This is a genomic window from Pseudonocardia alaniniphila (genome assembly GCF_022524485.1).
Lineage (GTDB): Bacteria > Actinomycetota > Actinomycetes > Mycobacteriales > Pseudonocardiaceae > Pseudonocardia > Pseudonocardia alaniniphila.
On the sequence record NZ_JAKXMK010000004.1, the window covers coordinates 345,600 to 402,968 of the forward strand.

Below are 57,369 nucleotides of genomic sequence, written 5' to 3' on the forward strand. Positions count from 1 at the left end.
TCGTGCTGTCAGGGATACGCCCGCACCGTGTGGGGTTCCGCGAGGCCACGGCGTGGTCCGTCTTCTACGTCGCTGTCGCCGTGGTCTTCGGCGTGTGGTTCGGCATGACCTACGGGGGTGATGCGGGCACCCAGTTCTTCGCCGGCTACATCGTCGAGAAGAGCCTCTCGGTCGACAACCTGTTCGTCTTCGTGATCATCATGACGACGTTCGCGGTGCCGGAGGAGTATCAGCACAAGGTCCTGACGTTCGGCATCGTGCTGGCGCTGATCATGCGCGCCATCTTCATCGCGCTGGGCGCCACGCTCCTGTCGCTGTTCTCGTTCATGTTCCTGGTGTTCGGGCTGCTGCTGATCTACACGGCCGTGCAGCTGTTCCGGCACCGCAACGAGGACCCGGACGTCGAGGACAACGCGGTGGTCCGTGGCGCGCGGCGGGTCCTGCCGATCACCACCGAGTACGTCGACGGCCGGATCATCACGAAGGTCGACGGCCGCCGCGTGCTGACCCCGCTGTTCGTCGTGCTCATCGCGATCGGCAGCATCGACCTGCTGTTCGCGCTCGACTCGATCCCCGCGGTGTTCGGCGTGACCTCGGAGCCCTACATCGTCTTCGTAGCCAACGCCTTCGCGCTTCTCGGGCTGCGCGCGCTGTTCTTCCTGGTGAAGGGGCTACTCGACCGGCTGGTGTACCTGTCGACCGGCTTGTCGATCATCCTGGGCTTCATCGGGGTCAAGCTGATCCTGCACTGGGCGCACGAGGACGTGAGTCCGACCGTCCCGGAGATCTCCACAGCGGTGAGCCTGGTGGTGATCGTGGCGGTGCTCGTCGTGGTCACGGTCGCGAGCCTCATCAGGACGAAGAACGACCCGACGATGAAGGCGCACGCCGGCTCGTTGCGCGCGCACAAGCAGAACGCGACGGAGCCGGGGCGCGGCGAGACCTGAGCCGCGCCGGCGGCAGGCCTCAGCCCGTCGGCAGCCCGGTGCCGCCCAGGGGGCGGAGATCCACCAGCTCGGGCGGGCCGGCCAGCAGTTCGAGCACCTCGCCGATCCCGACGTCGCCGAGATCGGCCGACAGGGCCCGGTCGGACGCGGCCTCGTCGGCCCACACCTCGGTGACCCAGATGGTGTCGGGCTCGTCGGCGGAGAGGTTGATCAGATACAGCTCGCAGCCCGGCGTGTCGCGCAGGCCGCTCGCCACCCGGAGCAGGGTGTCGGCCAGCGCGGCCCCCCGGCCGGGCTGTGCCACCATCCGCACGTACCGGCCGATGCGTTCCGGCTGCTGCTCCGCTGTCATCGCATGACCGTAGCGGCGCCGCGGCGGAACGACAGGCCCGGGTCGGATCGCTGCCGATCATGCACCGGGCCGGGTCCGTTCGCCCCCTATCCGAGGTAGGGCGGCACCGGGGCCGTCCATTGGCCCCAGATGTTGCGATCGCGCAGCGCGGTGGCCTCGTCGGCGTCCGGAGAGTCGAGGAGGTGGCGGAAGAGCCGGGCGCGCTCCTTCCCGTGGGCGAAGAGCCTGTGGATGAACCCCGGGGAACGCACGAGCTTGGACTCCCAGTCCAGACCCGAGGCCACGGCGTCGCTCATCCTGATGACGCGGACCTTGATGGGGCGGTATCTGGTGAGCGCGCGTGCGGTGAGCAGGTGTTCCTGGATGAGCTTGTTGACGTGCCCGATGGCGAAGATCTCCTGCTGGTAGGAGATGTTCGCCGACAGCTCGGTGCGCCGGTCACGGATCGCGTCCACCGCCATGGGCACGCCGCTGCGCTGGTCGGGGTCGATCTGGATCACCCAGATCTCCTCCGGGGGCGGCCCGGCAGGGCCCTGCGGTGCTACGGGCCGTCCGGCGTCCACGAGTTCCCGGATCGGCGGGTTCTGGGCGTAGACGCCGTCCCAGTACACGTCCTCGCCCAGGCGTACGGCGCGGAACAGGGTGGGCACGGCCGAGGAGGCCAGGATCACCGTGCCGGTGATCCGGTCGGCGCGGTAGCCGTTGACGACGTGGCTGCGGAACACGCGGAACCGGCCGCTGAGTACGTCGGTGGCGCCGATCAGCAGCCGTGGTCCTGACGGGTCGAGCTCGTCCGGGCGGATCTCGTCGAACGGAACGTGGCGCTCCAGCAACTGCAGGAACTGCCGGCGCGCGTCGAACGGAATGTTGTACGGGCTGAACTCGACGGTGATGCCGAGCTCGGCGACAGTGCGGACCGAGGCGACCGTCACGGCCTGGAGCAGATTCTCGTAGAAGCCGTGTGTGGTGTTGTCCTCCCAGAAATCCTCGAGCCGCCTGATGCCGTCCTCGGGACGGTGGGTCAGGAGGCCGTACCAGGCGAGGAGCGCGCACACGGCGCCCCCCGACGTGCCGCTGAGCGCACGGATCTCGACGGTCGGGTCGGCCAGCAGTTCGGTGAGCACCCCGGCGGTGAACGCCGTCTGGCTTCCCCCGCCCTGGCACGCCACCACGACCTTGCGGCGCTGCTCGTTCTCGGTCATGAGGGGCCTTGCCTTTCACGACGCCTTGCGGGCACGCCTCGCAGTTCATGCCTGCCGACCGGACGAATGGTCCGGATTCATGCGGATCGGTCCAGGAATGACGCGTCGGTCCGCTCGGGCTGTTGTCGGGGGATCAGCGGCAATAAGCATTGCACACGACCGGGCTCCGAGGATTTCGGAGGAGTTCGCAATCCGCTCAGAAAGGAAGAGTTTCCGCGGTCGCGAATGAATCGCTCGAACCGCGTTCGTGAGCCGAGCGGCTTCGTCTACTCGACCTTGTCGAGGAAGGTGAGCACACGCTGCTTGACGAGCGCCGCGGCACCTTCGTCGTAGGAAGGCAGGCTGTCGTCGGTGAACAGGTGGCCGTCGCCCGGGTACAGGAAGAGCTCCGCGCTCTCCATCGAGTCGACGAGATCACGGGCGATGTCGAGGTCGCCCCAGTCGTCGGCGTCCATGGTGTGGATCTGGAGCGGAAGGCCCGCGGGCCACCGGCCCCCGAACTCGGAGGTGGGTGCGCAGCTGTGGAAGAACAGCGCCCCCTTCGCGCCCGGACGCGTCTGCGCCAGCATCTGCGCAGGCATCACCCCGAGTGAGAACCCGGCATAGACGATCTCGCCGGGCAGGCCCTCGGCGGCGAGCCTGCCGCGCTCGACGATGGTGGGGAAGCCGACCTGCTCGGCATGGCCGACACCGTCGGCCAGGTCGGTGAAGGTTCTGCCCTCGTAGAGATCCGGGGTGTGCACGACATGTCCGGCGGAGCGGAGCGCTTCGGCGAACGAGAGGCATCCCGCCGTGAGGCCCTGGGCGTGGTGGAAGAGCAGTACCTCGGCCATGGGCGGCACCCTAGCGCCGGACTCCGACAACGATCGGCGTACCAGGACGAATGCGCGTTTCCCGGCATGTCGGGCAGTTGTGTCACGCGCGGTCCGGCGAGGCCCTCCGGATCGGAGAGCTCGGCGAACGAGCCGTGGTCGCTCCGTTCGGGATCGGGGCCGCTCACCCGGTCCGTGCAGTCGTGGCGGCTCCGCGTAGGTCGCCGAACCGGGTCCGGGCCCATCGGGAGTCCTGATCCGGGGCGGCTACTCCCCGGTGAGCCCGTCCACCGACTCCCGCAGGAGGTCGGCGTGGCCGTTGTGCCGCGCGTACTCCTCGATCAGGTGGACCAGGATCCAGCGCAGGGTCGGTGGCTCGCCGTGCCAGTGCTCGGGCGGCGTGCGCCGGGCCTGCTGCTCCAGGCCGCCGTCGGCCAGTGCCTCGGCGACCAGGGTGCGGGAGCGGGCCATGGCGTCCAGCCAGAGTGCGAAGAGCTGCTCGGGTGAGTCCTCGGCGGCCGAGTGCCAGTCCCAGTCGGGATCGGCCTTCCAGTCCACTGTGTCCCACGGGGGCGGCATGTCACGCCCGTACAGCCACCGGGTGCACCAGTGGTCCTCGACGAACGCCAGGTGTTTGATCATCCCGCCGAGGGTCATCGAGGAGACGCCGACCGTGGCCGCGAGCCCCGCCGCATCCAGCCCCGTGCACTTCCAGCCGAAGGTGGCGCGCTGGAAGTCCAGGAAGCCCAGGAGAGTGGCGGTCTCGTCGCCCGCCAGGGGCGGTTGCGGGCGGCGCTGCTCGTCCGGGTTGATCACGGGCGGCGAGTCTACGCAGCGGATTACCCACCGCCACACGACGAGCGGTCCGGTCGGCCGGCAGGACCGGACGACCGGACCGCTCGTGCAGGGGCGGCCACCATGGGGTTCCCGGCTCAGGCGTCGGTGCCCGGGCCCATGTCCTTGATGTCGTCGTAGGTCGTCCTGCCGGGTGCCACGGCGGGCGCGTACAGCAGGCGGACGACGCCCGTGGGGAACGTCTCGGACTTCAGGAGGCTCAGGTGGTAGCGCACGTCCCCGTCGTCGAAGAGTCGCTTGCCGTTCCGCGCTGCCACGGGGTGCACCAGAAGGCGCAGCTCGTCGATGAGCCCCGCCGCCAGGAGCTGTTGCACCACCGAGATGGAGCCGGGAATCAGGATGCTCGCAATGGAAGAGTCGGCCTTGAGTGCGGTTGCGGCCTCGACGAGATCACCGTCGAGTAGCTCGGTATTGCGCCAGGTGGATTCCAGCGGCTTGCGCGAGACGACGATCTTGCGCCGGTCCCCGAGCGACTTGGCGAACGCCGCATCGTCCTCGCCCGCGGCCTCGCGGCCCGGCCACGCGCCGGCGAAGCTGTCGTACGTGACGCGGCCGAGCAACAGCACATCGGCCGGGGCGTAGTCCTCGTTCACGGCGCGGCCCATGTTCTCGTCGAAGTAGGGGAAGTGCCAGTCCTCGGCGATCTCGGCCACGCCGTCGAGGGAGATGAAGAGGGTGGAGACGATGTCGGCCATCGGGGTGGTCCCTTCGGTGTCGTTGTGTCGCTACCGGGTAGACCACCGCGCGTGGAGAACTCATCGGTCCACGGCACGTGTCATCCCCGGCCGATGACCTTGATGGTGTCGACCGTCAGCATCGGCACCGTCGTGCTACCGCCGATCTGCGTGCCGTACGACATCGAGCCCGCCACTGTGACCTCAGCCCTGAACAGGTCATCGATGACAACATCTTTCAGGGCAGACGCGTTGCCGTTCAGAATCGTGTTCGTGTCGAAGGCATAGACGTTGCCGGGGTGGTCGACGCTGTCCACGCTCGCGCGGAACGTGTCATTCCCGGTTGCCGCGTCGAACTGCGTGACACGTCCGTACACGATGATGCGTTCGCCCTCGTGGGCGTCGGGATCCTTCACGATGAGCTGCCAATCGCGGGAGTTGATCACGCGATGCGGGACGAGCGGCACTGCAGGGGCTGCGCTGTCGGCCGCCCTCGAACTCGGCGTGGCGCCGTTGATCGCAGTGCCGATCAGCGCCGCGAGGAACAGCACGACGGCCCCGGCGACCCACGGCCATTTCTTGCGCTTTCTCGGTGGCTGCGGCTGGTAGGACCGCTGCGCGTACGGATGCTGCGGTGGAGGCCGGCCTGGCCCATATGCGGGCTGGTGGGGCCATCCCCCGTGCGGCGACTGCCAACCCTGTTCGGGCTGCTGTGGAGGCCCGCCCGGCCAGCCCTGCGTCATCAGGTCCCCCTTCGGGCGCCCTCGACCGTCAGGACGCTGCTTGTTCACTTCGTCCCGAATGCCTGGCTGTTACGCGCTCCTCAGCGCGTCCGAGGTTTCGATAACGTCATCGCGCGTTCGTCCACTGGAGACGCCGACGAGGAGCCCATCCATGATCAGGCCGGCTGATATCCGTTGCTACGCGATGGCGCTGCCGGACGTCGTGGAGAAGCCACACTTCCGCCTGCCCGGCTTTCGGGTCGCCGACAAGCTCCTCGCTCACCTGGAGAGGGGCGACGCGCACGCGATCGTGTGTGTCGGACAGGCAGAGGCCGAGACGGCGGCGGCCGATCAGCCCGACGTCTACGAGGAGGTGTGGCGCAGCGGCCGGATCTTCGTCGGCCTTCGCGTCGACCTGGCGAAGGTCAGCGAGGAGCGGATGCAGGAGCTGATCGAGCACGCCTGGCGAAACCGGGCGCCGAAGCGCCTGGTCGCCGATTACGACCGCCGCTGATCGAACCCGATAGCTCGGCGTCGGCCGGGTGGATAGGTTCGGACGGTGGATCTGTCAACGGCCGCACCGTCGATTCGAGCCATGGCCGATCTGGCTACTCCCATGTCCATACGGGTGGCGGCGACGCTCAGCCTGGTGGAGCGCGCGGGGAGCGCGGGAGCAACGGCGGAGCAACTCGCTTCCGAGACCGCAACCGCGGCTCCCGCTCTACGACGCTTGCTCGATCACCTGGTCACGATCGGTGTCTTCGACCGGGATACGGAGTCCGGCCGCTATCGACCTACGAGTCTCGGCGCCGAGCTGAGCGAGGACGCCCCGGGCGGGATCAAGCCCTTACTCGACATCAACAGCGCCGGCGGGCGCGCCGAACTCGGCTTCGTGGAACTGCTCGGGACGATCACCACGGGGACTCCGGGCTACGTGCAGCGATACGCGCGCGATTTCTGGGCGGACCTCGACGCCAGCCCGGAGTTGCGACGCTCGTTCGACGCCCAGATGAATTGGCGATTCCGGGTGCAGTCGACGCAGATCGCCGAACGTTTCGACTGGAGTCGGTTCTCCGAGATCCTCGACGTCGGCGGAGGTGATGGCACCGTGCTTGCAGCGATTCTGCGTGCCCATCCCGATCTTCGCGGACGGGTCCTGGACCTGGCCCCGACGGCTGCTGCTGCGACCGACAGATTCGCGGCAGCCGGACTCGACGACCGGGCCCGCGCTGTTTCCGGCAGCTTCTTCGACCCTCTGCCCGTGGGGGTAGACGCCTACCTTCTGTCCGACATCCTGCACGACTGGGACGACGACCATGCCCGCGAGATCCTCACCGAATGTCGTCGCGCCGCCGCACCGGACAGCGCTGTGGTGGTGATCGAGCCGGTGCGGGGGCAAGGGGTCGGCACCGCGATGGACCTGTTCATGCTGATGTGCTTCGGCGGCCGGGAACGGACGGTCGACGAGCTGGCCGAGCTGGCCGCCGAGTGCGGGCTCGTGCTTCGCGGCTCGAGCCCGGTGGCAGACGGGCGTACGGCGCTGGAGTTCGGAGTCGCACTCCACATGTCGGACGAACCCGGCTGACGTATCAGCGCTTCGCCGACTCCGCCCCGACCGCGGCGGGCGCCCGGCCTGCGAGCACCCCGCAGGCGATGCGGTGAGCGTTGGCCATCACGGTCAGCGTGAACGTGGTCGACGGCACCGACGGCAGCACCGACCCGTCCACGAGGTGCACGCGGTCCCAGTAGGGCAGCCGGCCCCAGACGTCGGTCGCTGTCGCCCCCTGCCCATCGCGGTGGGGGAACGCCCCGCCGAAGTGGTAGCTCTTTCCCGCTCCCGACAGGGACACGTGCGTCAGCAGCGGCCACAGGTCCAAGCTTGGTGCCGCGCGCACCAGGCGCCGCAGCGCTCGGCTCAGCAGCTCAGGGCGCTCCGCCGACTCGTCGCGGCCGAGCTCCAGCTCCGGCAGGCCGCCCGAGGCGCCGGGGCGGGAGACCACGGTGATCGGGGGCGAGGCCCAGGACGGGAGGTAGCCGAACCCCACCGACAGCCGGCGCAGCAGCTCGCGGGCCGCCGGCGCCGCCCACCGGCGCCGCAGGAACCCGGGCAGCGCGTCGGAGATCGCCGGGTTGTACGGGTAGCAGTGGACCTGGGAGGTCGTGTAGCCCTCGCCGTCGAAGTGAAGCAGCACGTTGAACTGGTTGAGGGTGAAGTCTCGGACACCGGGGCCGCGGGGGTCCGCGACCGGCCGCGCGGAGAGGAACGGCACGAGGTACTGGGCCGACTCCGCGAGCTCCAGGCGCCGAGGCGGTGCGGCCAGCGACCCGAGGACCAGCCGCGTCGTGCCCAGCCCGCCTGCGCCGACGAACAGGCGGTCGGCCCGGAACTCCGAGCGCTGCCCGGTCCGCACGTCACGGCAGGACGCGACGGCCTGGCCGCTCTCCTGTCCGATGCGCTCCACCAGCAGCCCGTCCAGTACCCGGACGCCGGGACGGGCCCGTGCCCGGTCCATCGTCTGGGCGGCGCTGTAGATCAGCTGGTACGGGCACCCGCTCATGCACAGGCCGCAGCGGACGCATTCGCGCGCGCGAAAGGCCAGCCGGGCCCGCCCGACGGTGACCCCGCGCGCCCGCAGCGCGTCTCGGTGCCGCTCGTAGCGGCGCAGCACGGCGGCGGCGCGGGGACCGAGCGGTGGCAGTCCGCTCGTGGGACGCAGCAACGGGAACAGCTCCGCGAGGTCGTCGTCGTCCCCGGCAAGGGGGACTTCGCCGAGCACCGCCCGGTAGTGCGGCTCCATGTCCTCCCAGGAGACCGGCCAGCGGTCGAAGGTGCTGCGGGAGAAGGGCATGACCTGGGCGCCCCATACGATCGAGAAGCCACCGTAGGCCGACGACGCGACGTGGAGGTTGGTCCCCGGAGTGCCGCTGATCCCGCGGAGCTGCCCCAGATCGTGAAACGGGTACGCGGAGCCGAAGGTGCGCTTCTGCGGGACGGCGCTGAGCGGATCGTTCCATGGCACTTGCGCGGTGACGACGTCGAGGTCGCGCGGCTGCCAGTCCGCCGGGTCGGCGGAAGCCAGCCGGTCGCGGACGGTGCGGCGCTCCTCGTCCAGCCTGCCGCCCAGGTCCAGCACCGTGACCTGCTGGCCCGGGTGCTCGGAGAGGGCGAGAGCGACCGCGGCCGCGGAAGGGCCGGAGCCGACGACGAGGTGGGTGCTCCGCGAGCTCACCGCGGTTCGAGGCCGGTGGTGAGCGACACCGGCAGCCGGCCGAGGCGCAGCTCCAGCCTGCCCTGCAGGTAACCGACGCCGGCCGCGCCGAGCCCGGCCACGATCGCGGCCGCCTGCCGGAACGCGTCCGTGTCGCCGCGCAGGGCGCGCAGCAGCTTGCGTGCCACGCTCGCCGCCATCCGGCGGGCGAACTGCAGTTCGGCGGTGATGTTGCCGGCGCCGCCCATGTCGTGGAACGCCCGGACCTTGCTGCGGTTGATCCAGTAACAGCGCCGCCAGAAGTAGCTCCAGGTGAGCCGCTCGGGGTGGACGACGTGCGAGATCTGCGCCTTCGGCTCGTAGAGGACCGCCGCGGCGCCGTAGTCGGCAGCGACACGGTGGGACAGGTCCATGTCGTCGTGCTTGTCGGAGTGGAACCCGCCCACGGACCACAGGGCGTCGGTGCGCACGGACATGCTCGCGCCGATCAGGTGCCGGACCGGGGCCAGCTGGTCGGGCAGGCCCTCGTAGTGGCACCCGAACACCCAATCGAACTCGTGCGGGAACCATCCCGGCCGCTCGATCCGGTGGTTCGGCACGGGCGCGCCACCGACCGCAACCGCCCCGGGGTGCTCGACGTAGACCCGCAGCAGCGTTTCCAACCAGGTTGGCGTGGCCTCGGCGTCATCGTCGAGGAAGGCGACGATGTCGGCTTCGACCTGCTCGACGGCGGTGTTGCGCGCCGAGCCCAGCCGTCCGGGGAAGCGGTTGCGCAGCACGCGCACGGTCGGCACTTTGGCGGCGCCGGTCGCCCCCCACCGCTCCACGCAGCGCTCGTACAGCCGCTCGTTGTGGTCGACGCACACGAGAATCTGGCCCGGCACCGTCGACTGCTCCTGCACCGAGGCCACCGCGCGGCACAGCATGTCCCAGCGGTCCTCGGTGTAGGCACAGATCACGACGTCGGCGGACAGGTCGGAGGTCGGTCGTGCCATCGGCATGCAGCCTCTCGAAGTGGTACGGGGAGGAGGGGACGCGCGCCTCCTCGTCGCTGTGACCAGGGGCGATTCGCGGAAAGTAGCAGCTGGGGAGGCGGATGACGGGCGACGAGCACGCCCGTCCGCCGACCGTTGACAGGCGTCCATCCGAACGGGCGACCGTCGCGCCGGTGAGTGACGACGACGTCCGCGGCGACCGGCTCGACCCCGCCGTCGGCCCGGCGACGGGCACGTCTTTCCGAGCCGGAGGCGCAGCGGAGGGCCGTTGCTGTCAGTCCAGTGTGGTCCGATCGTCGTCCTGGACGATCAACGCAGACGCCTCGCGTCATCGGCCGGCAATCGTGATCTGTCTCGATCGTTCCAGCACGGTCTGTGATCAATAGGCTCCACGGCGTGCCGACTGATCTCGCGACCGCCGTGCCGCTCCTCGTCTCGGTCCTCGGCGCACTCGGGATCGCGACGATCATCAGCCAGTGGTTCGCCTCCGGGAAGGACCGGCGAAAAAGCCGTGCGGCTGTACTCACCGAGCTTGCCGCGGTGGAGGCCGCCCGGTGGCCCGGCCACGGTGGAACCGACGTGGAGGACATCGCGCGGCTGCGAGGCGCCATCCGGCAACTGGAAACCGCAGCGCTGATCGCCCGGATACCTCGCCGTTCCATTGTCCGCTACGTGCAGCTCTCGACCGCTTGCCTGCACTACACACTCGAAGAGGTCGAGCGCTACGGGGACCCCGAAGCCGCGGCTCTGCCTCAGGGGCTCTATGACCTGCTGCTCGACGCGGCGGAGATCGTCAGCCGGGTCGCATGGTCGTCACGAGCCACGCGCTGGCTGTGGCTGTCTCGGCACCTGCGGAAACTCGACCGGGCTGTCGAGTCGATCGAGCACAAGCAGTTCAAGTCGATCACCGAGAACGTGGAACGCTGGGTCCGGTAACGGCCGACCATGGCGGGTCGGTGGCACCGAGGCCGGCGCGACCCCGCGATCCGGTCGCGGGTCGCCCCGGATCGACCGACTCCGCGAGTTCGGCCATGACCGTGGCTCAACATCTGCCGTATCCGGGCCGAGTGTTTTCTCGTAGGGGAGGCATTGCCTCCTTGAGAACTGCGGGAGCAGATCCGGTACGGGATCGCTCACGGCGCCAGGTGCTGGGAGTCATCCCGTACTGCCGCCGGAATGCCCGCTGGAACGTCCTGGGTTCGACGAACCCCACCGCTGCCGCGATGTCCGTCGTGTCGAGCCATGCGTACCGCTGGTCCAGCAGCATCGCCTGCGCCGCGAGCAGCCGCTGCTCGCGCAGGTACGCACCAGGTGTGGTTCCGATCCGTTCGAACAGGGTGTACACGTGACTGACCGACACGTTGTGCCGCCGCGCCAGCTCCTCGACCTGCAGGTGCGGGTCGGCCAGGTGTTCGCGGACATGCATCAGCATCATGTCGAGCAATACCGTGGCGGAGCCGTCGCTGCCCGGGACTGAGGGGACGACGTCCCGCAGCGCCATGGCGAGTAGGTCGATCGCGGCATGCCCGGCGTCCATCCGTTGCGGCGCGGTGAGGCCGTCGGCGATCCTGAACAACCGACCGAGGTACGCGGACAGCGTCTGCATGGCCGGGGACGCGGGATCCATCGTGCGTGCGCAGGCCTCGGTGATCTCGGCGGAACGCAGCGGCAGCAACTCGCGGGAGAACGACAAGGTCAGCTGCTGGTTCTCGCTGCGCGCGGCCCACTTGGAGGGACTGCAAGCCTCGCTCAAAAGCCCCATACCGGCAGTCAGCCTGGCGAAACGGTCGCGCTGGACCATGCGAACCGCGCCGGACACCTGTACGAGGAGGAGCCTTAAGTCGCCTTCCGACGCTCTCGCTGCCATCCGGCCGGTCCGGACCGCGGACCTCGGCCCCCAGCGTGACTGTGCGAGTGTCAAGCCGCCGCCCAACTCCACCGACGCCATCCGCCCGCGAAAGTCGGGACCAGTCCGGATGATCGTCGGTATGAGGAACTCACGGGCGACGTCCTCGAACTCCTCCCCAGAGAACTCGCGAATCTGCACAAGGAGAGGCTAACTCCGGCGTTGCCTGTCACAAAATCAATATTCCGATTTATGTAAATAATGGCACACGGAGACGCTGGCGAAGATCCATATAATCGGCCCGCCTGCAAATTGAATTCTACGGGCCGTCAATACCACTCGGGGGTCATCCCGCGATCGAGGCCTGCGCTCGGCATGGGAGGGCGGCGTCGACCCCGAACCTCGGTCCCGCCTACCCGATCACGCCCCGGCCCGCGGCTGGATGACCCACACGTAGGGCTTCCCGGCTGTGCGGCCCATCGTCGGGCGCGGGCGGCTCATGCTTTGCCGGGCGGCGGGCCTGGTACTCGACCATGATCAGCAGATCGGGGTCGGAAACCGGGTGATACACGGCTACGGGGCCCCAAATGACGATCATCACCAGGCAGACCGGCCGCCCGTCTCGGTCGAACGGCGGCCCCGCACACATCCGGAAGGCATACGGCGGTTCGGCCCCACTGACGATCACTGCTGCGCGCGTCTCGGCCGCGGTTCATCGAGCCGCCCGCCGAAGCGCTGCTGCGCGAACCGGCGCTGCCAGATCTGCACCGTCGTCCGCGGCACTCCCAGCCGAGCGCACGAGAACCTGGACTCCCAGCGGAGGGCGCCCGACGAACTCGATGATCAGCTGTCCTGAGGGCGTTGCTGTCAAGGACAGCCGTCAAAAGCTCGGCCCGAGGACCGAGATGAGGATTGAACTGGTGCGCCGCGAGGGAATCGAACCCCCAACCCGCTGATTAAGAGTCAGCAATTAGAAGACCCACCTGCACAAACGGCGGATCATCCCATCAATGGCGCAAACGCCATCTGTGCAGGCAGAACCTGCTTTATCCGCTTCGGTATTGATCGACGTGCGATGACGCGCGTTGTCACACGCACACACACAATGACGTCTGCACCTATGTCCGGGCGTTAGCCACTCCTAACATCGCTTCTATGAACATACGGCGCTGGATCAGGCCACTCCAGACGTTCTCAATTTTCACCTCTGCGGGCAAAGTCAAGCTGCATATCTGCGGGCTGTGTGGCGCGATCACACTGGACGATGCAAACGCCCAGATGGACCATGCTCGGTATCACGTGATCGCCGACCGGGACTCAGCCCATCGGACCAGGTCATCGTCCTAGGGACCGGCGGCGACCTCGTCCTACGTTCGTCTCGTGACTGACCGCCTGCTCGAACGCCTCGTCGCGATCGCCGATCGCTTCAACCTGTCCGGCCTTGATCTGATAGCTGCGGTGAACTTTGAACGGGACGCGCCTGACGAAGCGATCGCCGAGGCCCGCTCGGTAATCACCGAGGAATTCGGCTACATCAGCGACTCCGTCATGGACGAGATCATCGAACTGATGGCCGAGTCCGACCTGTACAACGACTGAGGAGAAAACAATGAGCGAGACCGTCCCCACCAAGGCCGCTGCCGAGGCGTGCGACACCACACCGAAAACGCTGCGGCAATTCCTCCGAGCCAGCAAGGACTACCAGAACGCTGGGGCCGGTGGCCGGTACGCGTTCGAAGCCAGCCAGCTGCCGACGCTGAAGAAGCGGTTCAACGCCTGGGTGGCCGAACGTGAGGCCGCCGCTAAGGCCCGCGCCGAGGCCGCAGCCGCTGAGGCTGCATCCACACCCGGCAATGATGCGGGCGAGACGACTGGCGACGCATTCGCTCGACTGCCCGAGCCTGCCGACGACGCCCCGCTGGAGCCGCCCGCCAAGCCGGCGAGGGCACGTAAGACCGCCTGACCAGCAACTACGTCAGCCCTGCACCCGATCGTTGGGTGTGGGGCTTTCGTATGGACGCCTGAGATCGTCCGTGGGCGTCCGGCAGGCATGAGGGGCAGTGACGTGTAGGGCGACGTGAATCGGCTCGTCAGGGACGCGCTGGGACATCGAACTCGCCACGTTTGATGGCGCGTCGATCAGCAGCGAGTGTCTTAATCGCCAAGCCGGCTGCATCCAGATATGCGAGGCTTTGACCTTCTGAAGGCTGTCCCTGGCCATGTGCAACTTCATTGCGAGTCGACCTGAGTTGATTCAGCAGCTCATATTGCTGAGGAGTGATCATCTTAAAGCTGCGGAGTATTTGAGCGATCCGGGCGGCGCTCTGGTATTTCTCCTCGGGCAACTCTCGAATGGTCTTTGCGGCTTGCCAGTAAGACAGGAGATTATTCTCGACTTCACGCCATGCGTCAACGATGGCTGCGGCGGGGCTTAGCTTGGCAACTTCAACCAGATGACGCAATGGCGCCTCACGAGCTACGAAACTGCCATTGGCTGCCGAGCCATTGGAGCCCTTTCCCTTGTCTGCCTCTTCATGCTTAGGGTCGCGAATCGCCGCGTCAAGCTCGACAGAATCTGCAGCCGCGTCAAGCTTCTCGACCGACTTCGCGATTTCGATATTGGCGCCAAATGCTTCGAGCTTGGTTATTCTCTCGACGACAGATTTCAGTGTGTCGCGAAACATGATCCCGAGGAGTAGTATCACAAGCGGCCATAATGCTGCGGTCGCAATATTTGAGATAAGTTCGAAGCCAGACACCCTAGTCCTCCACCCACCAGCCCGAGATCGCGTGGAGGCTACTGGCAGCCTCGGTCAAGTTGATGAGCGGGCCGTACAGCTCGTCAGCTACGCGCAGGGCGGCCCTGCATCGCGCGCCACTCGGCCTCGCTGAAGTCCTCGCCACACGTCGTGCAGACCTTGTCGCCGGTCTGGGTGCCGAGGTAGTACTCCTTGAGGAGCTGCGGATGATCACACGGAGGGGAGCCCTTCGCTGCCCACTCCGCACGCAGCTGCTTGGCCTCATCCATCTGCATGTGCGGTCAGTCGTCGGGTGATCCCGCGCTGTTACGTCGGGTGGCGCAGGTGCTCGGGCACGTCGTCGAGTTCGCTTGGGTCCACGACCTCGCCCTCGATGATCGTGGCCGTGTGGCTCGCCTCGCCGTCGGGGTTGACGAGGATCGAGCCAAGCAGGTCTTCAAGCGGGTTATGGGTCGTGACGTCAACGCTGGTGCGGGCCTTGCCCATGAACTGGTCGTAGACGTACTTCGCGACGTCGACCTTCACCGAGAAAGGAACAACGGGCTTGCCGGAGTCGTCGACCTCCTGGTTCGTCAGGGTGCTGTGCAGCACCTGTTGGGCATCAGACGCCAGAGAGGCCAGGTCGTACGCCAACATCTCCCGCGCCCGTCGCAGACGTTCAGCCTGCAGCGCTGCCGTAAGCCACTTCGGCCGAGGACCGCGTCTAAATTGCCCGTCTGGATCTCGAGGTCGCCCGCGAGCCAGTTCCTCGTCGTCCCATTGGTCAAGTGGCTTATAGAGGATCTCGATTTCGGCGCTCACATCCGCTTTGGCTGCCTTTCTGCGTGCACGATCACGGGCATTCTTGGCTTCGCGGCCAGGTGTGGTCATGATTTCCTCTTTCTGATTCCATATGAGCTAAGTGGTCTATCGGCGCAGTAAGTCTTATGTGTGTGCAGATCGTGTCGTACTGATCAAGCGCCCCGTTCCTTCCAGTAGCAGTTGTCTGGCGAAAACGGGCCCGTCCTGTCAATGCGGGCAAGTACGGTGCCCGGCGGGCGACCGTCGTAACCGCCCATGTCCTGTACGAAGTTTGCGAATGAGTCGAGCCAGCGGTCACACACGACCACACTGCGACCGCCGTATTTCGGGTAACGCTCATCGTTGGGATCTGTGCACCACTGCTGGATGGCCTTCCACGTGCGCCATTCGAACGAGTCAGTCCGGACCCTGACGACGGGACGTCGACCGGGCTTCCAGTACTTGCGTGCCGTGGCTTGCTCCTACCGGCTCTGAGATCGTCCCCAGGACGCTGAGCGCGCGGGAGGGTGGTGATTCCCCCTCGATGCATGCGCAGCGCCCCAGGGACGAGGCCAGACATCACGAATCGGTGCGTGACCGACGCACCATGTCGAGCAGTGCGATTGCCTCCACACCCAGCTGGCGAACATCGCGTGGGATGCTGGGCTTCTTCAGGTCCCGGACCAGCTTCTGCCTGAGAACGATGACGTCCTGCATGTCAGCGCCGCCCAAGCTCGCGGCGGAGCACACGCTGGAGCTCGTCCTGGTCAGCGTCCATCTGGGCCTTGCTCAGGGCGCTGAAACGGGGAGCTTCGCGCCGACTGGCGATTGTCTGGAGCTTGGAATTGAGCGTGGGCGCACCCTGTCGGACCAACGGGAAGCGTGTGAACTGCTGCTCCTGGTAGTCGTCGAGATCCATAGCCTCCAGCTGAGCGAGGCTGTCCTCGGAGGCTTCGATCCCGCGGTGCTGCTGCGTGAGCTTCTCGAAGTCCGCCCGCACGTCTCGCAGCCAGGCGCGAACCTCTGCGGCCGACTTTCGGCCGTGGCGGACGTCCTCGTGCGCGTCGGAGATCTGGCTACAGAACATGCCGGCGACCTCGAGCACCTCATCGTGCTGCTCGTCGCGGGCGGCGAGGCCCCTCTCGTAGGCGTCGGTGTGGCTGTTCTTCCAGTCGCCCTCGATGTCGGCGAGAGCCCGCTGAACGAGCCTGCGCTGCTTGTCCGACAGGGGCTCCTCGTCGAGCACGCGCCGCATGTCGGCGAGTCGGGGCGACATGTATCCGGGGTGGCTACCGGACGGAGTCTGGTGCATCATCAGGCCTCTCCAAACGCCGGAAAGCGCTCGCGGTTGGCCTTCGCCTTGGCGCTATCGCTAGTGGCGAATCGCTGGTCGCGGGCCTCGGCCTGCGTGACCACACCCTCGCAATCAGTGATCATCGTGAACATTCTGTCCAGCTCGTCCTGTCGAGCCTTGCTGTTGGCCCTCGTGTGTGCCATCAGTCGACCTCCGTTCCGTCGGTGAGAACCCAGCCGTCGCCTGTGCCAATAATCAGCTTGTTGAGATCCGTGTCGAAGTAGAGTCGGCCGGCAATAGGCGTAGAGCGATCTGACGACGGACCGAAAGCGCACCGTGGGTCATGGCTCGCCTCATTCGCCATCACGCTGTCTTCTAGAGCCTCAGCCATCTGCTGATTCCGAATATACTGCTCAAGCGTCATGTTGCGGTCCTGCAACCACAACAGGTCATCCGCGGAGGGATTCTCCACATCGATTTGCCTAGCCATTGTCTGCCATTCCAATCTGTTGATCAGCTTCTCTTGATGCCAGAGCTTCAGAAGTGAGGATGCGCACGACTTCCGGTATGGTCACGGACCACATGGCAGCCAGAACGCGGATCTGAGTCTCAGAGTCTTTGCGGAATCGAATCGGGATCTGATTCCCGTAGAGACTGACCTTGCCGCGTGCACCCATTATCTTTCACCTCCAAATCGCTGGGTAGTGATTATTCGCCAGGGCTTTAGGGCGAGGCAAGGCATTCGTATTGCCCCAGCATTCAATTAGTGTAAGCAAACGTGTGTCATATCCAGCGCCTGCAGACAGCGATCGCCACACGGCCCTGGGTGCGAGGCGAACAAGCGCGGCAGATGCGACATCCGAAGCCGGTCCCTATTCGCCCCCTGATCGTCTGGATCGTCGCGACGGTGGCGTCACCCGGGCGAGATTGCCCTGGACGTCCTACGGCGATCTGAGGCGGTGCTACAGACACTGTCATCGCGTCGCCCTGCGTCGCCCGGGCGTGTCGACAGGGCCGGGATCGGTCGGATCGGACGTGTAGATCTCCCGCAGCAGCTCGCCGGCCGACGGGCTCACCACACCTGCGGGCGGCTCGTAGTCGCTGCGCTTGCGGCGGGGCCGGTCGAACGCGGGGTCGATGTAAGTACCGTCGTCATGCATTGCCGTTCCTCCTGATACTTGGTCAGTTATTCGGTCTATAGGTGCAGATAGTCAGTTGTGTGACAACAGTGTGTTGCGCACATGCTTTCTCCAGTAATGGGGGTCTTCGCCCACCACGTGCTCGTGGCAGAGCAGCATGAGCACGATGGCGGGTCCGACTGGATAGATGGCGGGATAGAGGTCAGTCTCTACGAACTTGTCGCACCAGTCGCAGGAATTCGGCGATTCTGCAGCGGCCGCGAGGAAGCAGTCAGCGCACATCAGGTGCCCGGGCAGGGCGGCGAGACCGAAACACAGCTGCGGTGTGGGGAGATGACGGCACGAGGTCCAGTCAACAGAGCCTCCCATGCGGCCGTGCTTATCGTCCTCGGACGGACGGTTCACCGGTCCGTACTTGAACTTCCCGCCGAGCAACCATTTTTGGATCACGCGATTGGTGACGGGCGTTCTCTCCACACGCACGCTGGGTGCTGCACTGACCGTTCGGGCGGCCTCATCGAACGCCGCCATTGTCTGGTCATCGGTTGGAGTGGTCATTGTGGATTCCTTTCTTGTGCTTATATCTTGTGGGTGTTTGTGTGGGAGAGTGGGAGCGGGTGCGCGAGCTCGCGTCCTGGTCCGTGGGAGTTACGAGTTCTTTCCTGCATCGCAGTCGGTCTAGCCCACACCCACCGGGTTGTCCCTGATGAGACGTAGCGGTCGGTTTCCGTCAAAGACGAACTCACGATGCCCCTGTCCGCGAGGGCAGGTCAGCTCGTGGTAGACGTAGAGGACCTCGCTATTGCGGTTGATCACCACTCGCGTAGCCGTGCAGAACGGGCACAGTTCCGATCGCGTGACGTTCATTTCTCCTCCAAGGTCGCCGTCATCGAGCACGATACGACATTCAGGCGGTCGGTCTCGAAACTTGGCTTTCCCCCATTCACGACAGGGCACGACGGCGCACGCAGGTATGGCGGGTATGACGGGTATGCATTCCCGCCATATAAATATATAAAGAGAAAAAGTACAGTATTATTGTGTATATGCGCCCGCGAGGCTGTCCCCATACCCGCCATACCCGCCATACCCGCATGCGCACATCGAGGGCGGCGGGTCAGGTCAGCTCTTCGACATCAAGTGACCAGACGACCTTGCCCTGGTAGCCGTCTGGACGGTCCGACGTGCCCTCGATCCGCTTGAGCGCCCTCTGTAGGCTGCGTTCGCTGAACGGCGGGTTGTGCTCGTCGCCGAGGCGGTACACCTCGGTAGCGGGCACGCCGCCTTCGTGTTCAGTCAGCAGGCCCGTCAGCCACCGATCGATCGCACTGCGGGGCTTCTCCGACTTCGGCGGAGCCAAGATGTCGGACACGCTCAGCGGGGATTCCCCGAGCCACTCGACCTTGGACGTGCGGGTCTGGCCCTCGTCGGTATTCACCCAGTGTTCGACAGTGCGTCCCTGCAGGCTCGGTGTGGTAGGTGGAGCCAGGTTGTTCTTGCCGTTGGAGAGCACGAACTGATCCGGCTCCTCGGGATGCTTGACCATCGCCATCGACGCCCGGCACACCTGGGACCACACGAGCAGCCCGGAGATCATCACGCCGATGTCGCCCGAGTCCTGCCGCTTGTTGAAGTGCACGATGCCCAGCACAGCGCAGGCCGCCTCGTCAGCCATGGTGTTGATCGGCTCCAGAGCTCGCCTGAGCTTGCGCTGCTGGCGCTCGTCGACGTCCGGATCGAGCGCGGACAGAATGGGGTCGAGCACGACCAGGCCGACGTCCTCGGACTTGATCAGCTCGGTCATCTGCTCGTTGTCCGTGGGCAAGTTGACGTTGTCCGTCTCCCCCGCCTCGTCAGCCTCCACGAACAAGACTCGCTCCATGTCCGCTCCGGCTGCGATGAGGCGCGGCACGAGGGTGTACTCCCACGCGTCCTCAGTGGCTACGTAGATCACGCTGCGGGGCACGCCGTGGTACTCGCCTTCGACTTCGCCACGGGTCACGCGAGCAGCGAGGTCCACACCCACCGTCGACTTACCCGAGCCCTCCCGGCCACCAAGCAGGCACAGCGCTCCCGTCGGCACGCGGTCGGTCCAGAGCCACTTCTGACGGCGCGCCTTCACGCTCGACGCCCGCACGACCCGGAGCTTGCGCACTGGCACCGCATCAGGTGGTGTGGTGGCCTGCTCGGCGGACTTCTCGAGCATCTCCTGGAACCGGCCCTCGCGCTCGAACCGCTCCGACACCACGTGACCGGCCAGCAGCTCCGCGAGGCGATCCAGGCTCACCCCGTCCTCTACACCCGCGAGCACGACGCCGTGGAACTGGTCGCTGCGGTTGCCACCCTCGCTCGCGTATCGACGCAGGAGGCTCGTTACGCGTGTTTCAGATCGACGCTGACGTCCCGTCGTACCTGTGCCCTGTCGTCGCTTCGTCGCGCGTCGCGGAGAGCCCTGGGGACGAATCAGCGCCTCCAGTTCGTCGACCGTCCATCGCTCGGTCGGCCTCGCCGTGATCATCACCTCGCGCGGGTGTGGGAGCACCGGCTTGTATGAGGTGAAGGTCGGTACGCGGAGCCACTTCACATGAGACTGCGCATGATCCGCACCTACAGCGTTCTTGAGGTCCTTGTTCAGGCGCTGGTGCGTCGCAAGGTCGACCGCCTCGGCCAGGGGCAGAATGTCGTGCTCGTTCCACACCCGCCGACCGTCGATCATTGCTGAACGGCCGGACCGCGAGCGCCATGCGCCCTTGCTGACGAGCCGGCGCAGGAGAATCTGGTCAACCGCCTTCGGCTCTCCGGCGTCGGACAAGTAGTCGACGTCAAGCCAGAGGCAGGACATCGGCTCGACCGGCTTACTGACCTCGGCGCTAAGACCGCCCTCGGGTGTGGTGTCGGTCGTTTGTCGCAGAGCCGGGCAAAAGAACACGTTGGTCGTGGCGTTGTGCTTCGCCGCGTCGGCGAGGAACTTGCCCTTCTCCGCAGGCCACTCGTAGAAGACCGCCTTGTTGGGCGCATCGCCATACGAGACGGCCACGTAGCCCTCAGCGTCGCTGAACAGATCGTCGAAGTACGGATCGAGGGTCTTGCTGAAGTCGAGAATGACTGCGCTCACGCCTCGGTCCGCCTGCTCAGCAGCTCAGCGCCGGTGACGATCTCGCCCGTGCCCTTGAGTCGGTACCTCTTGCTGGGGTCGATTCTGACTGACGGTCGGCTACTTGTCTTTCCGGCCCTGGCAGAAGGCTGTGTGTTCGCCGCGTGTCGATGCGCTATGAACCGCTCAATCGCTGAATCGTGAACGAGCCACGTGCCTCGCTTCGCTTGATCGGCTTGCAAGTGATTCCTCCTGATCCAGTGATGGACCGTCTGAACGGTTACTCCAAATATGTCTGCTACCTCGGCAATTGTGCGCCAGTCACGCATCGGTTCTCCTTTCAAGGTCATGCCCATAATGTAACAATGAACAATTTGAAGAGGGCAAGGCGTCAGTGATACACCTCACACGCATGCACAAAGCTGCAGGTAGTGTCGCCAGTGAGACGTGGTGCGTCAAGACTGCGGCAATCCGAATCACAGAGAACCTGTTTGCGCTGGTCGCACTGAAGACAACGCGTCGACGCGGCCTGTAACGGTTTGGACGAGGTTCTGAGTTGTCCTACGGTCAGATCAGCAACACGCCACACCAACCGATGGCCCTCTGAGCGAAGTCGCTCGGGGGTCATCGTCGTATCTCCAGAAAGAAGGACCAGTATGAGCGGCAAGGGACACATCTATAAGCGGTGTGGGTGCACTGTCGTCGAGAACGGCACGCGCAAGCAGCTGGGCAAGGGCTGCCCGCAGCTCAAGCGGCCCGACGGCGCATGGAATCCGAGGCATGGCACGTGGACCTTCGCCATCTCCGTCGAGGGCGAGCGGGGTAGCCGGAAGCAGATCGTGCGGGGCGGATACGACAGCCAGCGCGAGGCGCAGGCAGCGATGGACGAGCTCAAAGGCAAGGCCGCCCGGGGGATCGACGTCGCCTCTCGCCTCACCGTGGGCCAGTACTTGCGGGAATGGATCGGCTCGAAGAAGGACATCAAGCGCAACACGCTGCGCAGCTACACGGGCCATATCGACCGCTACTGGGACCCACACCTCGGGCACCTACGGCTCGCTGACCTACGCGTGCAACACGTGGCGACGGTGTTCGCGGCGATCGACAGCCACAACGAGCTATGTCGGCGGGGCAAGGCCATACGGCCGGTGGGTCCTGCCTCGGTGCAACGAATCCGGGCGACCCTGCGGACGGCTCTCTCTGACGCGCTGCGTCAGGGGCTCATCACGACGAATCCGGCCGCCCTGGTCAAGCTGCCCAGCGCGAAGAGGCCCAAAGGGCTGGTGTGGACCGATGACAGGGTCGAGCGCTGGCAAGCCGAGGTGGATGTGCTGGTGGCGAAGGGCATGCGTCTGAAGAAGGCCCGTGCGGCTGTCTCCACACCCTCCAAGGTCATGGTGTGGCGGCCCGATCAGCTCGGAACGTTTCTGGACAGCGCAAGCGCTGATCCGCTGTACGCGCTCTGGCACCTGTACGCGTTCCGCGGGCTGCGTCGGGGCGAGGCGTGCGGTCTTGAGTGGCCCGAGGTCGATCTCGCCGGGGGCACCATCACGATCGTTCGGCAGCGAATCTCTATCGGCGGTGTGGTGCACGAGGACACGCCGAAATCCGACGCGGGGGAGCGGACCATCGCGCTCGATGCGGGCACGGTGATGGCGCTCAAGGCCCATCGCAAGCAGCAGCTCGCGGATCGGCTCGCGGCCGGGGGCGAGTGGGTCGAATCCGGGAAGGTCTTCACCACACGCGACGGAAGGCCGCTCGATCCGGAGCACGTCACCGACCGCTTCTACGACCTGTGCGTGGACGCTGGGGTTCCGCCCATCCGCCTGCACGACCTCAGGCATGGGGCGGCCTCGCTGATGCTCGCGGCCGGCGTCTCGATGAAGACGGTCCAGGAGACCCTGGGCCACTCCAACATCGCGCTGACCGCGAACACGTATACGTCGGTCTACCCCGAGGTCGCACAGGCAGCAGCAGAAGCCGCGGCTGCCCTCGTGCCCCGCGCTGCACGCTGATCACTTCCGTCCGCGAAAGATCCTCGCGATCTCGATGAGGAAGTTGATCAAGCGATCCAGGACCTGCAGCACGACGTTGCGGCGCGGCTTCTTCGCCTTAGCGATCGCGATCTTGCGGATGTCTTTGGGCGGAACACCCTGGAGACGCAGCGACCAGCTGGTGAGGTGGACGTCGAGGAACGTCATGACGCTCTCGCTACACGCCGCCATCAGCGCGATCAGGCAGACGAAACCGACCCAGGTGAAGTCGATGAAGGGCATGGGAAGAAGACCTTTCTGAGGTCACGGCATCGAGATCGCCGTAAGCCCGAGAGCCAGGCTTGTTCGCGATCTATCAAGGCCGCTCCTCAGCTAGAGGGATTCTCCCATCCCAGGGACTCGCGGACTGTAGCAGTGCCGACCCGCACCGTGACGACCACCCACTCCGGTGCTGCCCGCTGATCACTTCTTGAGCTTCAAGATCAGGGCGAGGATCTGCACAAGCAGGTTGACGCGGTTGGCTTGCTTGAGCAGGTAGTCGTGGATCTTCGCCTCTGGCATGTTCTGCTTCCGCATGATCGCCGGGACGATCCACAAGTGGAAAATCTTGCCAAGCGCCTCGATGATGAGCGCTCCGCCCGCCAACATGCAGGCAGCAAAAACCCAGCTAACGTCGAACACGCGTCTCTCCTGCGCGCTCTGGTGGCTGGGTGCACCGTCACGCGTTGCGAATGCTTCGGCTTGCTGTGCGGGGTGTGCAGATGTGTTCTCGGTCGGCGGCGGCTCGGATGGAGCGAGGCAGCCGGGGTGCGGATGTTCTCGAAGTTGGCGATTTGTCCCGGTCAGCGTACCGGACCATCGCCACGCGCCCGCGAGGAGTATCACCACGCCCACCGTGCGACGGCCCAGCGTGTCCGTGGGCGCGACTGACGATGCGCGTGCATGTGATGACATAGGCGCGAACGTGCAGACGATCTCAGGGCGTGCGCTTGATCGACTTCATCGCGCCGATCGCAGCACGGATCGCTGGCCCCACGCCCACGCTTCGGACCTTGTGCACAGCATCAGCGGCGACCTTGAGGTCTTCCTTGCCGCCCTTGAGGTAGACGACAAGCAAGAACGCGAGGACGAAGAAGAGGCTGGCCAGCGGAACGAGGGCGATCAGGAGCAGGTCGGACACGTACTCTCCCAATACCAAGGGCCGCCTGCGCCGAGCGTCGCAAGCATGTGGCCCGGGTCTGGGACCTACGTGTACTGCTCTCCGCGGGAACAGAGTTGGCGATCCTGGCCTGATCCTTGGGGTGACGTTCACTGTCTTGGCTCGGCCGGGGGTCGTGCGCGATCCCGGACAAGACAGGAACGATCGATCGGGCTTCGGTACGCCGTTCTGGGTGCCTCTCGGAGGGAGAGTACATGGCGGTTACCGCACCGGACGTGTCGGGTATGTCCGGAACACGCCCGTTGTCACACCGTTGTCATCTGGTTGGTGTGGTGAGGGGCGAAGATCGCCTTACAAGCGATCTACCAGGGAAAAGGTGGTGCGCCGCGAGGGAATCGAACCCCCAACCCGCTGATTAAGAGTCAGCTGCTCTGCCTATTGAGCTAGCGGCGCATGTCGTGACGCCCTACCGCTCGGCGCCGAGGAGGAACGCTACACGTTCATCCTCCGAGCCGTGCGGCGGGGGTAGCCCCGACACAGGGTGAGTGACGGGACTCGAACCCGCGACTTCCTGGACCACAACCAGGTGCTCTACCAGCTGAGCTACACCCACCATGGTTCCGGCCTCGACCGGAACCTCCACAAGCCTAGCGCGGCGGCTCCGCAACATCGAACCGGGTTACCTCCTGGCTCGCGACCTGCGCCGCAGCGGCTTGCGCCTGCTCCGTGGTCGGTCCCGGCGCTGCGACGAAGAGGGTGCGCCGGTAGTACTCGAGCTCGCGGATCGACTCCTCGATATCGGCGAGCGCCCGGTGCGCCAATCCCTTCTCGGGCTTCGCGTAGAACACCCGGGGGAACCAGCGGCGGCACAGCTCCTTCACCGAGCTGACGTCGACCATGCGGTAGTGCAGGTGGGCGTCGAGTTCGGGCATGTCGCGGGAGAGGAAGCCGCGGTCGGTGGCGATCGAGTTGCCGGCGAGCGGGGCGCTGCGCGGCTCCGGGACGTGCTCACGGATGTAGGCCAGCGCGAGTGCCTCGGCTTCGGCGATCGTGACGTTCGACGCACGGACGGCCTCGGTCAGGCCGGAGTGGGCGTGCATCTCACGCACGACGTCGGGCATGCCGGCGAGCGCCGACTCGTCCGCATGGATGACGACGTCGACACCGCGGCCGAGCACATTCAGGTCGCCATCGGTCACCAAGACGGCAATCTCGATGAGGGCGTCGCGCCGGAGATCCAGCCCGGTCATCTCGCAGTCGATCCATACCAGACGGTCGTTCACCCCCGTCACATTAGGCCCGGGGCCGCAGCCACCGCCCCCCGCGCGGGGTGAGTCGCGTTCGCAGCCCTGCCGGAAGGGTGCCCTCCGGCTAGGCTCCGGCCCGTGGAGAACACAATCGGCGCTGATCAGAGCTCTGCAGCACGGGAAATCTCCGCCGGGTACGCCACCGACGGGGCCGCCCTCGAACTGGGCACGGTCGTTGTCGACGGGGTGGTCGACCCGTCAGCGCGCGTGCGCATCCCGTTCGCCACGCTCAACCGGCACGGCCTGGTTGCCGGTGCGACGGGCACCGGCAAGACCAAGACGTTGCAGGGGATCGCCGAGCAGCTGTCGGATGCCGGGGTCCCGGTGTTCCTGGCCGACATCAAGGGCGATCTGTCGGGGATGTCACGGCCCGGTGAGCCCGGACCGAAGATCGAGCAGCGATCCCGGGAGACCGGGGACGACTGGGTGGCCACCGCGTACCCCGTCGACTTCATGTCGCTCGGCGGCGGCAGCTCGGCCGTCCCGATCCGGGCCACGCTCACACAGTTCGGGCCCATCCTGCTGTCGAAGGTGCTCGACCTCAACGAAACCCAGGAGTCGACGCTCGGGCTGATCTTCCACTGGGCCGACCAGCGCGGGCTGCCGCTGCTGGACACGAAGGACCTGCGCGCGGTCATCCAGCACCTGACCAGCAGCGAGGGCAAGGCCGACCTCAAGGGCATCGGCGGGGTCTCCTCGGCCACCGCGGGGGTGATCCTGAGGGCGCTGGTGAACCTCGAGGCCCAGGGCGGGGAGGCCTTCTTCGGTGAGCCCGAGTTCGAGCCCGCCGACCTCCTCCGGCAGGTCGACGGCAAGGGGGTCGTCACGCTGCTGGAGCTGTCCGACCAGGCGGCCAACCCGCGCCTGTACTCGACGTTCCTCATGTGGCTGCTCGCGGAGCTGTTCGAGGACCTCCCCGAGGCGGGCGACCTGGACAAGCCCAAGCTCGTGTTCTTCTTCGACGAGGCGCACCTGCTGTTCACGGACGCGTCCAAGGCGTTCCTGGAACGCATCGAGCAGACGGTGAAGCTCATCCGCTCGAAGGGCGTCGGCGTGTTCTTCTGCACCCAGCTGCCGACCGACATCCCGAACGACGTGCTCTCGCAGCTCGGCGCGCGCGTGCAGCACGCACTGCGGGCGTTCACCCCCGACGACCAGGCCGCGCTGGCCAAGACCGTCCGCACCTACCCGAACACGAAGACCTACGACGTGGAGGAGGCGCTCACCTCGCTGGGCATCGGCGAGGCGATCGTCACAGTGCTCTCCGAACGGGGTGCGCCCACCCCTGTGGCCTGGGCCCGGATGCGGGCACCGCGTTCGCTGATGGCCGCGATCGGCGACGACGCCGTCACCGCCGCCGCCAAGGCGTCCCCGCTCTATGCGAAGTACGGGCAGACGGTCGACCGGGAGTCGGCCTACGAGCGGCTCACGGCGAAGATCGCCGAGCCGCCGCCCCTTCCGGCATCCGCCGACGTCCTGCCGCCCGTCTACGAGCCTCCGCCGCGTCGCGAGCGCGAGGAGCCGAACATGGTCGAGGACGTCCTCGCCTCGCCGGTGGTCAAGTCGTTCCTCCGGTCGGCGGCGAGCGCGCTGGGAAGGGAAATCACGCGCGGCATGTTCGGCACCCGCCGGAGGTGACAGGTCGCGCCCATCTCACCGGGGGCCGAGCTGGGGATCCGCCGGGGCGGCTGTCGCGAGGAAGGGCGTGAGCAGGTGCGGAACCGAGGCGTCGGCGAGTGCGACGCCGTCGGCAGCGGCGACGTCGAGCACCTGGTAGCCGCCCGCGCCCGCCGCGGTGATCGCCTCCACCGTGACGAGACCTGACCGGCGCTGGAAGATGCTCTGCCGGAACGTCCAGCCGATCACGCCTGCCCGCTGGAGCGCGACGGTTCGCCGCTGGATGGAGCCCTGCCTGCTCACCAGGTAGCGGGCGGTGAGCTCGTGGCCCAGGTTCCGGAAGCGGTCGAGGGCGACGAGGGCGGTGAGCGGGAGCAGCAGCAGGCTCGGTACCGCCAGCTCGGCCAGGAAGGGCACGGCCGACCCGGCGACGAACAGGCCCGCGACCAGCACGCCGGTGGGGAGGACCGCACGGGTCATGCGTCGTTGCAGCGCAGCGGGTGGGTGCTTGCGCAGCGGGGCGAGCGTGATCTCGTGCGGCTGTTCGCGCAGCGCCGCCGACGCCACGCGATGTGCCTCCGGCCGTGGGCAGGGCGGCTGCAGCGCCCCGCCCTGTGCGGAGCGCGTGAGGCCGGTGGAGAGCGCCTTGGAGCAGGCGCCGCGCCCGGCTCGGAGCAGCAGCGGCTCGACGACCTCCACCCCGCGCAGCCGCTGCTCGGACACCGAGAGCGAGCGCCGCGTGAGCAGACCTCGCCGGACGCGCAGCGTGCCGGTGCCGATCCCGGCGGACGGGGTGGCAGCAGCCTCGGGATCGCCGGCTTCCCGGGTGAGCCGGTAGCCGTACCAGCGCTCGGCGAAGAGCACCATGGCGCCGACCACGGCGACCACCAGCAGCAGCGCCGCCAGCACCGCGATGGTGGCCCAGATCGGGGTGCTGGTGAGCCGGTCGGCTGCGTCGTCGACGGCGGGGATGTCGCGCGGGTCGACACCGAGCTCGCCGATCAGGTTGAACACCGCCGCCCCCATCGCGCCGATGCCGGCGATCGCGGAGAACGTCAGCGGAGCGAAGCGCAGCCACGACCAGTTCAGCCGGGCCAGCTCCGTGGCGGGTGGGCGCGGTGGCGCCACGGGGGCGCGTTCGACGGTCCCGGGACCGGCCGCGGTGGACGTGCGGTCCAGCAGCTCGCGGCGCAGCCGGTCGGCCTCCGTCTTGCTGACGGCGTCGAGCTGGAGCCCGGCGCTCTCCATCGGCGATCCGGACGCTGCCCCGACGTGTACGACACTCAGCCCGAAGATGCGGTGCAGCAGCTTGGCGGTGAGGTCCACGGTGCGGATCCGGTCGCGCGGCACCGAGCGTCGCTGGCGGCGCAGCCACCCCGTGTGCAGCTCCACGCGGTCCGCTGTGATCCGGTAGCGGGTGGTCCGCCACCGGATCACGCCCCCGATGACGACGAGCACGCCGATCCCGAGGGGGAACCACACCTGCATCGGGGTGCCCTGCCGTCCGGTGACGAGCAGGATCAGCACGACCGGCAGCAACCGGACGAGGCCGGCGATGGGGCTCACGACCAGCATCCGTTTGTCGAGCCGTCGCCACGGCGTCTCGATGACGGGCGGCGCGTCGGCGCCGGTGGCGTCGACGTCGGTTCCAGGCGTCATGTCGCGTCGCCCGGGGTGGCTTGGGTGGTCTCGGTGAGCGTGCGGGCCAGCTCGGCGGCGGCGTGGGCCTCCAGGCCGCTGATCTTGACCGGCCCGCGCGCCGAGGCCGTGGTGACGGTGACGGTGGCCAGCTTGAGCAGCTGCTGCAGCGGTCCGTGTTCGGTGTCGACGGTCTGCACGCGGGAGATCGGGGCGATGCGCCACTCCCGAACCAGCCACCCCGACAGCGTGTAGACGGCCTCGGGCGTGACCTCCCAGCGGTGGATCCGGTACAGCAGCGGCGGCACCAGGATCGCGTAGCCGAGGGTGGCCACAGCGGTGGCCGTGGCCGTCCAGGTGAGCCAGCCCGGTGCTCCCGCGCCCATCACGACCAGCACGACGACCTGCGGGACGACGAGGACCACCAGCGTCAACGCGGCCCGCAGCTGCCACCACCGCACGGCCCGCGGGCTGACCTGGTGGGCGGGTGGGCGAAGCGGTAGAGCGGGCGGGGCGGCGGTGGCCATGGCAGGAGTCTGCCGGTGATCCAAGGAGCCCGGAAGTGGTTCCGCCTCGCGCCGGGCCGCATCACTCCGGGCCGGCGAAGGCCTTCAGCTGGGCGGTGCGGACTCCCGCCGTCTGTGCCTGGATCAGGTGGAACGCCGCCTCGCGGGCCCACCGCTGCTCCGGGCTGGACAGCAGCAGCGCACTGCCCGAGCGGGCGGCGATCAGTGCGTTCGCGGTACGCACCGCCAGCTCGGCGACCTCGGCACGCAGCATCGTCCGTTCGGGCACCCGTTCGTACAGCGGCACGCCGGTGAGCAGGGCATACGCCTCCTCCCGGACGTGGGAGGCGCGCTCCGCGAGCGCCAGAGCGAGTTCGACGGCCTCCGGCCGGTCGCGCGTCTTGCCGAGCTCGGCGAGCGCGACAAGGGCGCGGCGTAGCAGGCCCATCGACGCCGGGCTGGTGTTGGCGGTGCGAGCGGCGTCATGGGTGCGCCACGCCGGGGCGTCGATGATCGCGAGTACGTCCTCGGCGTCGATCTGCAGGTCGTCCATCTCGAGGGCGACGGTGCGCGTACCACCCATGACGGCCAGCGGGAGCGCTGCGCCCGCGCGGAGGCCGGGGCGTTCTGCAGCGGGCAGGAGAGCGAGCACGAACCGGTCGTCGGGGGTGGACGCCGCGATCATGACGACGTCGAGCAGGCCCCAGCCGGTGCACCAGTCGGCCGCGCCGGAGAACACCCAGCCGCTGCCGCGGGCCTCCGCGCGCACCGCCGGCGGCCCTGGCCTGCGGATGTGGGCGATCGCGATGCCGGCGTCGGTGCTCGCCGAGGCCAGCCCTGCGCGGTGGCGGGCGGCGGCGGGCCCGAGCTCGATGGCCTCCGGAGGAAGTCCCGGGAGTGGACCGCGGGACAGAGCCTGCGGAAAGCGGTGCTGGGTGGTGACGAACCAGGTGGCTCCACAGGCCCCGCTCACCATCTCGACCGTCTCCGCGTCCACCCGGTCGTCGGCACCGTGGCCGCCCTCCGCGGCCGGGATCCTCACCGACAGCAGGCCCTGCTCCGCCATGAGCGTGAGGTGGGCGGGGTCGACGCCACGGGCCGGATCGTCGGCGGCCTCGGCGTGCGGGGCCAGCACCTCCGCGGAGATACGGGCGGCGGCGCGAACCGCCGGATGCTCGGCCACGCGAGGTTCGGGCGCGAAGAGGGCCGCGACGGACGTTGCCGCAGAAGGGGACTCGGAGGGAGACGGCGCCATCGGAGGGATCGCCGCAGGGGGGATCACGCGCGTGGACGTTACGCGAGCCGACGCATCCCGGCCGCCCGCAGCGCCCTGGACGGCACGGGGTCGTCGCCGCAGGAGGCGGGGCGTGCCCCACCTGTCACCTCGGCGACGTCGACCGACCAGCGCCTGCCGTCCCGCGCCGTGACGATCGCCCCGCCCGGAGCGTGGTCGGCCCGCAGCACCCCGGCGTCACGCAGCCCCGTGGCGGCGCGGACCGCCAGCTCGGCCACCTGGCCGGCCGGCGTCCACGTCGAGCGCCCGCGGCACATCGCCGTCTCGACCTCGCCCGACGCGGCTGCCTTGTACGCCGCGACCGCTGCCGCCTGGTCGAGCCGTCCGTAGGCGTACCCGGTGGGGAGGACCAGCGCGGTGGGGGCGAAACGGTGGCCGCCGAGGTGGGTGCACTCCCAGACGTCCAGCTCGTCCACGCCGGTGAGGGCCGTGGCGAGCGCTCGCCCGTCGAGGGCACAACAGCGGTCGCGTCTGCCGTGGGTGCACACCAGCAGCAGGGGGTCGGGGACCGCGGCGCCGGGCAGCGAGTCGCCCGGTCCGGGCAGGGGCACGTCGGCGAGCTCCGCCGGCCCGGCCACCGTGAGCACGGTGGTTGTAGCCGCGCCCGGCGCGGTGTCGGTGAAATAGACGCGCGAGGGGCCGTCGGGATCGTCGCACCGCCTGCCCGGACGCCGGATGAAGAGCAGCCGCCACCCGCCGGCCTCGGCGTTCGCGGTGAAGGCGGCGACCGACGGGTCGGCGTGGCCGGCGACGGCCCGTGGCCACGCGCCCCGGTGCTCCACACACACCCAGCGGGATGCGACCGGGCTCGTTCCGGCCAGCGGTTCGCCGAGAGCGCGAGCGAGTACCGCGCACCGTGCAGTGCCCACACGTCCGTCAGTCATCCCCGGCAGCGTATCCAAGGCTGCCCTAACTCAGGTGGGTACACCTCCTTCAGCTCCGGTCGGAGCGAAGCTCCCGGTGCACGACCTTTCCGGTGGCGTTGCGCGGCAGTTCGTCGACGAACTCGACGTCGCGGGGCACGGAGAACCGGCTGAGCTCTGCCCGCACCCAGTCACGGACGTCGTCGGGATCGACGGAGGAGCCGGGCTCGAGGACCAGGTACGCGGCCAGCCGCTGGCCGTACTGCTCATCGGTGACGCCCGTCACGGCGGCCTCGCGCACCTCCGGCCGGGCGGCCAGCAGGTCCTCCACCGGTCCGGGGTGCACGTTCTCGCCGCCGGAGACGATCATGTCGTCGGCCCGGCCGGTGAGGTGCAGCCTGCCGTGCTCGTCGAGCCTGCCGATGTCACCCGTGCCGAGCAGCCCACCGGAGCGTTCGACGTCGGTGCCCTCGCGGGTGTAGCCCTCGAACGGCATGTCGTTGCGCACGAAGATGCGCCCCTCGGTGCCGACGGGAACGGGCTGTCCGTCCTCGTCGAGCACCACCAGCTGGGTGCCGGCCGGGGCCCGGCCCGCGGTGCCGGGTGCGGCGCGCAGGTCGGCGGGCGAGGCGATGCTCACCCAGGACACCTCGGTGGAGCCGTAGAGGTTGTAGAGCACGTCGCCGAAGCGGTCCAGGAACGTCGTGGCGAGATCGGCGGGCAGGGCTGATCCACTGACGGCCACGATCCGCGGCCGGTGCGTCGCCCACGCGGCGTCGAGCTCCGCGGCGGGCAGCTCCAGCACCCGTTTGAGCATCACCGGCACGGCGAACACGGCGTCGCAGCGGTGTTCCTCGGCCGCGTGCAGGAAGCCGACAGGGTCGAACTTCCGCCGCAGTACCACCGGCGCTCCGTGCAGCGCGGCCAGCTGGAGCGCGGCGAAACCCCACGTGTGCAGCAGGGGTGCCGCGATCAGCACCGGCTCGGCGGCGTGCAACGGGATCGTCGACAGGATCGCCGCCGCGGGGGCGAGGCTGCGCGGCGGCGGGCGGCGTGCGCCCTTGGGCGTGCCGGTGGTGCCGGAGGTGAGGACGATCGTGCGGCCCGCAGGAGGTCGCAGCGGCAGGGAACCGGAGCCGTCCAGCTCGGTGAGGTCGTGGACGACCGAGCAGTCCTCCGGCAGCCCGGCCAGCGCCGCGCCGAACTCCGTGTCGGCGACGACGGTGTGCAGCTTCTGCTCTGTCGCGACGTCACGGAGCTGCCCGGCCGAGAGCCCGGTGTTGAGCAGAACGACGTCTGCCCCCAGCTTGCCCACCGCGACCTGTGCCTCGACGGCGCCGCGGTGGTTGCGGCACAGCACTCCGACGCGCACCCCGGGACCGACGCCGGTGGCGGCGAAACCGCGGGCCATGGCGTCGGTCCGGCGATGCAGATCGCCGTAGGTGAGCGAGCCGTCCTCGTCGATGATCGCGGCACGGTCGGGATGCCGGGCCGCCCCCATCTCGTAGATGGCCGTGATGCTGAAGCCGTAGCGCACCAGGCCCAGACCCATCCCGAGTAGCCGGTCGGGGCGAATGGGGCGGACCACCCCGGAGCGCGTCAGCGCCACGATCGCGCGTCCCGATCCGACTGCTTCCTCGGCACCCGTCTGCACGGTTGCCAGCACCCGCGTGAGCACATCGATCACGGCCTCAGTCTCCCAGCGGTAGGTGTGACCCCGCAGCGCTCAGCGACGTGATCCATGCGTCCGTGCATTCAGCGCTGGGGTTGCGGTGACGCGGGCACGGTCAGGTCGTAGACCATCTGGCCGCCGACATCCGAGCCGAGGTAGTTGGCCTGCACCCACTTCGTGACCGGAGATTTGGAACGGTGACTGGGCTCCGGGAGGACGAAGTAGTGCACCTGGCGTGTTGCGCTGAACTGTTGGAACTGCTCGAGTGTCGGCGCCGGGTCGTTGCCGTTGAACCCCCCGATGCACATCACAGGGGTGAGGCTCGCCAGTGAGGGAACCGCGGCATCTCGGCAGCCCACGGTCGCGGCGGACCATTTCGTTCCCGCCTGCTGCAGCAGGGTGATGAACGCGGGGTCGAATCCCAGCTGTGGGGTGAACAGCGCGGAGTCGCCCGATGGGGACGAGGGATCGAAGTCTGCGGGCTCGTCGGAGTCGTCGTCCTTCACGCCGTGGTCGGCGGGCGGGCCGGCGAGCGGCTTGCTGCCGTGCGGTGTCGCCGCGGTGTCGATGGCGTAGGCGAACGGCGCGAGCAGCGCGGTGAGCATGATGAGGGCGACGGCCGTGGTTTCCCGATGCCGTCCGGCGGGCCGGGCCAGCAGGGCGATCACGGAGATCACCCCGAACGAGATCACCAGCCAGCGCAGCCATGGCAGGAAGTTCGGTGAGCGTTCGAGCAGCACCACCGACCAGGCCGTCGTCAGTGCCACGATCACGGAGAGCGCGATGCGGCCGTGCTGTGTCTCTCGGAGTTTCCACAGCTCGCGTCCGCCGATGCCGACCAGTCCGGCGATGCCGGGGACGAGCGTCACGGTGATGTAGGAGTGGAAGTCCCCCGCGACGAAGCTGAGGATCAACCCCGTGACGAGTGTCCAGGCGCCCCACATCAGGACAGACGCGCGGATGCGGTCGGTGCGTGGGGCGCGGCGGGTCAGCCAGAGTCCGATCAGCAGCAGGATCAGTGCTGCGGGCAGTAGCCACGCCACCTGTGACCCGACTTCGTCGCTGAACATGCGACCGATGCCGGGAGTGCTGGCGAAGCCGCCACCCGGCGTCGCGCCGGTGACGACATGCTTGTCGTCGCCGACGAGCCGGCCGACGCCGTTGTAGTCGAGTGCGAGGTCGAGCACGCTGTTGTCCGCCGAGCCGCCGATGTAGGGACGGTCGTCGCTGGGCCACAGCTCGACGGTCGCCACCCACCATCCGCCTGCCACCACGATGGCGACGCCCGAGGCGAGGAGCTGGCCGATGCGGCGCCACAGGCCGGTCGGAGCCGCCACGAGGTAGGCCAGCGCGAGCGCGGGCACGACCATGAAGGCCTGGCCCATCTTGGTCAGGAACCCGAAGCCGAGCAGCACTCCAGCGAGGAGCAGCCAGCGGGTGGATGCGGACTCGATTGCGCGGACGGTGGTGTAGGCCGCGCCGACCATGAGCAGGGTGGTGAGCGCGTCGGGGTTGTTCATCCGGAACATCAGCACGGCCACGGGCGTCAGCGCCATCACCGCGCCCGCGAGCAGGGCGGCGTCGGGTCCGCTGACCCGCCGCACGGTGGCGTAGACGACAGCGACCGTGGCTACGCCGGTCAGTGCGATCGGGACGAGCATGCTCCACGGCGAGAAACCGAAGATCCGGCTCGACAACACCATCAACCAGAGCGAGCCCGGTGGCTTGTCCGTGGTCGTGATGTTGCCGGTGTCGAACGAACCGAAGAAGAAGGCCTTCCAGTTCTGCGTCATCGACCAGACGGCCCCCGAGTAGTACGTGTTCGAGTAGCGAGAGGCGCCGAGATCGGACACGTAGAGGGCAGCGGTGGTGACGAGTAGAACGCTCAACGCGAGGCGATCGCGCCGGATCTGCGGCAGCGCGCTGATCCGCGGGCTCTCGGCGACGGTTGCAGTCACAGGTTGATCTCCTGAGCGTCGGGGGTGCCGGAGCGCCTCGGGCGGAAGATCCACGAACGGAACGTGACGGACCACAGGATCATTGCCAGTGCGTTTGTGGGGATGGGGGCGATCAGCGTGGCCCCGTGGCAACGCCATCAATGGGATGAAGCAGGTGGCTTTCCGTCCCGTCGTACATCGTGCAGATCGGTTCGAGGGCTTCGATTTCGGGCAGATACCCACGGACCAGCCGTGTGCGTGTGCTGAGCGTACGGGATCGGTACGTCGTCGGGTAGCCATTCGAATCCCGTGGCAGTCTGTTGTCCACTCTCCGAACCGTGTTCCTGGCAAAGCAGGCGCGGCGCTCCGAAATCGTTGCAGGTCTCCGTCGCGGCGCTCACGCTGGTTGTGGGATGGAGCGACATGGAAATGGAAGGAGCTGCCAGTAGTAGTAATAGTAGTAGAATGAAATCGTGAAAGCACGGCGGTTGGAGCGCCGGCGCTCCCCAGGCCTGGAGGCCGTGCACCTCCGGTGACTTCGTCCAGCCGTCAATTCTCGGAACGGGAAACCCGGCCCGGCCATCGATCCGAGCCGGATCAGCGCGGCCCGAAGCCTACGAGCACGGCAGCGGTCAGGCCTGGGGCTGCGGTTGCGGAGGCCGGGTCAGGTCATAAAGCATCTGCCCGCCGACCACGGAGCCCGGGTAGTTGGCCTGCACCCACTTCGTGATCGGAGATTTGAAACGCCGACTGGGCTCCGGGAGGATGAAGTAGTGCACCTGACGCGCGGCGATGTAGTCCTGGAACTGTTCCAGCGTGGGCGCCGGGTCGTTGCCGTTGAACCCGGCGATGCACATCACTGAGGTGAGGCTCGCCAGCGCGGGAACCGCGGCATCGCGGCAGCCCACTGTCGCCGCCGACCATTCCGTCCCCGCCTGTTGCAGCCTCGTGACGAACTCGGGCTGGAATCCCAGCAACGGGGTGAACAGCGCGTCCGTGCCCGACGGAGCGGAGGGATCGAAGTCGGCGGGCTGTTCGTCGTCGTCGTCCTTCATGCCGTAGTCGACCTTGGGGCCGGCGCTCGGCTTTTCGGCGTGCGGCGTCACCGCGGTGTCGATGGCGTAGGCGAACGGTCCGAGCAGGCCGGTGAGCGTCGCCAGGGTGATGGTGACCGCCCCCCAGCGCCGTACGGCCGGCCGGGCCAGCAGTGCCACCACGGTGAGCGCACCGACGAGTGCCACCAACCAGTGCAACCACGGCAGGAAGTTCGGTGAGCGCTCGAGCAGCACCACCGACCAGGCCGCCGTGACCGCCACGGTCACCGCGAGCGCGATCCGGCCCCTCTGCGTCGCCCGGTGCTTCCACAGTTCGTGGCCGCCGATGCCGACCAGCGCCGCGATGCCGGGGACGAGCGTCACCGTGATGTAGGAGTGGAAGTCACCCGCGACATAGCTGAGGACCACCCCCGTCACGAGCGTCCAGACACCCCACATCAGCAAGGACGCGCGGATGCGGTCGGTGCGCGGGGCGCGGCGGGTCAGCCAGAGTCCGATCAGCAGGAGGATCAGTGCGGCGGGCAGCAGCCACGCCACCTGTGACCCGACTTCGTCGCTGAACATGCGACTGATGCCGGGGGTGCTGGCGAAGCCGCCCCCTCGCATCCCGCCGGTGGTGCCGTGCTTGTCGTCGCCGACGAGCCGGCCGACGCCGTTGTAGTCGAGCGCGAGCTCGAGCACGCTGTTCTTCTGCGAGGCACCGATATAGGGGCGGTCGTCCTTGGGCCACAGTTCGACGATCGCCACCCACCATCCGGCCGCCACCACGATGGCGACGCCGGACGCGACGACTTGCCCGATGCGGCGCCACACGGTGGTCGGGGCTGTGACGAGGTAGGCCAGCGCGAGTGCGGGGACGACCAGGAAGGCCTGGCCCATCTTGGTCAGGAACCCGAAGCCGATCAGCAGTCCGGCGAGGAGCAGCCAGCGCGAGGATGCCGACTCGATCGCGCGGATGGTGGCGTAGCCCGCGCCCACCATGAGCAGGGTGGCGAGCGCGTCGGGGTTGTTCATCCGGAACATCAGGACGGCCACGGGCGTCAGCGCCATCACGGCACCTGCGAGCAGGGCGGCTTTCGGCCCGCTGATCCGCCGCACGGCGGCGTAGACCAGAGCGACGGTCGCCACGCCGGTCAGTGCGATCGGGACGAGCATGCTCCACGGGGAGAATCCGAAGATCCGGCTCGACAACGCCATCAACCACAGAGAGCCCGGGGTCTTGTCCGTGGTCGAGACGTTGCCGATGTCGAACGAACCGAAGAAGAAGGCCTTCCAGTTCTGCGTCATCGACCACACGGCCGCGGAGTAGTACGTGTTCGAGTAGCGGGAAGCGCCGACATCGGACACGTACAGCGTGGCGGTGGCCGCGAGCAGCACACCCAGCGCGAGACGATCGCGCCGGATCTGCGGCAGCGCGCTGATCCGCGGGCTCTCGGCGACGGTTGCAGTCACAGGTTGATCTCCTGAGCGTCGGGGGTGCCGGAGCGCCTCGGGCGGAAGATCCATGAACGGAACGTGGCGAACCACAGGATCGTTGCCAGTGCGTTTGCGGCGAATTTCGGAGCGATACCCGCGGGCTGGCTGTGTATCTTCTATCGATCCTATGGGATCGGTGCCGTTGTCGGGTAGCCATTCGAATTGTCGAAGTCAATCTTGAGCAGGGCGGGCGGAAGACCTCGGCGCCGCTCACCCATGACTCAGGGTCGGCGAAATCCTCGACGCTCACCCGACGCGAGATTTAGTGAGTTCGTCACGTCTGCCGTATTGCCATAAATTCGCGGCATGGGGAGGTTCGAGGCCTATGTTCAGGTCAGCGGGCAGGCCCGGGCTGTGGTTGCGTAGGCCGGGTCAGGTCGTAAAGCGTCTGGCCGCCGACCACGGAGTCGGAGTAGTTGGCCTGCACCCACTTCGTGATCGGAGACTTGAAACGCCGACTGGGCTCCGGAAGGATGAAATAGCGCACCTCACGTGCGGCGACGAAGCCCTGGAACTGGTCGAGGGTGGGAGCCGGGTCGGTGCCGCTGAACCCTCCGATGCACATCACCGGCGTTCTGCTGGCCAAGGCAGGCACGGCGGCGTCGCGGCCGCCCACGGTCGCCGCCGACCACTTCGTCCCCGCCTGCTGCAGCAGCGTGACGACCGCCGGGTCGAGGCCCAGCTGCGGGGTGGTCAGCTCCGCGTCACCTCCCGGTGCGGAGATCTCGAACTTCTTGGGCTGGGGGTCGGCGTCGTCCTTCCCGCCGTGGTGGATCTCCGGGCCGGCGCTCGGCTTGCCGCCGGTCTGCGGTGTGGTCACGGTGTCGACGGCGTAGGCAGCCGGTGCGAGCAGCCCCGTGAGCATCACCAGGGTGGCGGTGATCGTTGCCCAATGTCGTGTGGCGGGCTTGGCCAGGAGCGTGACCACGGCGAGCAGGCCGACGAGCGCCACGGCCCAGGACAGCCACGGCAGGAAGTCCGGGGACCGGTGGAGCAACACCACCGCCCACAGCGCCGTCAGGGCCACGATCAGCGCGAGGGCCGCCCGGCCACGCAGCGTTGCCCGGTGCTTCCACAGCTCGTACCCGCCCATCCCGACCAGTCCCGCGACTCCAGGGGCGAGCGTCACCGTGTAGTAGGCGTGGAAGTCCCCTGCGGCGAGGCTGAAGACCGCTGCCGTCACGATCGTCCAGGCGCCCCAGAGCAGGAGGGACGCGCGGAGGCGGTCGGTGCGGGGCGCGCGCCGGGTCAGCCAGAGCCCGACGAGCAGCAGGATCAGTGCGGCGGGCAGCAGCCACGCCACCTGCGAGCCCACCTCGTCGCTGAACATGCGGAGGAGCCCGGGATCGCTGGCGAAGCCGCCTCCACGTTCGCCGCCGCTGGTGCCGTGCTTGGAGTCGCCGAGGAGGCGGCCGAGCCCGTTGTAACCGAGTGCGAGCTCGAGCACGCTGTTGGTCGCCGTGCCGCTGATGTAGGGGCGGTCGCCGGCGGGCCACAGCTCGGTGATCGCCACCCACCATCCCGCTCCCACGACGATGGCGATCCCTGAGCCGACGAGCTGCCGGATGCGGCGCACCCAACCGGTGGGTGCCGCCACGAGGTAGGCCAGCGCGAGCCCGGGCACCACGACGAAGGCCTGGCCCATCTTGGCCAGGAAGCCGAAGCCGACGAGCAGCCCCGCGAGCAGTAGCCACCACGTCGAAGCGGCCTCGATCGCCCGGACGGTGGCGTAGGCCGCGGCCACCACCATCAGTGTGACCAGCGCGTCGGGGTTGTTGATCCGGAACATGAGCACGGCGACGGGGGTCAGCGCCATGACCGTGCCGGCCAGCAGCGCGGCGTGCGGCCCGCTCACCCGCCGGACCGCGGCGTAGAGCAGGGCGACCGTGGCGACTCCCGTGAGGGCGATCGGCACGAGCAAGCTCCAGGAGGAGAGCCCGAAGATCCGCGCCGAGAGCGTCATCAGCCAGAGCGAGGCGGGCGGCTTGTCGGTGGTGAGGATGTTGCCGGTGTCGAAGGACCCGAAGAGGAACGCCTTCCAGCTGCGGGTCATCGACTGCACGGCCGCGGAGTAGTAGTCGTTCGAGTAGCCCGACGCGCCCAGGTCGGAGACATACAGCGCGGCGGTGCCGGCCAGCAGCAGGCCCAGCGCGAGTCGCTCGTGCCGGATCTGGAGCGGCAGCGCGCCGACCCGGGGCAGCCTCTCTGCGACGGCTGCGGTCATGGACGGGCCTCCTGGGGGCCCGCGGCGACCGTCCGGCGCGGTCGGAAGATCCACGACCGGAACGCGATGAAGCGCAGGATCGTCGCAACCGCGTTCGCGGCGACGAGCACGATCAGCTCCATGACCCTGCCCGCTTCCGGTGCCCACTCCTTCAGCGCAGCCAGTGCCGCCGTGGTGAGGGCGAGCCCGAGGCCGAACACGACGAGGCCCTGGAAGTGGTGGGCCGCAGCCGCCGCCCCGCCACGCACCCCGAACGTGACCCTGCGGTTCGCGGCGGTGTTCCCGATGGCCGTGACGACGAGCGCCACCAGGTTGGCGTTGAAGGCGCCGAGCGGGCCGCGCATCAACGCGTACAGGATGAGGTAGGCGAGCGTGCTGACCACGCCGATCGCCGCGAACCGGATCAGCTGGCCCGGCAGCCCCCGCGGAACGCCGGCGACCTCCGGCCCGGTGAGTGCGCCCCGGCCGAGCTGGCCGCGCAGCTCCTGCACCGGGAGCTTGCCCGTGGCGAGCGCCCGGCCGACCCGGACCACACCTTTGAGGTCTGCCACGGCGGTCTTGACGATGTCCACCCGGCTGTCCGGGTCGTCCACCCAGTCGACGGGCACCTCGTGGATACGCAGGCCGCTGCGCTCCGCCAGCACGAGCAGCTCCGTGTCGAAGAACCAGCCGGTGTCCTCCACGAGCGGCAGCAGCCGCTCTGCGACGTCGGCCCTGATGGCCTTGAAGCCGCACTGAGCGTCGGAGAAACGGACGGCCAGCGCCCCGTGCAGCAGGATGTTGTAGGCGCGGGAGATGAACTCCCGTTTGGCCCCGCGCACCACGCGGGAGCCGTGACCGAGGCGTGTACCGATCGCCAGGTCGGAGTGTCCGGAGATCAGCGGCGCCACCAGCGGCAGCATTGCCGCCAGGTCCGTCGACAGGTCGACGTCGCAGTAGGCGAGCACCTGCGCGTCCGACCTCGACCAGGCCGCCTGCAGCGCTCGGCCACGGCCCTTCTGCACCATTGTCATCGCGGTCACGCCGGTCAGCTCGGAGGCGAGCTCGGCCGCGATGCGCGGCGTCGCATCGGTGCTCGCGTTGTCGGCGATCGTGATCCGGAACGAGAAGGGAAAGTGTTCGCTGAGGTGGCTGTGCAGGCGGTGTACCGATAGGGCCAGATCTTTTTCCTCGTTGTAGACGGGGACGACAACGTCGAGCACAGGAGGGAGAGACCGGCCGGCGGGGGCGATATGCGGGGCGCTGGCGACGCTCATATGGGCGATCGTTGGTGGGGTCGCTGTCCCGCCGTTGTGCCGATCCTGTGCGCGGGCTGTGCGTAGGCCCCTCCGGCTGTGATGCTGCTCATGCGACAGCAACCTCGCCGGTCCGCCCGTTTCGCGAGGTCAGGCATGGTCCGTCGTGGACTGTCGCCGGGGCGAACCTTGTCGCCAAGGGATCGACATCCCCCTCGGCGGGCGATCAGTGCACCGGCCGGGTCAGGTCGTAGAGCGTCTGTCCGCCGACGTCGACGGGGGTGAAGGAATCCTCCACCCACCGGGCGATCGGGGACCGCTCCTGCCCACCGGAACGGCCCCGGTTGCCCACGAAGAAGTAGTGCACCCGTCCAGCGGCGACGTAGCCCTGGAACTGCGCGAGGGTGGGAGCGGGATCCGAGCCGTAGAACCCGCCGACGGACATCACCGAGGTACCGCTGGCCAGGGTGAGAGGCGCGGCGGCCTGGGCGCCGACCGCGGCCGCCGACCACGTCGTCCCCGCGTGCCGCAGGAGGGCGACGAGATCGGGAGCGATCTGTGGATCGGGTCCGCCGACCAGAGCCGCCACCCCCAACGGGAGCGAGCCGGCATGTCGCCGGAGCTGATCGAGGAACAGGCTCGCCGCACCGGTGGGCGGTCCGGCGTTCGGCGTGCTGCCGGTGTGCGGAGTCGTCGCGGTCTGCACGGCGTAGGCGGCAGGAGCGAGGCCACCCGTGAGCACCACCAGGAGGGCGGTGACCGCGCCGAGACGCCGCCCGCCCGGCCGCACCAGCAGTGCGAATACGGCGAGTACGCCGACGACCGCCACCACCCAGCGCAGCCACGGCAGGAACTCCGCGGAGCGGTCGAGCACCACCACCGACCACACCGCCGTGCCGCCGACGAGCAGCGCCGCTGCGACTCGGCCGGCCCACGTTGCCCGGTGGCGCCACAGCTCGTAGCCGCCGATGCCGACAAGTCCTGCGATCCCCGGAGCCAGCGCCAGGGTGTAGTAGGAGTGGAAGATCCCCGATGCCAGGCTGAAGACGAGCGCTGACACGACCGTCCACGTTCCCCACAGCAGGAGCGACGCTCGGGTGCGGTCGACGCGAGGGGCCTGCCGTGTCGACCACAGCCCGATCACGAGGAGCGCGAGCGCGGCCGGCAGCAGCCACGAGACCTGCGAGGCCACTTCGGTGCCGAACATGCGCGTGAGACCGGGCCCGCCACCGAAGCCAGGGAAGCCACCCGTGGGGGCTGGATGTGGCGGCATCGCCTCGTGCGGGACCTCGGCCGGGTGGTGCGCCTCTGCACCCCCGCCGGATGGGTGGGGCATGCCGATGTGACCGAAGATCCGGCCGAGCCCGTTGTAGCCGAGTGCGAGCTCGAGCACGCTGTTGGTCGTCGAGCCGCCGATGTACGGACGGTCCGCGGCGGGCCACAGATCCACGGTGGCCACCCACCAGCCCGCCGCCACGACGAGGGCGAACCCCGCGGCGACGAGCTGGCGGACCCGGCGCCAGAACCCCGTCGGCGCCGCTACGAGATATGCCAGTGCGAGCGCGGGCACCACGATCAGCGCCTGCCCCATCTTGGCCAGGAAAGCGAAGCCGATGAGCACCCCGGCGAGCAGCAACCACCGCGTGGAGGCGGCCTCGACCGCACGGACGGTGGCGTAGCCGGCGGCCACGATCAGCAGCACGAGCAGGGCGTCGGGGTTGTTGAACCGGAACATCAGCACGGCGACGGGCGTCAGTGCCATGGCGGCGCCGGCGAGGAGCCCGGCGTCGGGTCCGCTGACCCTGCGCACCGCGGCGTAGAGCAGGGCGACCGTGGCGACGCCCATCAGCGCCTCCGGCACGAGCATGCTCCACGAGGAGAACCCGAAGATCCGGCCCGACAGCGCCATCACCCAGAGCGACGCCGGTGGCTTGTCGACGGTGATGACGTTGCCCGCGTCGAACGAGGCGAAGAAGAACGCCTTCCAGCTGCGGGTCATCGACTGAACGGCCGCGGCGTAGAAGCCGTTGGCGAATCCGGACGCGCTCAGGTCCCACAGGTACAGCACCGCGGTAGCGGCGAGCAGCACGACCAGTTCGAGGCGCTCGTGCCGACGCCGGGGCGGCGGCAGGGCCGTGACGGGCGGCGGACCGCTCGGAGCGAGGGTGGCGGTCACGGCGCCACCGGCTTCGTCAGGTCGTAGAGCGTCCGGCCGTCGACCGTGACCGGGGTGAAGTTCGACGCGACCCAGCTCGCGATCCGGATGGCCTCGTCGCTCCCACCGCTCGCGGTGTCGTCCGGTCCCGCGCCGCCGACGAACCAGTGCACCCGCCCGTCCGCCACGAGCTGCTGGAACCGTTCGAGCGTGGGGGAGGGATCCGTGCCGTTGAACCCGCCGACGGCCATCACGGGCGAACCGGTGGCCAGCTGGTAGCCGGCGGCGCTGTTGGAGCCGACAGCGGCGGCAACCCACGTGTAGTCAGCGGCATCGCGCTCGAGGAGCGCGTCGACGTCCGGCGACACCGCGGGGGAGTCGAGGAGCGTGGCGAGACCGCCGAACCCGCCGCCGAGAAGACCCTGGCGTGCCTGTCCGGCGCCGAGCCCTGACCGGCGCGGTCCGGGCCGGGCCGGGTGATCGGCCCCGTTCTTCCCGCCGAACCCGTGCAGCCCGGGCAGTCGCAGGCCGGACAACGCGAAAGCGGACCGCTGGGGTCCCGCGGACGGGATCGCTCCGGTGTGCGGGACGGCCGCCGTGGCCAGCGCGAATCCACTGGTGCCGGCGAACGAGGCCACCACGGCCACGACCGCGACCACCGCGGCCGGCCCGTACGGCAGGCGGTGCACGACCAGCAGCCCCACCACGCCGACCACGCCCGCGACGAGCACCGCGGGCGCGAGCCAGGGCTGCCACTGCGGGGTCCGTCCCAGCAGCACGAACGCCCATCCGGCCGTCAACGCGACGAGCACGGCCAGGAGCACCCGCGACGAGACCGCGGCCCGGCGCCGCCACAGCGTCACCGCCCCGATGCCGACGAGGGCGGCGATCGCGGGCGCCAGCGCGACCAGGTAGTAGGGGTGGAAGATCCCCGCCATCAGGCTGAACACCGCGGCGGTCACGAGCAGCCACCCGCCCCAGACCACCGTGGCCGCCCGCAGCCGACCGGTGCGCGGGGCCCGGCGCGTCGACCACAGCAGCACGACGAGCAGCACCAGTGCCGCCGGCAGCAACCACGACGCCTGCCCGCCCAGCTCCGTGTCGAACAAGCGCGTGAGGCCGGTCTCGCCCCAGCCGCCCGTCCGCCCGCCCGCCCCACCGCCGACGCTGCCGACCTCGTTGCCGGTCAACCGGCCGAAGCCGTTGTAGCCGAACACCAACTCGAGCACGCTGTTGGTCTGCGAGCCGCCGATGAAGGGCCGCGAGTCCGCGGGCCACAGCTCGACGACCAGCACCCACCAGCCCGCCGCCACCACCAGGGCCACGGTGGCGAGCGCGAGGTCGCGCACCCTGCGTCCGACGGTGACCGGCGCTGCCAGCAGCCACGCCGCCGCGAACGCGGGCACCACCAGGAACGCCTGCAGCATCTTGGTGAGGAACCCGAGCCCGATCAGCGCGCCGGCGAGCACGAGCCACCGCGTCCGGCCCGACTCGACGGCGCGCAGCGTGCCGTAGGCCGCCGCGACGAGCAGGAGTGTGAGCAGCGCGTCGGGGTTGTTGAAGCGGAACATCAGCACGGCGGCCGGGGTGAGCGCGAGCGCCGCACCGGCCAGCAACCCGGCCGCAGTGCCTGCGGTGCGCCGCACCGAGGCGTACAGCAGGCCGACCGTGGCCACGCCCTCCAACGCCTGCGGGACGAGGATGCTCCAGCTGCTCAGCCCGAAGAGGCGCACCGACAGGCCGGTGACCCACAACGCCGCAGGCGTCTTGTCCACCGTGATCGAGTTGGCGGCGTCCGAGGATCCGAAGAACCACGCCTTCCAGCTCACGCCGCCGGCCTGCGCGGCCGCGGAGTAGAACGCGTTGGCCCAGCCCGAGGCCGAGAGCCCCCACAGATACAGCACCGCGGTGGCCGCGAGCAGGACGACCACCGCGCCCCGCCGGGCGCGCGACGAGGTACGGCGCGGCTGCCCGATGAGTGGCGGGTCGGCCGTGGCCGGAAGCGTGGTGGTCATATGTGCCGAGGCTGGAGATTCGGCCTGTGCCATCCCAATGGGATGCCTGTGCTGCGGCTGTGATTCCGGACGACGCCCCCATGATCACCCGAACGGGACGCGGGCGCTCCTGACGAGGAGCTCAGGGGCGGGGCGGGTGCGGCACCGACGCGACATCGCCCGCGGCCTCTGCCGGGGCAGCGGTGGTGCCCGCGCGGTCTGTGGCAACCGTGCACACGCCGTCCGCAGGAGGGTCGGACGGTGACATGCCGCTGTGTACGACGCGCAGCGGCACCGTCTGCTCGGGCGCGACGCTCGGCAGGCGCACGATGAACGCGCTACGGCCCGGGACGCTGGCGACCCGCACCGAACCCCCGTGCGCGGCCACCACGGCGTCGACGATCGCGAGCCCCAGCCCGCTGCTGCCGTTCGCCCGCGACCTCGACGTGGAGCCGCGCGCGAACCGCTCGAACACGTGGGGCAGCAACTCGGGCGCGATGCCCGGCCCGTCGTCCACGACCTCCAGCCGGGCGCCGGCGGACTCCACGGCGAGGGCGACGGTCACCGTGGTGCCCTGCGGCGTGTGCGTGCGCGCGTTGGCGAGCAGGTTGGCGAGCACCTGGGCCAGCCGCAGCGCATCGCCGGGCACGGTCACCGGCTCCTCGGGGAGATCGAGCTGCCAGCGATGCCCGGGGCCTGCGGCGTGCGCATCGCTCACCGCGTCGACGACGAGCCGCGTCAGGTCGACCTCGCGGCGCTCGAGCGGCCGGCCCGCGTCGAGCCGGGCGAGCAGGAGGAGGTCCTCGACGAGGGTGGTCATCCGCTCGGATTGGGCGGAGATCCGCACGAGTGCGTATTCGGCGTCGGCCGGTAGCTCCCCTCGCCTGCTCAGCTCCGCGTAGCCGCGGATCGCGGCGAGCGGGGTGCGTAGCTCGTGGCTCGCGTCGGCGACGAACTGGCGCAGCCGCGTCTCGCTGTCCTGGCGGGCCTCCAGCGCCGCGCCGACGTGGTCGAGCATGTGGTTCAGGGCCGCCCCGACCTGGCCCACCTCGGTGTGCGGGTCGGTGTCGGGCACCCGCTCCACCAGCGAGACCTCACCGCGGTCCAGTTGGAGCGTGCTGACCCGCGCCGCGGTGGCCGCCACCCGTTCCAGCGGTTCCAGCTCCCGCCGCACGAGGACGGCGCCGGTGAGACCCGCGCCCAGCAGCGTCACCGCGGCGACGATCAGCTCGGTGGTGACGAGCCGGGCCACCGTGTCCTGCACAGTGCGTTCGGTGAACCCGGTGACGATCACGTCGCCGCTCCCACCCGGCAACGCCACGAGACGGTAGACGCCCAGCGGGCCGAGATCGGCGCTGAGCGGTGCGTGGTCCACGGGGACAGCGGCCAGGTCCGGGTATTCCTGGGGCGACACCGGCTGCACCCCGCCGTCGCGGGTGAACACCCACGCGGAGAGGACCTGGCCGTGCCGCAGGACGGCGCTCAGGCTGTCGGCAGGGCGCAGTCCGGGCCGCTCCTCGGCGTCGAGCGGGGGCAGCAGCGTCGAGTCCGAGTCGATGCGGGCGAGCACGCGGCTCGACACGCGCAGGTCGCCGTCGAGCCGGCTGAGCAGGAAGCCGCGCAGCGTCAGGGCCGTGACCAGTGCGACCACGGCCGACGCGACGGCGAGAAGCAGCAGCAGCGTCGCGACGAGTCGCGTCCGCAGCGAGCGGCTCCTCACCCCCCGGCCGCCGGTTTGAGCACGTAGCCCGCGCCCCGGACGGTGTGGATCATGGGTGTACGGCCGGCGTCGATCTTCTTGCGCAGGTAGGAGACGTACAGCTCGACGACGTTGGACTGGCCGCCGAAGTCGTAGTTCCACACCCTGTCGAGTATCTGCCCCTTGGACAGCACGCGCTTGGGGTTGCGCATGAGGTATCGCAGCAGCTCGAACTCGGTGGCCGTCAGCTCCACGGGGGCATCGCCCCGGCGCACCTCGTGGCTGTCCTCGTCCAGCACGAGGTCGCCCACGATGAGCTCGGAGCCTTGCCGGGCCGCAGCCATGCCGGAGCGGCGCAGCAGCCCGCGCAGCCGGGCGACCAGCTCCTCCAGGCTGAACGGCTTCGTGACGTAGTCGTCGCCGCCCGCCGTGAGCCCGGCGATCCGGTCCTCCACGGCGTCCTTGGCGGTGAGGAACAGCACGGGGACGTCGGGGGTCTCCGCACGCATGCGGCGCAACACCTCGAGGCCGTCGAAATCGGGCAGCATCACGTCGAGGACGACGGCGTCGGGCCGGAACTCCCGCGCGGCCCGGACGGCCGACGTGCCGTCGGCCGCGGCGCGCACGTCCCATCCCTCGTACCGCAGAGCCATCGACAGCAGATCGGACAAGGAGGCCTCATCGTCGACGACCAGGATCCGGATCGGGCTGCCATCGGCCCGCCGCAACGCCGTGGCCTGGTCCCTCATCGTCGACATGCTAACCAGCGTCGCGCGCAGGACTGTGCCGTCGATGAGCGAAACCTGTGCGCCCGCTGTGGAACCGCCGGACTCACCGCGTCGTCCAAGTGCCCATCGATCAAGTGCAGCCGACCGTACCCGAGGGGAACGAGATGGACGTGTTCGAGGGATGGCCCGCCGATGCCACGGTGTTCCTGGCCGAGATCGCCGCCGACAACAATCGCGAGTTCTGGACCGCGCAGCGCCACCGCCACGCCGCAGCGGTGCAGGCGCCGATGCTGGCCCTCGCCGCCGAGCTGGCCCCCGAGTTCGGGCCGGTGCGTGTGCTGCGGCCTGCCGTCAACAGGCGGTTCCGGCCCGACGCCCCGCCGTACCGCACCGATACCGGCGGGGTGACCACCACCTCCGGGGGGTCGGCTCTCGCCGTGGTGCTGTCGGCGTCGGCGCTGTCGGTCACAGCGGGCCACTGGTCGTTCGACACCGGTCAGCTCCGGCGGTACCGGGCAGCGGTCGACGGGCCGGCGGGGGAGGAGCTCACCGCACTGCTCGCCGGGCTCGACGCTCTCGTGCCCGATCCGGGACGCCCGCTCACCGGGACACCGCGCGGCTTCGGCGCCGAGCACCCCCGCATCGCGCTGCTGCGCAGGCGCGGCTTGCAGCTCACGTGTTCCCGGCCCGCGGGCGAGTGGCTCGCCACGCGCCAACCGCTGGAGTGGGTACGTGCCACATGGCGCTCGGCCTCCCCGGTCCTCGCCTGGCTCGATGCGCACGTGGGCGCCGCCGAGCCGGTGCAGCGACCTCGGCAGGCGACCGAAACGCCGGTGGTGCCGCTGCCGTCCTGACCTCCGTCTCGACGACTGCAGTTCATCTGCTGACCGGCGCCGGAAAGGGTCAGCGGGCGCGCCAGTAGCCCGTGGCGTAGACGCGGCGCCGGTCCAGGCCGCGCTCGTCGAGCAGGTGCTTGCGCAGGTCGCGCACGCAGGCCGACTCACCGGAGAGCCATGCCTGCCCGGCGCCGGTGGGGAACTGCGCGGCCTGCACCACCTCGCTGAGCGGGCTGCCGGGCTCGCGGTCGCCGCGGTGCACCCACCGCACCGTGGCCGCTCCCGGCAGCTGCTGCTCCTCGCCGGCGTCGGCCACCTCCAGGAAGGCGATGGCCGGCACCCCGGCGGGCAGGGCGTCCAGCACGGTGGCCACCGCCGGGAGAGCCGTCTCGTCGCCGATCACCAGGTGGTAGTCCGCCGCAGGGTCCGGCTCGTAGCGGCCGCCGGGCTCCGACACACCCACCCACGAGCCCGGGCTCGCCTCCCGTGCCCACGCGGCGGCGGGTCCGTGGCCCTCGTGCAGCACGAAGTCGACGTCCAGTTCGCCCACACCGGCGTCGAAGCGCCGCACGGTGTAGGTGCGGATCACCGGCCGGGGCTCCCCGGCAGGCCACACCGGTCCGCCCGACGTCGCCCGTGGCACCGCCGGCCGGTCCTGCCCCGGCACGGGGAAGAACATCTTGATGCGGCGGTCGGGTCCCTCGCCGGCGAATCCGGCGAGCTCCGATCCGGCGAGGGTCACGCGGACCATCCGCGGGGTGATCCGCTCGCTGCGCTGCACCTGCAGCAGCCGGGGTGCCGTCGTCGTCATCGAGACGATTGTGCCGGTGTGCTCCCCACGGCGGACAGGCCCGTCCAGACCAGGTCCATCAGGTACCCCGTCGCCTGCTCGCTGGTGACCGTCCGCTCGCTCCCGCGCCACAGCGCGAGCCGCTCGCACGCTCCGACGATCACCTGCGCCCACCCGGCCAGCCGCTGCGGTTCGGCGTCGGGCGCCTGGGCGGCGAGCAGGGCGGCGATGAAATCCGTCTGCTGGGCTCTGATGCCTTCGAGGGCCTCGCCCGCCACGGTCGACTCCGAGTAGAGAAGGGTCCATGCCGGCTCGCGTCGCTCCAGGTACTCGAAGAACGCCAGGGTGCCGCGCCGCAGCATCTCCTCCGGCCCGTGCGCCGACGCCGCAGCCGCCGTGGTCACCTCGAGCAGCTCGGCGCGGGCCCGGGCGATACACGCGAGCAGCAGGCCTTCCTTGGAGCCGAAGTGGGCGTACAGCACGGGCTTCGTCACGCCCACCCGCTCGGCCACCACATCCATGGATGCCGCCTGGTAACCGCGTTCGCCGAACACCGCCACGGCCGCGTCCAGGATCTGCCGCTCGCGCTCGGCGCGGCTCACCCGGCGGCGGGGCCTGCTGGGGTCCACGGGGTCCACTATCGCAGGCAACTGAAACCTACCGCCAGTAACTTACCCGTGGTAACTTCGCCCGAGTACCCACTACGGGAGGAGCGGGGATGAGCCAGCCCACCCCGGACGTCGCCGGTGAGGCCGTGGACGTCGCCATCGTCGGCAGCGGGTTCGCCGGCCTCGGCGCCGCCGTCCGGCTCGCGCAGACGGGCCGCAACGACTTCATCGTCCTGGAGAAGGGCGAGAGCCTCGGCGGCACCTGGCGCGACAACACGTATCCGGGCTGCGCGTGCGACGTCCAGTCGCATCTGTACTCGTTCTCCTTCGCCCCCAACCCCGGCTGGAGCCGCCTCTACGCGCGGCAGCCCGAGATCCGGGCCTACCTCGAAGACATCGCCGAGCGGTTCGGCCTGCGCGCGCGCATCCGGTTCCGCGCCACGGTCGTCGCCGCGGAGTGGAGCGGCCGACACTGGACCGTGCGGCTGGCGGACGGCAGCAGCCTCACCGCCCGTGTGCTGGTCTGGGGCACGGGCGCACTGCACGAGCCGTCGATGCCCGACATCCCCGGGCTCGACGGGTTCGCCGGCACGACCTTCCACTCCGCACGCTGGGACCACGACCACGACCTGCGCGGCAAGCGCGTCGCCGTGATCGGCACGGGCGCGAGCGCCGCCCAGTTCGTGCCGGCCATCCAGCCGCAGGTCGCAGGGCTCACGCTCTTCCAGCGCACCGCGCCGTGGGTGCTGCCGAAGCCCGACCGGCAGGTGCGCCCGCTGTGGCAGCGCATCTATCGGGCCGCGCCCGCCGTCCAGAAGCTCTCGCGGGCACTCATCTACGCGCGCAACGAGAGCCTGCTCACTGGCTTCCTCAAGCCGAAGCGGATGGCGCTGGTCGAGAAGTTCGCTCGCGCCTACCTCGCGCGGACGTTCGCCGACCGCCCCGACCTAGAGGCCAAGCTCACGCCGGACTTCACCATCGGCTGCAAGCGCATCCTGCTCTCCAGCGACTACTACCCGGCCTTGACCAGGCCCAACGTCGAGCTCGTCACGGAGAAGGTCGTGCGGGTCACGCCCACCGCCGTCGTCACGGCCGACGGCGTCGAGCACGAGGTCGACACGATCGTCTTCGGCACCGGGTTCAAGGTTGCCGACGGCCTCGGGAGCTCGGTCCGCATCGTCGGCCGCGACGGGCTGGAACTCGCCGACGTCTGGCGCAGCGGCCGCGAGGGGTTCCTGGGCACCACGGTGTCCGGTTTCCCCAACCTCTTCACGATGACCGGTCCCAACACCGGCCTCGGTCACACATCGATGATCTACATGATCGAGTCGCAGCTGAACTACCTGCTCGACGCTTTGCGGCTCCTGGACGAGAACGCCGCGGTGGCCATCGACACCCGCCGCGACCGGCAGGACGGCTTCAACGCCACGGTCCAGCGCAGGTTCGCAGGCTCCGTGTGGACGGAGGGCGGGTGCGCCAGCTGGTACCTCGACGCGCACGGAAAGAACCGCGTGCTCTGGCCGCGGCACACGTTCGCCTTCCGCCGCCGCACCCGCAAGGTCCACCCGTCCGACCACGAACTGCTGACCTGACGCCGTGAGCCGCCCGCTTCGCGCCCGGGAGGGCCGCCGCGGCGCCGGGCTTAGGGTCGGAGCCGTGCTCGATCCCGCCGTGTACGCCATCCCCATGACCGCCCGGTTCCGCGGCATCACCGTGCGGGAGGGGATGTTGCTGCACGGGCCCGCGGGCTGGGGCGAGTTCTGCCCGTTCGCCGAGTACGACGACGCCGAGTCGGCAGCGTGGCTCGCCGCCGCCGTCGAGGCCGCTGACGAGGGCTGGCCGGAGCCCGTCCGCGACCGGGTGCCGGTGAACTGCATCGTCCCGGCCGTCGGGCCGGAGCGCGCACAGGAGATCGTCCGGGCGTCGGGCTGCTCCACAGCGAAGGTCAAGGTCGCCGACGCGCCCGGCTCGCTGCCGGACGACCTGGAGCGCGTGGCCGCTGTCCGCGACGCACTCGGCCACGGCGGTGCGGTGCGTGTGGACGCCAACGCGCGCTGGGACGTCGACGAGGCCGTCGTCGCCATCCGGGCCCTGGACCGTGCGGCGGGCGGGCTGCAGTACGTCGAGCAGCCGTGCCGGACGATCGAGGAGCTCGCCGCGGTGCGCCGTCAGGTCGACGTGCGGATCGCTGCTGACGAGTCGATCCGCCGTGCTGAGGACCCGCTGCGGGTGGCGGTCGCCGGCGCGGCCGACATCGCCGTGCTGAAATGCGCTCCCCTCGGCGGGGTACGCCGTGCGCTCGCCGTAGCGGAGGCGTGCGGGCTGCCGTGCGTGGTCTCGTCCGCGCTGGAGACGAGCGTCGGGCTGGCGGCGGAGCTCGCGTTGGCCGGTGCCCTGCCCGACCTGGACCTCGCCTGCGGGTTCGGCACCGGCGCGCTGCTCACGGCCGACGTGGTGGCCACCCCGCTGGTGCCGAAGGAGGGCTGGCTAGCAGTCCCCCGCAAGGCCCCCGAGCCGGTGAACCGAGCCGCGGTAGCAGCACCCCGGGACCGCGCGAAATGGTGGCAAGCCCGCCTAACGCGCGTATCAGCCCTCAAGGGCGTTGTGGAGCCGTAGAGCTGCTGTTCGGGCCCCGCTGACATCACTACGGCTCCCAAGTGCGGATGGGGTGGGAGAGGAGAGGGTGGGTGTGGGCGTTCTTGTGGTCGGGGCTGGGATTGCTGGCGTTGCTTGCGGTCATGCGCTCAGTGCGGCCGGTGTGCCTGTGCGGGTGCTGGAGCGCTCCGGGGCCGTTGGGGGGCGGATGGGCGGCCGGGTGATCCACGGGCGGCCCGTCGACATGGGTGCGGCCTACTTCACCGTGCGGGACGCGGAGTTCGCCGAGGTCGTCGAGCGCTGGCGGGCGGCAGGGCTCGCGCGGCCGTGGACGTCCGAGCTCGCCGTGCTGGGCGACGGACGCCGCGGCCGCTCGCCCGGACCGATGCGCTGGGCCGCACCGGGAGGCCTGGCGAGCCTCGTGGCGGATCTGGCGGCGGGGCTGACCATCGAGTTGGGGCACGAGATCCGTCACGTCGGGCACGGACCCGAGGTGGACGGCACACCCGCCGACGTCGTGGTGCTCGCGATGCCCGACCCGGAGGCGTTGCGCCTCGTGGACCCTGCCTCGTCCGCCACCGCGGAACTGGTCGGTCGCGAGTGGCGGCCGGTGATCACCGTCGTGGCCGGCTGGTCGTCGCGGGAATGGCCCGAGATGAGCGCCGCGTTCGTCAACGATCATCCGGTGCTGTCCCTGATCGCCGACGACGGCGACCGGCGCGGTGACGGGGCTCCGGTGCTCGTCGCGCACACCACCGCCGACGTCGCCCGCGCGCACGAGGCGGATCCCGCCGGTGCCGTCGGTCCGGCGGTCGAGGCCATCCGGGAGTTGCTGGACGTCCGCACGCCGCCGTTGTGGACCGTCGCCCACCAATGGCGTCACGCCGCTCCCGCCGCCGATCGCGACCGTCCGTTCCACCTCGGTGACGACGGAATCGCGCTCGCCGGGGACAGCTGGGGCAGCTCGCGGGTGGAGACGGCCTGGCGATCCGGGACGTTGCTGGGCCGAGCGGTGGCGGCGCGCCTCGGCGCTCACCGGAGCTGATCCGGAGATCGGCCGGATCACGGGCCGTCCGGCAGGCGCCGATCTCCCGCCGCTCTCGCCGTTGATCGGCTCCGGGAGGCGCGTTTCCACGCAGGGTTGGCTAGCGTCACGCCATGGCCGTTTCGGATGCCTCCGCTCCGCCCGATCCGCTCGTCGCCGACCTGTTCGCGGCGTTGCCCGCCGACCGCATCGTCACCGACGCCGCTGTCGTGGATGCCTATCAGCACGACGAGGCGGAGTGGGCACCGTACGGGCGGGCGGCGGCGCTGGTGCGGCCGCGCAGCACGGAGGAGGTCGCGGCGGTGGTCGCCGCGTGCGCGCGGGCCGGCCGACCTCTCGTCCCGCGCGGTGCAGGCACGGGTCTCTCGGGTGGCGCGAACGCGGTGGACGGCTGTGTGGTGCTGTCCACCGAGCGGATGCGCGAGGTCCTGGAGATCAACGCGGACGAGCGGCTCGCCGTGGTGCAGCCCGGGGTGGTCAACAACGACCTGCGCGCGGCGGTCGCCGAGCACGGTCTCTGGTATCCGCCCGACCCCGCGAGCTCCCCGTGGTCGACGATCGGGGGCAACGTCGCCACCAACGCGGGCGGTTTGTGTTGCGTGAAGTACGGGGTCACACGTGACTACGTACTCGCGTTGGAGGTCGTCACCGCTGCGGGCGAGGTCGTGCGTCTGGGGCGGCGCACTGCCAAGGGCGTGGCCGGATACGACCTGGCCGGGCTGATGGTCGGCTCCGAAGGAACGCTCGGGGTGATCACCGAGGTCACGGTGCGGCTGCGCCCGCTGCGTACGAGCCCGCCGCGGACGGTCGTGGGGTTCTTCGACGATCTCGCCGCCGCGGGTGACGCCGTCTCCCGGGTCACGGCGCGCGGTCTGCATCCCGCGGCGTTCGAGTTGATCGACCGGTTCTGCCTGCAAGCGGTGAACAAGTGGAAGAACGCCGGGCTCCCCGACAACGCGGCCGCGCTCCTGCTCGCGCAGACCGATCTCCCCGAGCCCGGGGCGCTGCAGGAGGCGGAGGCGATCCACGCCGAGTTCGTGGCGGCCGGGGCGCGTGAGGCGATGCTGTCCACCGACCCGGTCGAGGCGGAGGCGCTGTTCGACGCGCGCAGGCTCGCGTACCCCGCGCTGGAGCAGCTCGGCCAGGCGATGCTCACGGAGGACGTCTGCATGCCTCGGGGCCGGCTCGCCGAGATGCTCCGCCGCATCGACGAGATCGGGGCGCGGCACGAGACGTTCATCGCCACCGTCGCGCATGCGGGCGACGGCAACCTGCACCCGCTGATGCTCACCCCGCATGGCGACGAGGCCGCCAAGAAGCGGGCCCAGGCGGCGTTCGAGGACATCATCGACGCCGCGCTCGAGCTCGGCGGCACGGTGACCGGTGAGCACGGGGTCGGGCTGTTGAAGCTGGCCGGGATGCGCCGCGAGCTCGGCCCGCACGTCGTCGCGATGCAGCGGGCGGTCAAGGCGGCCCTGGATCCGCAAGGGATTCTCAACCCGGGCAAGGTGGTCGGGTGACCCGTCTGCTCCCCACCCTTCATGATCCGCAGGACCGTCCCGCGTTGCGCTTCGGGGTGGGTGACACGAGCCTCGCGCTGAGCTACCCGCAGCTCGCGGGTGCGGCCGGCGCGCTGGCCGCGGCGCTCGACGGCCGGCGGCGGGTGGCCGTTCACGCCACTCCGACGCTGCACACGGCGGTCGGGATCACCGCGGCGCTGCTCGCCGGCGTCACGGCCGTGCCGCTGAACCCGAAGCTGGGGGAGCGGGAGCTCGGGCACGTCCTCGCCGACGCGGCACCCGAGCTCGTGCTGGCGGCTCCCGGTGCGGAGCTCCCCGGGCCGCTGGCCTCGGTTCCCCGGCACGACGTCGACCTGGCTGCCTTGGCGCCGGTGCCCGGCGACGAGCCACCGGCGAGCGAGCCCGCGCTGGTCATCTACACCTCCGGCACGACCGGGCCGCCCAAGGGAGCCGTGCTGTCCCGCGGCGCCGTCGCCTCCAACCTCGACGCGCTGGCCGACGCCTGGGCGTGGACGGGCGAGGACCACCTCGTGCACGCGCTTCCGCTCTTCCACGTGCACGGGCTGGTGCTCGGGGTGATCGGGCCGCTTCGCCGCGGCGGGAGCCTGCACCACATCGGCACGCTCGACGCCCGGACGCTGGTCGAGGCGGGCGCGTCGATGGTCTTCGGCGTGCCGACGCAGTACCACCGGCTCGCCGACCAGCTCGAGTCGGACTCGGCCGCGGGCGAGGCGATCGGCCGCGCCCGGATCCTGGTGTCGGGTTCGGCGGCACTCACCGCCGTCGACCACGCACGGCTGCACCGGGCCACCGGGCTCGCGGTCCGCGAGCGCTACGGGCTCACCGAGACGTTGATCCTCACCGCCGCCCGTGCCGAGGACGAGCCGGAGCCCGGTGCGGTGGGTCGTCCGTTGCGGGGCACCGAGGTGCGGCTCGCCCCGCTGGCCGGGGAGCAGGCCGACGGCCTCGGTTCCGTCGAGGTGCGTGGCCCGGGGCTCTTCGACGGCTACCTCAACCGCCCCGACGCCACAGCCGCTGCGCACACCCCCGACGGCTGGTTCGTCACCGGCGACATCGGGCGCTGGACGGAGAGCGGAGTGCTCGCCCTGGTGGGGCGCAGCGCCACCGACCTGATCAAGTCGGGTGGCTACAAGATCGGTGCGGGCGAGATCGAGAACGCGCTGCTGGAGCACTCGGGGGTGGCCGAGGTGGCGGTCATCGGAGTGCCCGATGACGACCTGGGCGAGCGGATCGTGGCGTTCGTCGTAGCCGCGGGTCCGCCACCGGCCGAGCGCGATCTGGTCGATCACGTCGCCAGGTTGCTGGCGCCGCACAAGCGCCCGAGGGAAGTCCGGTTCACCGACGCTCTTCCCCGGAACGACATGGGAAAGGTGGTGAAGGCCCGGCTGCCGCGATGACGTTGCGTCGGTCGGGTGAAGTGGGCCGCAGGATCCGCGAGATTGCATCTCGACGCGCCGACGCGGGCACACTGATCGGATGACTGAGACGACGACCCGCACCTCGGACCGGATCTACCGTGGACCTGCAGGATCGGGAGTCCCCCGCCTCGCCGCTCTCCCGGGGGTCCGTCGCGACGTGGTCCTCCCCCAACAGGTGCTCGAGTCCGAGCGCTACGACACCGACGACCGCCGACTTGCGGCAGCCGGCATCACCCTGACCCTGCGCCGGACGCCGGACGGCCCGCCGCAGTGGCACCTCCACCTCCCCGACGGCGGCCCTGCCGAGGACCTGCGTGTCCCGCTCGCCTCCGACGCCGGGGTCGCTCCCGCCGTGCCGGGCGAGCTCGCGGAGCTGATCCGCGGGGCCGCGCGTGATCGTGCTGTCCGGCCCGCCGGCCGGATCCGGCGGGTGCGCACCGAAGCGCGTCTCTACGGCGAGGGCGACCGCCCGCTCGCGGTGGTGGTGCACGACGAGGTCACCCTCGCCACCCTGGGCAGGGCCACCGAGGTGGAGGCCTGGACCGAGGTCGAGCTGCGCGGCGCCGCCGCCGACGACTCCCTCCTCACCGAACTGCAGAAACGGTTCACCGAGAGCGGGCTGCGGCACGCCGGGACCGCGCCCGACGAGGAGTTGGACCGCCTGCTTCGACCGGCCCCGAAGGCTCGTCCGGTGAAGGCCGGCAAGCGCGGCTCGGCCGGGGCGGTGCTGCTGGAGTACCTCGCTGCCCAGGCCGACCGGCTGGCGGCCGAGGAGCTGCGCGTGCGCCGCGGCGGACCGGATTCCGTGCACCAGATGCGCGTCGCATCCCGCCGCATGCGCAGCGCCCTGCAGGCCTACCGCAAGCTGCTCGACCGTCAGCGCACGGACCCGATCGTCGACGGCTTGCGTGAGCTGGGCCGCGCGCTCGCCCCCGCCCGTGACGCCGAGGTGCTGCACGAGCGGATCTCGGACGGGCTCGCCGCGCTCCCGGCGGAGTTGCGGCTCGGCCCCGCGCAGGCGCAGATGACGCGGTACTTCGCCCGGGCCGAGGCGGAGGCCAACGCCGCTGTGCTCACCGAGCTCGACAGCGAGCGTCACGCCGAGCTGCGCTCGGCCATCGACGCGCTGATGGAGCGGCCCCCGCTGACGAAGCGAGCCGCCCGTCCCGCACGCAAGGAGATGCCCAAGCTGGTGGCCCGCACCGCCAAGCGGTTGGAGGATGCGGTGAAGATCGCCCACGACCCGACGGCCGAGGAGTCCGAGCGGGACGTCGCGGTGCACAGCGCTCGCAAGGCCGGGAAG

General features: G+C 69.4%; 54 protein-coding genes and 2 tRNA genes (2 of these 56 running past the window's edge). 15 read left to right on the plus strand and 41 right to left on the minus strand.

Translation table 11 applies throughout. The features are described 5' to 3' along the window. Positions 1-947, plus strand: partial view of a TerC/Alx family metal homeostasis membrane protein gene (locus tag MMF94_RS06345; RefSeq protein ID WP_241035318.1) — the 3' portion only. It extends 70 nt beyond the left edge of the window; 947 of the gene's 1,017 nt are visible here — the last part of the coding sequence; the start codon falls outside the window, past its left edge; the stop codon is at positions 945-947. Between the two features lie 19 nt (positions 948-966). Here MMF94_RS06345 and MMF94_RS06350 read toward each other — a convergent pair whose 3' ends face one another. The 6 genes from MMF94_RS06350 to MMF94_RS06375 form a co-directional block, all read right to left on the minus strand. After that, a complete protein-coding gene (locus MMF94_RS06350) occupies positions 967-1,299 on the minus strand; it encodes a putative quinol monooxygenase (RefSeq protein WP_241035319.1) in 333 nt (110 codons plus the stop codon). A gap of 86 nt (positions 1,300-1,385) precedes the next feature. Beyond that, a complete protein-coding gene (locus MMF94_RS06355; protein WP_241035320.1) occupies positions 1,386-2,501 on the minus strand; it encodes a patatin-like phospholipase family protein in 1,116 nt (371 codons plus the stop codon). Between the two features lie 266 nt (positions 2,502-2,767). Continuing rightward, complete coding sequence (locus MMF94_RS06360) at positions 2,768-3,334, minus strand: dienelactone hydrolase family protein (protein WP_241035321.1); 567 nt, start codon at positions 3,332-3,334, stop codon at positions 2,768-2,770. Between the two features lie 246 nt (positions 3,335-3,580). Beyond that, positions 3,581-4,129 carry a DinB family protein gene (locus tag MMF94_RS06365; protein ID WP_241035322.1) on the minus strand — a complete coding sequence of 183 codons (549 nt, stop codon included), beginning with the start codon at positions 4,127-4,129 and terminating at the stop codon, positions 3,581-3,583. Between the two features lie 116 nt (positions 4,130-4,245). Next, the gene (locus MMF94_RS06370) at positions 4,246-4,863 is read right to left on the minus strand and encodes a dihydrofolate reductase family protein (RefSeq protein ID WP_241035323.1); all 618 of its coding nucleotides are present in this window, start codon (positions 4,861-4,863) and stop codon (positions 4,246-4,248) included. Positions 4,864-4,943: 80 nt separating this feature from the next. Then, complete coding sequence (locus MMF94_RS06375) at positions 4,944-5,393, minus strand: hypothetical protein (protein ID WP_241035324.1); 450 nt, start codon at positions 5,391-5,393, stop codon at positions 4,944-4,946. Between the two features lie 343 nt (positions 5,394-5,736). Here MMF94_RS06375 and MMF94_RS06380 point away from each other — a divergent pair, with 343 nt between their 5' ends. Together MMF94_RS06380 and MMF94_RS06385 are read left to right on the plus strand one after the other, a co-directional pair. Beyond that, positions 5,737-6,078 (plus strand): MmcQ/YjbR family DNA-binding protein, encoded by a 342-nt coding sequence (locus MMF94_RS06380; protein WP_241035325.1) that lies wholly within the window; start codon positions 5,737-5,739, stop codon positions 6,076-6,078. Positions 6,079-6,180: 102 nt separating this feature from the next. Continuing rightward, complete coding sequence (locus MMF94_RS06385; protein WP_241035326.1) at positions 6,181-7,149, plus strand: methyltransferase; 969 nt, start codon at positions 6,181-6,183, stop codon at positions 7,147-7,149. Between the two features lie 4 nt (positions 7,150-7,153). On the opposite strand, the gene MMF94_RS06390 is transcribed toward MMF94_RS06385, so the two are convergent. Both MMF94_RS06390 and MMF94_RS06395 read right to left on the minus strand, forming a co-directional pair. Further along, the gene (locus MMF94_RS06390) at positions 7,154-8,794 is read right to left on the minus strand and encodes a GMC oxidoreductase (protein ID WP_241035327.1); all 1,641 of its coding nucleotides are present in this window, start codon (positions 8,792-8,794) and stop codon (positions 7,154-7,156) included. After that, complete coding sequence (locus tag MMF94_RS06395; RefSeq protein ID WP_241035328.1) at positions 8,791-9,768, minus strand: glycosyltransferase family 2 protein; 978 nt, start codon at positions 9,766-9,768, stop codon at positions 8,791-8,793. Before MMF94_RS06395 ends, MMF94_RS06390 begins: the two co-directional genes overlap by 4 nt. Before the next feature lie 396 nt (positions 9,769-10,164). Here MMF94_RS06395 and MMF94_RS06400 point away from each other — a divergent pair, with 396 nt between their 5' ends. Beyond that, positions 10,165-10,704, plus strand: coding sequence for a hypothetical protein (locus MMF94_RS06400; protein WP_241035329.1), 540 nt, complete (start codon positions 10,165-10,167; stop codon positions 10,702-10,704). Between the two features lie 106 nt (positions 10,705-10,810). Here the strand turns inward: MMF94_RS06400 and MMF94_RS06405 are convergent, their stop codons facing one another. Next, positions 10,811-11,815, minus strand: a complete 1,005-nt coding sequence (locus tag MMF94_RS06405) for a helix-turn-helix domain-containing protein (RefSeq protein WP_241035331.1) — start codon at positions 11,813-11,815, stop codon at positions 10,811-10,813. 1,179 nt (positions 11,816-12,994) lie between these two features. On the opposite strand from MMF94_RS06405, the gene MMF94_RS06410 reads away from it, so the two are divergent. Further along, a complete protein-coding gene (locus MMF94_RS06410) occupies positions 12,995-13,213 on the plus strand; it encodes a hypothetical protein (RefSeq protein ID WP_241035332.1) in 219 nt (72 codons plus the stop codon). Between the two features lie 10 nt (positions 13,214-13,223). Then, positions 13,224-13,577 carry a hypothetical protein gene (locus MMF94_RS06415; RefSeq protein ID WP_241035333.1) on the plus strand — a complete coding sequence of 118 codons (354 nt, stop codon included), beginning with the start codon at positions 13,224-13,226 and terminating at the stop codon, positions 13,575-13,577. A gap of 127 nt (positions 13,578-13,704) precedes the next feature. Here MMF94_RS06415 and MMF94_RS06420 read toward each other — a convergent pair whose 3' ends face one another. The 11 genes from MMF94_RS06420 to MMF94_RS43695 all read right to left on the minus strand — a co-directional run bounded on the left by MMF94_RS06420 (position 13,705) and on the right by MMF94_RS43695 (position 21,036). Beyond that, on the minus strand, positions 13,705-14,373 hold the full coding sequence (locus MMF94_RS06420; protein WP_241035334.1) for a hypothetical protein: 669 nt from the start codon (positions 14,371-14,373) through the stop codon (positions 13,705-13,707). Positions 14,374-14,456: 83 nt separating this feature from the next. Continuing rightward, positions 14,457-14,648 carry a hypothetical protein gene (locus MMF94_RS06425; RefSeq protein WP_241035335.1) on the minus strand — a complete coding sequence of 64 codons (192 nt, stop codon included), beginning with the start codon at positions 14,646-14,648 and terminating at the stop codon, positions 14,457-14,459. Between the two features lie 31 nt (positions 14,649-14,679). After that, positions 14,680-15,243 (minus strand): hypothetical protein, encoded by a 564-nt coding sequence (locus tag MMF94_RS06430; RefSeq protein WP_241035336.1) that lies wholly within the window; start codon positions 15,241-15,243, stop codon positions 14,680-14,682. Positions 15,244-15,732: 489 nt separating this feature from the next. Next, on the minus strand, positions 15,733-15,870 hold the full coding sequence (locus tag MMF94_RS06435) for a hypothetical protein (protein ID WP_241035337.1): 138 nt from the start codon (positions 15,868-15,870) through the stop codon (positions 15,733-15,735). 1 nt (position 15,871) lies between these two features. Then, positions 15,872-16,468, minus strand: a complete 597-nt coding sequence (locus MMF94_RS06440) for a hypothetical protein (protein WP_241035338.1) — start codon at positions 16,466-16,468, stop codon at positions 15,872-15,874. Continuing rightward, entirely contained in the window at positions 16,468-16,650 is a 183-nt protein-coding gene (locus tag MMF94_RS06445) for a hypothetical protein (protein ID WP_241035339.1), read from the minus strand. Before MMF94_RS06445 ends, MMF94_RS06440 begins: the two co-directional genes overlap by 1 nt. After that, a complete protein-coding gene (locus MMF94_RS06450) occupies positions 16,650-16,871 on the minus strand; it encodes a hypothetical protein (protein WP_241035340.1) in 222 nt (73 codons plus the stop codon). Before MMF94_RS06450 ends, MMF94_RS06445 begins: the two co-directional genes overlap by 1 nt. A gap of 550 nt (positions 16,872-17,421) precedes the next feature. Beyond that, positions 17,422-17,607 (minus strand): hypothetical protein, encoded by a 186-nt coding sequence (locus MMF94_RS06455; RefSeq protein WP_241035341.1) that lies wholly within the window; start codon positions 17,605-17,607, stop codon positions 17,422-17,424. A gap of 51 nt (positions 17,608-17,658) precedes the next feature. Further along, complete coding sequence (locus tag MMF94_RS06460) at positions 17,659-18,144, minus strand: hypothetical protein (protein WP_241035342.1); 486 nt, start codon at positions 18,142-18,144, stop codon at positions 17,659-17,661. A 559-nt stretch (positions 18,145-18,703) separates the two neighbouring features. Then, positions 18,704-20,701, minus strand: a complete 1,998-nt coding sequence (locus MMF94_RS06465; RefSeq protein WP_241035343.1) for an AAA family ATPase — start codon at positions 20,699-20,701, stop codon at positions 18,704-18,706. Further along, entirely contained in the window at positions 20,698-21,036 is a 339-nt protein-coding gene (locus tag MMF94_RS43695; RefSeq protein ID WP_379660277.1) for a helix-turn-helix domain-containing protein, read from the minus strand. Before MMF94_RS43695 ends, MMF94_RS06465 begins: the two co-directional genes overlap by 4 nt. 300 nt (positions 21,037-21,336) lie before the next feature. Between MMF94_RS43695 and MMF94_RS06470 the strand changes: the two genes are divergently transcribed. Continuing rightward, complete coding sequence (locus tag MMF94_RS06470) at positions 21,337-22,695, plus strand: tyrosine-type recombinase/integrase (RefSeq protein WP_241035344.1); 1,359 nt, start codon at positions 21,337-21,339, stop codon at positions 22,693-22,695. On the opposite strand, the gene MMF94_RS06475 is transcribed toward MMF94_RS06470, so the two are convergent. The 6 genes from MMF94_RS06475 to orn form a co-directional block, all read right to left on the minus strand. Then, a complete protein-coding gene (locus MMF94_RS06475; RefSeq protein ID WP_241035345.1) occupies positions 22,696-22,956 on the minus strand; it encodes a hypothetical protein in 261 nt (86 codons plus the stop codon). It abuts the gene before it with no gap. Positions 22,957-23,136: 180 nt separating this feature from the next. Continuing rightward, entirely contained in the window at positions 23,137-23,355 is a 219-nt protein-coding gene (locus MMF94_RS06480) for a hypothetical protein (protein ID WP_241035346.1), read from the minus strand. A gap of 295 nt (positions 23,356-23,650) precedes the next feature. Next, on the minus strand, positions 23,651-23,854 hold the full coding sequence (locus MMF94_RS06485) for a hypothetical protein (RefSeq protein WP_241035347.1): 204 nt from the start codon (positions 23,852-23,854) through the stop codon (positions 23,651-23,653). A 356-nt stretch (positions 23,855-24,210) separates the two neighbouring features. Continuing rightward, positions 24,211-24,286, minus strand: a tRNA-Lys gene (locus MMF94_RS06490). Positions 24,287-24,373: 87 nt separating this feature from the next. Continuing rightward, positions 24,374-24,446, minus strand: a tRNA-His gene (locus tag MMF94_RS06495). A 34-nt stretch (positions 24,447-24,480) separates the two neighbouring features. Then, positions 24,481-25,116, minus strand: coding sequence for an oligoribonuclease (gene orn, locus MMF94_RS06500; protein ID WP_241035348.1), 636 nt, complete (start codon positions 25,114-25,116; stop codon positions 24,481-24,483). Between the two features lie 102 nt (positions 25,117-25,218). Between orn and MMF94_RS06505 the strand changes: the two genes are divergently transcribed. After that, complete coding sequence (locus MMF94_RS06505) at positions 25,219-26,778, plus strand: helicase HerA-like domain-containing protein (protein WP_241035349.1); 1,560 nt, start codon at positions 25,219-25,221, stop codon at positions 26,776-26,778. Between the two features lie 15 nt (positions 26,779-26,793). Here MMF94_RS06505 and MMF94_RS06510 read toward each other — a convergent pair whose 3' ends face one another. The 13 genes from MMF94_RS06510 to MMF94_RS06570 form a co-directional block, all read right to left on the minus strand. After that, positions 26,794-28,416 carry a PH domain-containing protein gene (locus tag MMF94_RS06510; RefSeq protein ID WP_241035350.1) on the minus strand — a complete coding sequence of 541 codons (1,623 nt, stop codon included), beginning with the start codon at positions 28,414-28,416 and terminating at the stop codon, positions 26,794-26,796. Beyond that, the gene (locus MMF94_RS06515; protein WP_241035351.1) at positions 28,413-28,922 is read right to left on the minus strand and encodes a PH domain-containing protein; all 510 of its coding nucleotides are present in this window, start codon (positions 28,920-28,922) and stop codon (positions 28,413-28,415) included. Before MMF94_RS06515 ends, MMF94_RS06510 begins: the two co-directional genes overlap by 4 nt. A 61-nt stretch (positions 28,923-28,983) precedes the next feature. Beyond that, positions 28,984-30,084, minus strand: a complete 1,101-nt coding sequence (locus MMF94_RS06520; protein WP_241035352.1) for an acyl-CoA dehydrogenase family protein — start codon at positions 30,082-30,084, stop codon at positions 28,984-28,986. A gap of 110 nt (positions 30,085-30,194) precedes the next feature. Beyond that, positions 30,195-31,079, minus strand: coding sequence for a sucrase ferredoxin (locus MMF94_RS06525; protein WP_241035353.1), 885 nt, complete (start codon positions 31,077-31,079; stop codon positions 30,195-30,197). A gap of 49 nt (positions 31,080-31,128) precedes the next feature. Beyond that, positions 31,129-32,745 (minus strand): AMP-binding protein, encoded by a 1,617-nt coding sequence (locus tag MMF94_RS06530; RefSeq protein ID WP_338104167.1) that lies wholly within the window; start codon positions 32,743-32,745, stop codon positions 31,129-31,131. A gap of 68 nt (positions 32,746-32,813) precedes the next feature. Then, positions 32,814-34,688: a glycosyltransferase family 39 protein gene (locus MMF94_RS06535; protein ID WP_241035354.1), complete on the minus strand. Its 1,875-nt coding sequence runs from the start codon at positions 34,686-34,688 to the stop codon at positions 32,814-32,816. Positions 34,689-35,299: 611 nt separating this feature from the next. Beyond that, positions 35,300-37,174 carry a glycosyltransferase family 39 protein gene (locus MMF94_RS06540; protein ID WP_241035355.1) on the minus strand — a complete coding sequence of 625 codons (1,875 nt, stop codon included), beginning with the start codon at positions 37,172-37,174 and terminating at the stop codon, positions 35,300-35,302. 358 nt (positions 37,175-37,532) lie between these two features. Continuing rightward, the gene (locus MMF94_RS06545; protein WP_241035356.1) at positions 37,533-39,422 is read right to left on the minus strand and encodes a glycosyltransferase family 39 protein; all 1,890 of its coding nucleotides are present in this window, start codon (positions 39,420-39,422) and stop codon (positions 37,533-37,535) included. Beyond that, positions 39,419-40,678 carry a bifunctional glycosyltransferase family 2/GtrA family protein gene (locus MMF94_RS06550; protein ID WP_241035357.1) on the minus strand — a complete coding sequence of 420 codons (1,260 nt, stop codon included), beginning with the start codon at positions 40,676-40,678 and terminating at the stop codon, positions 39,419-39,421. Before MMF94_RS06550 ends, MMF94_RS06545 begins: the two co-directional genes overlap by 4 nt. A gap of 205 nt (positions 40,679-40,883) precedes the next feature. Further along, on the minus strand, positions 40,884-42,833 hold the full coding sequence (locus MMF94_RS06555; protein WP_379660278.1) for a glycosyltransferase family 39 protein: 1,950 nt from the start codon (positions 42,831-42,833) through the stop codon (positions 40,884-40,886). Then, positions 42,830-44,827 (minus strand): ArnT family glycosyltransferase, encoded by a 1,998-nt coding sequence (locus MMF94_RS06560; RefSeq protein ID WP_241035358.1) that lies wholly within the window; start codon positions 44,825-44,827, stop codon positions 42,830-42,832. The genes MMF94_RS06555 and MMF94_RS06560 overlap by 4 nt, the downstream gene beginning before the upstream one ends. Before the next feature lie 121 nt (positions 44,828-44,948). After that, the gene (locus MMF94_RS06565) at positions 44,949-46,526 is read right to left on the minus strand and encodes a sensor histidine kinase (protein WP_241035359.1); all 1,578 of its coding nucleotides are present in this window, start codon (positions 46,524-46,526) and stop codon (positions 44,949-44,951) included. After that, entirely contained in the window at positions 46,523-47,254 is a 732-nt protein-coding gene (locus MMF94_RS06570) for a response regulator transcription factor (RefSeq protein ID WP_379660279.1), read from the minus strand. Before MMF94_RS06570 ends, MMF94_RS06565 begins: the two co-directional genes overlap by 4 nt. 143 nt (positions 47,255-47,397) lie before the next feature. Between MMF94_RS06570 and MMF94_RS06575 the strand changes: the two genes are divergently transcribed. Next, positions 47,398-48,087, plus strand: coding sequence for a DUF2461 family protein (locus MMF94_RS06575; protein ID WP_241035360.1), 690 nt, complete (start codon positions 47,398-47,400; stop codon positions 48,085-48,087). Between the two features lie 49 nt (positions 48,088-48,136). Here the strand turns inward: MMF94_RS06575 and MMF94_RS06580 are convergent, their stop codons facing one another. Both MMF94_RS06580 and MMF94_RS06585 read right to left on the minus strand, forming a co-directional pair. Further along, a complete protein-coding gene (locus tag MMF94_RS06580; protein WP_241035361.1) occupies positions 48,137-48,880 on the minus strand; it encodes a siderophore-interacting protein in 744 nt (247 codons plus the stop codon). After that, entirely contained in the window at positions 48,877-49,488 is a 612-nt protein-coding gene (locus MMF94_RS06585) for a TetR/AcrR family transcriptional regulator (protein WP_241035362.1), read from the minus strand. Before MMF94_RS06585 ends, MMF94_RS06580 begins: the two co-directional genes overlap by 4 nt. An 89-nt stretch (positions 49,489-49,577) precedes the next feature. Between MMF94_RS06585 and MMF94_RS06590 the strand changes: the two genes are divergently transcribed. The 6 genes from MMF94_RS06590 to MMF94_RS06615 all read left to right on the plus strand — a co-directional run. Continuing rightward, positions 49,578-51,059 (plus strand): flavin-containing monooxygenase, encoded by a 1,482-nt coding sequence (locus tag MMF94_RS06590; protein ID WP_241035363.1) that lies wholly within the window; start codon positions 49,578-49,580, stop codon positions 51,057-51,059. A 64-nt stretch (positions 51,060-51,123) separates the two neighbouring features. Then, entirely contained in the window at positions 51,124-52,083 is a 960-nt protein-coding gene (locus MMF94_RS06595; RefSeq protein WP_277398658.1) for an o-succinylbenzoate synthase, read from the plus strand. An 85-nt stretch (positions 52,084-52,168) separates the two neighbouring features. Beyond that, entirely contained in the window at positions 52,169-53,107 is a 939-nt protein-coding gene (locus tag MMF94_RS06600) for an NAD(P)/FAD-dependent oxidoreductase (RefSeq protein WP_277398664.1), read from the plus strand. A 113-nt stretch (positions 53,108-53,220) separates the two neighbouring features. Continuing rightward, positions 53,221-54,627 carry an FAD-binding oxidoreductase gene (locus MMF94_RS06605; RefSeq protein WP_241035365.1) on the plus strand — a complete coding sequence of 469 codons (1,407 nt, stop codon included), beginning with the start codon at positions 53,221-53,223 and terminating at the stop codon, positions 54,625-54,627. Between the two features lie 5 nt (positions 54,628-54,632). Next, positions 54,633-56,045, plus strand: a complete 1,413-nt coding sequence (locus tag MMF94_RS06610) for an AMP-binding protein (RefSeq protein WP_379660284.1) — start codon at positions 54,633-54,635, stop codon at positions 56,043-56,045. Between the two features lie 79 nt (positions 56,046-56,124). Further along, positions 56,125-57,369, plus strand: the 5' portion of a protein-coding gene (locus MMF94_RS06615) for a CYTH and CHAD domain-containing protein (protein WP_241035367.1). It continues 291 nt past the right edge of the window; the window shows 1,245 of its 1,536 coding nt (coding positions 1-1,245); the start codon lies at positions 56,125-56,127; the stop codon falls past the right edge of the window.

Bases quoted from the DNA above. Each gene is read 5' to 3' on its own strand.
- MMF94_RS06510 (WP_241035350.1), bottom strand. From the start codon at position 28,416: ATGACGCCTGGAACCGACGTCGACGCCACCGGCGCCGACGCGCCGCCC.
- MMF94_RS06470 (WP_241035344.1), top strand. From the start codon at position 21,337: ATGAGCGGCAAGGGACACATCTATAAGCGGTGTGGGTGCACTGTCGTC.
- MMF94_RS06425 (WP_241035335.1), bottom strand. From the start codon at position 14,648: ATGCAGATGGATGAGGCCAAGCAGCTGCGTGCGGAGTGGGCAGCGAAG.
- MMF94_RS06435 (WP_241035337.1), bottom strand. From the start codon at position 15,870: ATGCAGGACGTCATCGTTCTCAGGCAGAAGCTGGTCCGGGACCTGAAG.
- MMF94_RS06580 (WP_241035361.1), bottom strand. From the start codon at position 48,880: ATGACGACGACGGCACCCCGGCTGCTGCAGGTGCAGCGCAGCGAGCGG.
- MMF94_RS06455 (WP_241035341.1), bottom strand. From the start codon at position 17,607: ATGCATGACGACGGTACTTACATCGACCCCGCGTTCGACCGGCCCCGC.
- MMF94_RS06430 (WP_241035336.1), bottom strand. From the start codon at position 15,243: ATGACCACACCTGGCCGCGAAGCCAAGAATGCCCGTGATCGTGCACGC.
- MMF94_RS06570 (WP_379660279.1), bottom strand. From the start codon at position 47,254: ATGAGGGACCAGGCCACGGCGTTGCGGCGGGCCGATGGCAGCCCGATC.
- MMF94_RS06575 (WP_241035360.1), top strand. From the start codon at position 47,398: ATGGACGTGTTCGAGGGATGGCCCGCCGATGCCACGGTGTTCCTGGCC.
- MMF94_RS43695 (WP_379660277.1), bottom strand. From the start codon at position 21,036: ATGGGCATGACCTTGAAAGGAGAACCGATGCGTGACTGGCGCACAATT.
- MMF94_RS06380 (WP_241035325.1), top strand. From the start codon at position 5,737: ATGATCAGGCCGGCTGATATCCGTTGCTACGCGATGGCGCTGCCGGAC.
- MMF94_RS06475 (WP_241035345.1), bottom strand. From the start codon at position 22,956: ATGCCCTTCATCGACTTCACCTGGGTCGGTTTCGTCTGCCTGATCGCG.
- MMF94_RS06590 (WP_241035363.1), top strand. From the start codon at position 49,578: ATGAGCCAGCCCACCCCGGACGTCGCCGGTGAGGCCGTGGACGTCGCC.
- MMF94_RS06605 (WP_241035365.1), top strand. From the start codon at position 53,221: ATGGCCGTTTCGGATGCCTCCGCTCCGCCCGATCCGCTCGTCGCCGAC.
- MMF94_RS06545 (WP_241035356.1), bottom strand. From the start codon at position 39,422: ATGACCGCAGCCGTCGCAGAGAGGCTGCCCCGGGTCGGCGCGCTGCCG.
- MMF94_RS06550 (WP_241035357.1), bottom strand. From the start codon at position 40,678: ATGAGCGTCGCCAGCGCCCCGCATATCGCCCCCGCCGGCCGGTCTCTC.
- MMF94_RS06515 (WP_241035351.1), bottom strand. From the start codon at position 28,922: ATGGCCACCGCCGCCCCGCCCGCTCTACCGCTTCGCCCACCCGCCCAC.
- MMF94_RS06395 (WP_241035328.1), bottom strand. From the start codon at position 9,768: ATGGCACGACCGACCTCCGACCTGTCCGCCGACGTCGTGATCTGTGCC.
- MMF94_RS06445 (WP_241035339.1), bottom strand. From the start codon at position 16,650: ATGGCACACACGAGGGCCAACAGCAAGGCTCGACAGGACGAGCTGGAC.
- MMF94_RS06370 (WP_241035323.1), bottom strand. From the start codon at position 4,863: ATGGCCGACATCGTCTCCACCCTCTTCATCTCCCTCGACGGCGTGGCC.
- MMF94_RS06560 (WP_241035358.1), bottom strand. From the start codon at position 44,827: ATGACCACCACGCTTCCGGCCACGGCCGACCCGCCACTCATCGGGCAG.
- MMF94_RS06450 (WP_241035340.1), bottom strand. From the start codon at position 16,871: ATGACGCTTGAGCAGTATATTCGGAATCAGCAGATGGCTGAGGCTCTA.
- MMF94_RS06360 (WP_241035321.1), bottom strand. From the start codon at position 3,334: ATGGCCGAGGTACTGCTCTTCCACCACGCCCAGGGCCTCACGGCGGGA.
- MMF94_RS06350 (WP_241035319.1), bottom strand. From the start codon at position 1,299: ATGACAGCGGAGCAGCAGCCGGAACGCATCGGCCGGTACGTGCGGATG.
- MMF94_RS06525 (WP_241035353.1), bottom strand. From the start codon at position 31,079: ATGACTGACGGACGTGTGGGCACTGCACGGTGCGCGGTACTCGCTCGC.
- MMF94_RS06460 (WP_241035342.1), bottom strand. From the start codon at position 18,144: ATGACCACTCCAACCGATGACCAGACAATGGCGGCGTTCGATGAGGCC.
- MMF94_RS06385 (WP_241035326.1), top strand. From the start codon at position 6,181: ATGTCCATACGGGTGGCGGCGACGCTCAGCCTGGTGGAGCGCGCGGGG.
- MMF94_RS06415 (WP_241035333.1), top strand. From the start codon at position 13,224: ATGAGCGAGACCGTCCCCACCAAGGCCGCTGCCGAGGCGTGCGACACC.
- MMF94_RS06440 (WP_241035338.1), bottom strand. From the start codon at position 16,468: ATGATGCACCAGACTCCGTCCGGTAGCCACCCCGGATACATGTCGCCC.
- MMF94_RS06355 (WP_241035320.1), bottom strand. From the start codon at position 2,501: ATGACCGAGAACGAGCAGCGCCGCAAGGTCGTGGTGGCGTGCCAGGGC.